This is a genomic window from Pseudomonas sp. NPDC086112 (assembly GCF_044746425.1).
Taxonomy (GTDB): domain Bacteria; phylum Pseudomonadota; class Gammaproteobacteria; order Pseudomonadales; family Pseudomonadaceae; genus Aquipseudomonas.
Genome location: NZ_JBIVCD010000008.1, coordinates 56,749 through 113,642, shown reverse-complemented (window position 1 = coordinate 113,642; position 56,894 = coordinate 56,749). Strand labels below are relative to the sequence as shown.

General features: G+C 59.7%; 51 protein-coding genes (1 of these 51 running past the window's edge). 24 read left to right on the top strand and 27 right to left on the bottom strand.

The genetic code is table 11. From position 1 onward, the window contains the following. Positions 1-116: 116 nt before the first annotated feature. The 3 genes from ACIPLA_RS08675 to ACIPLA_RS08665 form a co-directional block, all read right to left on the bottom strand. Positions 117-392, bottom strand: a complete 276-nt coding sequence (locus ACIPLA_RS08675) for an HU family DNA-binding protein (protein ID WP_003213368.1) — start codon at positions 390-392, stop codon at positions 117-119. Between the two features lie 192 nt (positions 393-584). Further along, the gene (locus tag ACIPLA_RS08670; RefSeq protein WP_401172931.1) at positions 585-1,733 is read right to left on the bottom strand and encodes an NAD(P)/FAD-dependent oxidoreductase; all 1,149 of its coding nucleotides are present in this window, start codon (positions 1,731-1,733) and stop codon (positions 585-587) included. 19 nt (positions 1,734-1,752) lie between these two features. Then, positions 1,753-1,920: a rubredoxin gene (locus tag ACIPLA_RS08665; protein WP_007896465.1), complete on the bottom strand. Its 168-nt coding sequence runs from the start codon at positions 1,918-1,920 to the stop codon at positions 1,753-1,755. Positions 1,921-2,121: 201 nt separating this feature from the next. Here ACIPLA_RS08665 and ACIPLA_RS08660 point away from each other — a divergent pair, with 201 nt between their 5' ends. Together ACIPLA_RS08660 and ubiA are read left to right on the top strand one after the other, a co-directional pair. Continuing rightward, positions 2,122-2,685, top strand: a complete 564-nt coding sequence (locus ACIPLA_RS08660; protein ID WP_401172930.1) for a chorismate--pyruvate lyase family protein — start codon at positions 2,122-2,124, stop codon at positions 2,683-2,685. After that, positions 2,685-3,575, top strand: a complete 891-nt coding sequence (ubiA, locus tag ACIPLA_RS08655) for a 4-hydroxybenzoate octaprenyltransferase (protein ID WP_401172929.1) — start codon at positions 2,685-2,687, stop codon at positions 3,573-3,575. Before ACIPLA_RS08660 ends, ubiA begins: the two co-directional genes overlap by 1 nt. Before the next feature lie 89 nt (positions 3,576-3,664). Here the strand turns inward: ubiA and ACIPLA_RS08650 are convergent, their stop codons facing one another. Further along, entirely contained in the window at positions 3,665-4,048 is a 384-nt protein-coding gene (locus tag ACIPLA_RS08650) for a hypothetical protein (RefSeq protein ID WP_401172928.1), read from the bottom strand. Positions 4,049-4,200: 152 nt separating this feature from the next. Here ACIPLA_RS08650 and phoB point away from each other — a divergent pair, with 152 nt between their 5' ends. From phoB to ACIPLA_RS08635, 3 genes are all read left to right on the top strand, one after another. Continuing rightward, complete coding sequence (gene phoB / locus ACIPLA_RS08645) at positions 4,201-4,890, top strand: phosphate regulon transcriptional regulator PhoB (RefSeq protein WP_007896474.1); 690 nt, start codon at positions 4,201-4,203, stop codon at positions 4,888-4,890. A 38-nt stretch (positions 4,891-4,928) separates the two neighbouring features. Then, positions 4,929-6,251, top strand: a complete 1,323-nt coding sequence (gene phoR, locus ACIPLA_RS08640) for a phosphate regulon sensor histidine kinase PhoR (protein ID WP_218395589.1) — start codon at positions 4,929-4,931, stop codon at positions 6,249-6,251. 123 nt (positions 6,252-6,374) lie between these two features. Then, on the top strand, positions 6,375-7,715 hold the full coding sequence (locus ACIPLA_RS08635; RefSeq protein ID WP_192345113.1) for a hemolysin family protein: 1,341 nt from the start codon (positions 6,375-6,377) through the stop codon (positions 7,713-7,715). A gap of 144 nt (positions 7,716-7,859) precedes the next feature. Here the strand turns inward: ACIPLA_RS08635 and ACIPLA_RS08630 are convergent, their stop codons facing one another. From ACIPLA_RS08630 to ACIPLA_RS08595, 8 genes are all read right to left on the bottom strand, one after another. Then, positions 7,860-8,756 carry a peptidoglycan DD-metalloendopeptidase family protein gene (locus tag ACIPLA_RS08630; protein ID WP_401172927.1) on the bottom strand — a complete coding sequence of 299 codons (897 nt, stop codon included), beginning with the start codon at positions 8,754-8,756 and terminating at the stop codon, positions 7,860-7,862. 209 nt (positions 8,757-8,965) lie between these two features. After that, on the bottom strand, positions 8,966-9,916 hold the full coding sequence (locus ACIPLA_RS08625) for a response regulator (protein ID WP_401172926.1): 951 nt from the start codon (positions 9,914-9,916) through the stop codon (positions 8,966-8,968). A 167-nt stretch (positions 9,917-10,083) separates the two neighbouring features. After that, on the bottom strand, positions 10,084-10,845 hold the full coding sequence (gene phoU / locus ACIPLA_RS08620) for a phosphate signaling complex protein PhoU (protein ID WP_008073516.1): 762 nt from the start codon (positions 10,843-10,845) through the stop codon (positions 10,084-10,086). Between the two features lie 71 nt (positions 10,846-10,916). Then, positions 10,917-11,750 (bottom strand): phosphate ABC transporter ATP-binding protein PstB, encoded by an 834-nt coding sequence (gene pstB / locus ACIPLA_RS08615; RefSeq protein ID WP_095052363.1) that lies wholly within the window; start codon positions 11,748-11,750, stop codon positions 10,917-10,919. 178 nt (positions 11,751-11,928) lie between these two features. After that, positions 11,929-13,599 (bottom strand): phosphate ABC transporter permease PstA, encoded by a 1,671-nt coding sequence (pstA, locus tag ACIPLA_RS08610; protein ID WP_401172925.1) that lies wholly within the window; start codon positions 13,597-13,599, stop codon positions 11,929-11,931. A gap of 15 nt (positions 13,600-13,614) precedes the next feature. After that, positions 13,615-15,648 carry an ABC transporter permease subunit gene (locus tag ACIPLA_RS08605; RefSeq protein WP_192345261.1) on the bottom strand — a complete coding sequence of 678 codons (2,034 nt, stop codon included), beginning with the start codon at positions 15,646-15,648 and terminating at the stop codon, positions 13,615-13,617. Positions 15,649-16,137: 489 nt separating this feature from the next. Then, positions 16,138-17,136 carry a phosphate ABC transporter substrate-binding protein PstS family protein gene (locus ACIPLA_RS08600; protein WP_218395596.1) on the bottom strand — a complete coding sequence of 333 codons (999 nt, stop codon included), beginning with the start codon at positions 17,134-17,136 and terminating at the stop codon, positions 16,138-16,140. A gap of 233 nt (positions 17,137-17,369) precedes the next feature. Further along, a complete protein-coding gene (locus ACIPLA_RS08595) occupies positions 17,370-18,668 on the bottom strand; it encodes an MFS transporter (RefSeq protein WP_218395597.1) in 1,299 nt (432 codons plus the stop codon). Positions 18,669-19,176: 508 nt separating this feature from the next. Between ACIPLA_RS08595 and ACIPLA_RS08590 the strand changes: the two genes are divergently transcribed. Both ACIPLA_RS08590 and ACIPLA_RS08585 read left to right on the top strand, forming a co-directional pair. After that, the gene (locus ACIPLA_RS08590; RefSeq protein ID WP_007896491.1) at positions 19,177-19,581 is read left to right on the top strand and encodes an acyl-CoA thioesterase; all 405 of its coding nucleotides are present in this window, start codon (positions 19,177-19,179) and stop codon (positions 19,579-19,581) included. A gap of 101 nt (positions 19,582-19,682) precedes the next feature. Next, positions 19,683-20,582: a D-hexose-6-phosphate mutarotase gene (locus ACIPLA_RS08585; protein WP_401172924.1), complete on the top strand. Its 900-nt coding sequence runs from the start codon at positions 19,683-19,685 to the stop codon at positions 20,580-20,582. A gap of 126 nt (positions 20,583-20,708) precedes the next feature. On the opposite strand, the gene ACIPLA_RS08580 is transcribed toward ACIPLA_RS08585, so the two are convergent. From ACIPLA_RS08580 to ACIPLA_RS08560, 5 genes are all read right to left on the bottom strand, one after another. Beyond that, positions 20,709-21,245 (bottom strand): DUF3299 domain-containing protein, encoded by a 537-nt coding sequence (locus ACIPLA_RS08580; RefSeq protein WP_192345120.1) that lies wholly within the window; start codon positions 21,243-21,245, stop codon positions 20,709-20,711. An 87-nt stretch (positions 21,246-21,332) separates the two neighbouring features. Next, on the bottom strand, positions 21,333-21,578 hold the full coding sequence (locus ACIPLA_RS08575; protein WP_123500851.1) for a GlsB/YeaQ/YmgE family stress response membrane protein: 246 nt from the start codon (positions 21,576-21,578) through the stop codon (positions 21,333-21,335). Positions 21,579-21,678: 100 nt separating this feature from the next. Beyond that, positions 21,679-22,761 carry a 5-(carboxyamino)imidazole ribonucleotide synthase gene (locus ACIPLA_RS08570; protein ID WP_123500853.1) on the bottom strand — a complete coding sequence of 361 codons (1,083 nt, stop codon included), beginning with the start codon at positions 22,759-22,761 and terminating at the stop codon, positions 21,679-21,681. Between the two features lie 11 nt (positions 22,762-22,772). After that, positions 22,773-23,264, bottom strand: a complete 492-nt coding sequence (gene purE, locus ACIPLA_RS08565; RefSeq protein ID WP_003196369.1) for a 5-(carboxyamino)imidazole ribonucleotide mutase — start codon at positions 23,262-23,264, stop codon at positions 22,773-22,775. A gap of 334 nt (positions 23,265-23,598) precedes the next feature. Further along, positions 23,599-24,516, bottom strand: coding sequence for a LysR substrate-binding domain-containing protein (locus ACIPLA_RS08560; protein WP_192345123.1), 918 nt, complete (start codon positions 24,514-24,516; stop codon positions 23,599-23,601). Positions 24,517-24,696: 180 nt separating this feature from the next. On the opposite strand from ACIPLA_RS08560, the gene aspA reads away from it, so the two are divergent. From aspA to ACIPLA_RS08530, 6 genes are all read left to right on the top strand, one after another. Further along, complete coding sequence (gene aspA, locus ACIPLA_RS08555) at positions 24,697-26,121, top strand: aspartate ammonia-lyase (protein WP_095632848.1); 1,425 nt, start codon at positions 24,697-24,699, stop codon at positions 26,119-26,121. Positions 26,122-26,605: 484 nt separating this feature from the next. After that, positions 26,606-28,057 (top strand): sodium:alanine symporter family protein, encoded by a 1,452-nt coding sequence (locus ACIPLA_RS08550; RefSeq protein WP_218395601.1) that lies wholly within the window; start codon positions 26,606-26,608, stop codon positions 28,055-28,057. A 174-nt stretch (positions 28,058-28,231) separates the two neighbouring features. Next, the gene (locus ACIPLA_RS08545) at positions 28,232-29,236 is read left to right on the top strand and encodes an asparaginase (RefSeq protein ID WP_401172923.1); all 1,005 of its coding nucleotides are present in this window, start codon (positions 28,232-28,234) and stop codon (positions 29,234-29,236) included. A 147-nt stretch (positions 29,237-29,383) separates the two neighbouring features. Continuing rightward, positions 29,384-30,376 (top strand): AraC family transcriptional regulator, encoded by a 993-nt coding sequence (locus tag ACIPLA_RS08540; protein WP_401172922.1) that lies wholly within the window; start codon positions 29,384-29,386, stop codon positions 30,374-30,376. A gap of 248 nt (positions 30,377-30,624) precedes the next feature. After that, positions 30,625-31,656, top strand: coding sequence for a histone deacetylase family protein (locus ACIPLA_RS08535; RefSeq protein ID WP_401172921.1), 1,032 nt, complete (start codon positions 30,625-30,627; stop codon positions 31,654-31,656). Positions 31,657-31,669: 13 nt separating this feature from the next. Then, positions 31,670-32,770 (top strand): polyamine ABC transporter substrate-binding protein, encoded by a 1,101-nt coding sequence (locus ACIPLA_RS08530; protein WP_401172920.1) that lies wholly within the window; start codon positions 31,670-31,672, stop codon positions 32,768-32,770. Positions 32,771-32,785: 15 nt separating this feature from the next. Here the strand turns inward: ACIPLA_RS08530 and ACIPLA_RS08525 are convergent, their stop codons facing one another. Then, positions 32,786-34,339: a PLP-dependent aminotransferase family protein gene (locus ACIPLA_RS08525; RefSeq protein ID WP_401172919.1), complete on the bottom strand. Its 1,554-nt coding sequence runs from the start codon at positions 34,337-34,339 to the stop codon at positions 32,786-32,788. A gap of 90 nt (positions 34,340-34,429) precedes the next feature. Between ACIPLA_RS08525 and ACIPLA_RS08520 the strand changes: the two genes are divergently transcribed. Genes ACIPLA_RS08520 through ACIPLA_RS08510 form a run of 3 tightly spaced genes read left to right on the top strand, consistent with a single transcriptional unit; the run spans position 34,430 to position 36,198 of the window. Further along, positions 34,430-35,053 carry an FMN-binding negative transcriptional regulator gene (locus ACIPLA_RS08520; protein WP_401172918.1) on the top strand — a complete coding sequence of 208 codons (624 nt, stop codon included), beginning with the start codon at positions 34,430-34,432 and terminating at the stop codon, positions 35,051-35,053. A 9-nt stretch (positions 35,054-35,062) separates the two neighbouring features. Further along, entirely contained in the window at positions 35,063-35,509 is a 447-nt protein-coding gene (locus ACIPLA_RS08515) for a GNAT family N-acetyltransferase (protein WP_123495707.1), read from the top strand. 17 nt (positions 35,510-35,526) lie between these two features. After that, on the top strand, positions 35,527-36,198 hold the full coding sequence (locus tag ACIPLA_RS08510; RefSeq protein ID WP_218395615.1) for a GNAT family N-acetyltransferase: 672 nt from the start codon (positions 35,527-35,529) through the stop codon (positions 36,196-36,198). Positions 36,199-36,318: 120 nt separating this feature from the next. Here the strand turns inward: ACIPLA_RS08510 and ACIPLA_RS08505 are convergent, their stop codons facing one another. Then, complete coding sequence (locus tag ACIPLA_RS08505; RefSeq protein ID WP_401172917.1) at positions 36,319-37,218, bottom strand: homocysteine S-methyltransferase family protein; 900 nt, start codon at positions 37,216-37,218, stop codon at positions 36,319-36,321. Positions 37,219-37,330: 112 nt separating this feature from the next. Here ACIPLA_RS08505 and ACIPLA_RS08500 point away from each other — a divergent pair, with 112 nt between their 5' ends. Together ACIPLA_RS08500 and ACIPLA_RS08495 are read left to right on the top strand one after the other, a co-directional pair. After that, a complete protein-coding gene (locus tag ACIPLA_RS08500; RefSeq protein WP_123495702.1) occupies positions 37,331-38,152 on the top strand; it encodes an ABC transporter substrate-binding protein in 822 nt (273 codons plus the stop codon). Then, complete coding sequence (locus ACIPLA_RS08495) at positions 38,149-38,985, top strand: amino acid ABC transporter permease (protein ID WP_123495700.1); 837 nt, start codon at positions 38,149-38,151, stop codon at positions 38,983-38,985. The genes ACIPLA_RS08500 and ACIPLA_RS08495 overlap by 4 nt, the downstream gene beginning before the upstream one ends. A 135-nt stretch (positions 38,986-39,120) precedes the next feature. Here ACIPLA_RS08495 and oadA read toward each other — a convergent pair whose 3' ends face one another. Together oadA and ACIPLA_RS08485 are read right to left on the bottom strand one after the other, a co-directional pair. Next, positions 39,121-40,929: a sodium-extruding oxaloacetate decarboxylase subunit alpha gene (gene oadA, locus ACIPLA_RS08490; RefSeq protein ID WP_218395621.1), complete on the bottom strand. Its 1,809-nt coding sequence runs from the start codon at positions 40,927-40,929 to the stop codon at positions 39,121-39,123. Between the two features lie 11 nt (positions 40,930-40,940). Beyond that, positions 40,941-42,356 (bottom strand): acetyl-CoA carboxylase biotin carboxylase subunit, encoded by a 1,416-nt coding sequence (locus ACIPLA_RS08485; protein ID WP_007896523.1) that lies wholly within the window; start codon positions 42,354-42,356, stop codon positions 40,941-40,943. 190 nt (positions 42,357-42,546) lie between these two features. On the opposite strand from ACIPLA_RS08485, the gene ACIPLA_RS08480 reads away from it, so the two are divergent. Continuing rightward, on the top strand, positions 42,547-43,509 hold the full coding sequence (locus ACIPLA_RS08480; RefSeq protein ID WP_218395623.1) for a LysR family transcriptional regulator: 963 nt from the start codon (positions 42,547-42,549) through the stop codon (positions 43,507-43,509). Here ACIPLA_RS08480 and ACIPLA_RS08475 read toward each other — a convergent pair. The 3 genes from ACIPLA_RS08475 to ACIPLA_RS08465 form a co-directional block, all read right to left on the bottom strand. Continuing rightward, complete coding sequence (locus ACIPLA_RS08475) at positions 43,451-43,663, bottom strand: PA3496 family putative envelope integrity protein (protein WP_218395625.1); 213 nt, start codon at positions 43,661-43,663, stop codon at positions 43,451-43,453. The genes ACIPLA_RS08480 and ACIPLA_RS08475 overlap by 59 nt on opposite strands. A 193-nt stretch (positions 43,664-43,856) precedes the next feature. Beyond that, positions 43,857-44,723, bottom strand: a complete 867-nt coding sequence (hexR, locus tag ACIPLA_RS08470) for a transcriptional regulator HexR (protein WP_007896526.1) — start codon at positions 44,721-44,723, stop codon at positions 43,857-43,859. A 271-nt stretch (positions 44,724-44,994) separates the two neighbouring features. Then, entirely contained in the window at positions 44,995-47,868 is a 2,874-nt protein-coding gene (locus ACIPLA_RS08465) for an EAL domain-containing protein (RefSeq protein ID WP_401172916.1), read from the bottom strand. Positions 47,869-48,125: 257 nt separating this feature from the next. Here ACIPLA_RS08465 and uvrD point away from each other — a divergent pair, with 257 nt between their 5' ends. From uvrD to ACIPLA_RS08450, 3 genes are all read left to right on the top strand, one after another. Next, complete coding sequence (gene uvrD / locus ACIPLA_RS08460; protein ID WP_192345139.1) at positions 48,126-50,309, top strand: DNA helicase II; 2,184 nt, start codon at positions 48,126-48,128, stop codon at positions 50,307-50,309. A gap of 307 nt (positions 50,310-50,616) precedes the next feature. Beyond that, positions 50,617-51,492, top strand: coding sequence for a Tim44 domain-containing protein (locus tag ACIPLA_RS08455; RefSeq protein ID WP_123495688.1), 876 nt, complete (start codon positions 50,617-50,619; stop codon positions 51,490-51,492). A 136-nt stretch (positions 51,493-51,628) separates the two neighbouring features. Beyond that, positions 51,629-52,036 carry an SMI1/KNR4 family protein gene (locus tag ACIPLA_RS08450; RefSeq protein WP_008073570.1) on the top strand — a complete coding sequence of 136 codons (408 nt, stop codon included), beginning with the start codon at positions 51,629-51,631 and terminating at the stop codon, positions 52,034-52,036. Between the two features lie 161 nt (positions 52,037-52,197). Here the strand turns inward: ACIPLA_RS08450 and ACIPLA_RS08445 are convergent, their stop codons facing one another. Next, positions 52,198-53,961 (bottom strand): cation:proton antiporter, encoded by a 1,764-nt coding sequence (locus ACIPLA_RS08445; RefSeq protein ID WP_401172915.1) that lies wholly within the window; start codon positions 53,959-53,961, stop codon positions 52,198-52,200. A 196-nt stretch (positions 53,962-54,157) separates the two neighbouring features. On the opposite strand from ACIPLA_RS08445, the gene ACIPLA_RS08440 reads away from it, so the two are divergent. Further along, complete coding sequence (locus ACIPLA_RS08440) at positions 54,158-54,640, top strand: acyl-CoA thioesterase (RefSeq protein ID WP_007896533.1); 483 nt, start codon at positions 54,158-54,160, stop codon at positions 54,638-54,640. A 94-nt stretch (positions 54,641-54,734) separates the two neighbouring features. Here ACIPLA_RS08440 and pdxY read toward each other — a convergent pair whose 3' ends face one another. Next, entirely contained in the window at positions 54,735-55,607 is an 873-nt protein-coding gene (gene pdxY, locus ACIPLA_RS08435; RefSeq protein ID WP_218395633.1) for a pyridoxal kinase PdxY, read from the bottom strand. Between the two features lie 120 nt (positions 55,608-55,727). Between pdxY and ACIPLA_RS08430 the strand changes: the two genes are divergently transcribed. Continuing rightward, the gene (locus tag ACIPLA_RS08430) at positions 55,728-56,141 is read left to right on the top strand and encodes a DUF3301 domain-containing protein (RefSeq protein WP_095052328.1); all 414 of its coding nucleotides are present in this window, start codon (positions 55,728-55,730) and stop codon (positions 56,139-56,141) included. 147 nt (positions 56,142-56,288) lie between these two features. Here the strand turns inward: ACIPLA_RS08430 and ACIPLA_RS08425 are convergent, their stop codons facing one another. Beyond that, on the bottom strand, positions 56,289-56,894 hold the 3' portion of the coding sequence (locus ACIPLA_RS08425) for a CobW family GTP-binding protein (RefSeq protein WP_401172914.1). It continues 366 nt past the right edge of the window; the window shows 606 of its 972 coding nt (coding positions 367-972); its start codon lies off the right edge, out of view; the stop codon is at positions 56,289-56,291.

Genomic DNA, 56,894 nt, shown 5'->3' with positions numbered 1-56,894 from the left:
CCCACTCAGCATCTGGTAGAGGGATCTCTGCGTTCAACAAAAAATGGGCACCCGACTTAATCGGTGTGCCCATTGTTCAATACGGTTCTCCCCGTTTTTAAGGGAATTCGCCGCAATTATGGATTAACGCTGTCTTTCAACGATTTTCCCGGCTTGAACGCAACAGTGTTGCTGGCCTTGATTTTGACTGGCTCACCGGTCTGCGGGTTCTTGCCCGTACGGGCACCGCGATGGCGTTGCAGGAAGGTGCCGAAACCCACCAGCGTGACGCTGTCTTTGCGGTGCAGAGCGCCGGTGATTTCTTCGAGAACGGCGTTGAGGACGCGGTTGGCCTGCTCTTTGGTGAGGTCTGCTTTTTCCGCAATTGCAGCGGCGAGTTCTGGTTTACGCATTAGTGAAGCCCCTTTGACGGTTTTTTGTTGTTATGTCCGTGCTGTTCTCGTTGGAACAGCGCCTAAGGCGCCGCAGGTGCTCTACTCTGCGGCAGACGGGAGTGAGAATGGCACGCGCTTTAGAGCGGCGCCAGTCTCCCCGCGACCTTTGTGGGAGCAAAAGCGGGGTGATTCCGACAGAACGACCGCTATTTACGCCAGCAAGGCGGGAAGCTCTTTGTTCAGAGCGAGTTTTTCCATCACCGCCGCGCCTGTCAGGGCATAGCCCAGCAATTTGCCGGCGCTGTCGCGGCATAGCACCTTGATGTCCGCGCCCTGCCCTTCGACCGTCCAGACGCCTTCCGCGCCCCGTGGTGGCGGCGAAACCACCAATGGGCAGACCGGTGTTTTCACGGTGATCGGCATCGGGCCATAACTCACCGCGGTAGGGTTTCCGGCGAGGGTCTGGGCCAGCGCTCTCGCACAACTCATGAGGGGCATGACGTACAACAGATTCAGCCCATCGACCTCGGCGCAGTCGCCCAGGGCGTAAATGTTGGCGTGGGAGGTTTTCAGGTGACGGTCGACCACCACGCCGCGATTGACCTGCACCCCGGCAGCGGCCGCCAGGTCGATACGCGGACGCAGACCGATCGCCGAGACCACCACATCGCAAGGGATGACCTGGCCGTCGGACAGGTGCGCTTCCAGGCCGTCTGCCACTCGCTGCAAGCGATTGAGCACCGGCCCGAGGTGGAAGCGCGCGCCCAGGCTTTCCAGGCCGGCCTGGACCGCAGTGGCCGCCGCCGGGTGCAGCAAGGTCGGCATGACCTGTTCGCACGGTGCAACCAGTTGCACCTCGTAACCACCGAGAATCAGGTCGTTGGCGAATTCGCAGCCGATCAAACCGGCGCCCAGCAGCAACACCCGACGTTTGCCGGCCGCGGCCGCTCGAAAGCGTGCGTAGTCTTCAAGATCGTTGATCGGAAAAACGGCGTCAGCGGCATCGCCTTCGATCGGCACCCGCACGGTTTCCGCGCCCCAGGCCAGGATAAGGTCGCGGTAGATCACCGCCTCTTCACCAATCCACAGGCGCTTATGGCCTGGGTCGATACCGCTGATGCGCGTGTGGGTACGCACTTCGGCTTTCAATTGCTCGGCCATGGCACCCGGTTCGGCCATGCTCAGGCCGTCGGCGTCTTTATTCTTGCCGAAGCCGGTGGAGAGCATCGGCTTGGAGTAGGAGCGTCCGTCATCTGCGGTAATCAGCAGCAGCGGGGTTTCGCCATCGAGTTTGCGAAACTCCCGGGCCAGGTTGTAGCCAGCCAGCCCAGTGCCGACGATCACGACAGGTGCGTTCATTCCTTGCTCCTTGCTTGTCTTAGTTGATTTCAATCATTTCGAAATCCATCTTGCCCACGCCGCAGTCCGGGCACAGCCAGTCTTCCGGCACGTCCTGCCACGGTGTGCCCGCCGCAATACCGTCGTCCGGCCAGCCCTCGGCTTCGTTATAGATCAGGCCGCAGACCACACATTGCCACTTTTTCATTCAGGTACTTCCTCAGGATTCAGACTTTTGCCGGCGCGAACGGTCGATCGGTAAAGTGTTGCCGTCCGGCTCAGGGGCGTTTTGTACTGATCGCGCCCGGCAGATGCAAGCCTGTTCGGCGCAACGGCAGGCCGGATCAGTCAAAATCGCCGTCTGACATGGTAAGCTCGCCGCCTCATTTGCTGCCAATAATGACTCACTGTGCCGCACTCAAAATCCCCCTCCCCGACGCCACTCTGGCTCTCTCGAAGCCAACTGACGCCCCTCCCCGACACGTCTACGCTAGATTGGTTGTTCGATGAAGGATCGCTGACCCGACGCCTGATCCGCTTGTCGAATGACGGTTTCAGCGTCACACCGCTGTTCGAAGGCTGGCAATCGCTGCGCGCCGATGAATGTGCTGCGCTGGAGCTGGCCGAAGGCAGTGAGGGCTGGGTGCGCGAGGTGTATCTGCGCGGGCACGGTGAAGCCTGGGTGTTTGCCCGCAGCGTGGCGGCGCGTAGCGCACTGCAGGGCGACGGGTTGCATATGGATGAATTGGGCAGCCGTTCGCTGGGCGAATTGCTGTTTTGTGATCGGGCATTTCAGCGCCGGGCCATTGAGGTTTGTCACTATCCTCAAGCATGGCTACCGATGGATGCTCAGGCGCCTGAATTATGGGGCCGGCGCTCGCGTTTCGACCGCGGCGCCTTGAGCGTGCTGGTGGCCGAGATCTTCCTGCCGACCTTGTGGAGCGCCGCCCGCGCCCATCCGGAGAATTGCTGATGTACCAGAGCCTGCTCAAGTCCCTGAACCGCGTGAGTCCTCGGGCCTGGGATTTCATTCAGTTGACCCGCATGGATAAGCCGATCGGCATTTACTTGCTGCTGTGGCCAACGTTGTGGGCACTCTGGATTGCCGGTGAAGGTTCGCCTTCATTGGCCAATATCGTGATTTTCGTGCTCGGCGTGGTACTGACCCGTGCCGGCGGTTGTGTGATCAACGATTGGGCGGACCGTAAGGTCGATGGCCACGTGAAACGCACCGAACAGCGGCCACTGGTGAGCGGCAAGATCAGCTCGAAAGAAGCCCTGGTGTTCTTCGCAGTGCTGATGGGCGTGAGTTTCCTGCTGGTGCTGTGTACTAACGCGAAGACCGTGTGGCTGTCGCTGGGCGGTTTGGCCCTGGCGTTCACGTATCCATTTATGAAGCGCTACACCTACTACCCGCAAGTGGTGCTGGGCGCGGCGTTTTCCTGGGGCATGCCGATGGCGTTCACCGCCCAAACCGGTGAACTGCCGGCGGCGGCCTGGTTATTGTGGATCGCCAACTTGTTGTGGACCGTTGGCTACGACACCTATTACGCCATGACCGACCGCGACGACGATCTGAAAATCGGGGTGAAATCCACAGCGATTCTGTTTGGCGACGCCGACAGGGTGATCATTCTGACTTTGCAGGGGTTGGCATTGGGATGCCTGCTGCTGGCGGGTTCGAAATTCCATCTAGGTGGCTGGTTCCACCTCGGGCTACTGGCGGCGGCGGGTTGTTTTGCATGGGAGTTCTGGTACACCCGCAGCAAGGACCGGATGCGTTGCTTCCAGGCGTTTTTGCACAATCATTGGGCCGGGTTGGCGATTTTTGTCGGGATTGTGCTGGATTACGCGTTGCGTTGACCGTTGGAAAAGATCGCAGCCTGTGCCAGCTCCAACAGAGGGATGGAGCGACTGCAGGCCGCGAACTGTTTACGGCGCAGGCGAATCGCTTATTTATGCTCGCGCATGATGTGCCAGACGCTCTTCATATTGTCGCCTGCCATGTCACCGGGTTTTTTGTCCTTCATGAAGGTGTAAAGCGGCTTGCCATCATAGGCCCACTGCATCTTACCGTCGTCACGCTTGATCGTGCTCCACTTGCCTTCGGGCTTGGCGCCCGCCGGCGCCATCATTGGCGGCCAGTATTCAGCGCACTCGCCGTTGCACATCGACTTACCGCCTGAGTCCTTGTCGTATGTGTACACCGTCATGCCCTTGTGATCGACCATCATTCCGTCTTTCATCATGGCCGGATCGGCAGCAAAGGCCAGGGACGGCAGCGTTAGCGCAGCCGTGACCAGCAGGGCCTTCCAGGATTGAGCAATGTGATTCATGGAAACCTTCCTCTTGTGGTTGTCAGGATTCGGACTTAGAGCTTAGTTCAGGATCACGACAATCGCAGGACGGCTAAAATACTGTCACACGACTGCAATAATTCCGTTATCTAATGCGGCGCAAGACAGTTAAATGACAAGAGGATTAACGCATGGTTGGCAGGAGCATTCTGATCGTCGACGACGAAGCGCCCATTCGCGAAATGATCGCCGTTGCGTTGGAAATGGCCGGCTATGACTGCCTGGAGGCGGAGAACTCGCAGCAGGCCCATGCCATTATCGTCGACCGTAAGCCGGACCTTATTTTGCTCGACTGGATGCTGCCCGGCACCTCTGGCATCGAACTGGCCCGCCGCCTCAAGCGCGATGAGCTGACCGGGGATATCCCGATCATCATGCTCACCGCCAAGGGCGAAGAGGACAACAAGATCCAGGGCCTGGAAGTCGGCGCCGATGACTACATCACCAAACCGTTTTCCCCGCGAGAGCTGGTGGCGCGCCTGAAAGCCGTGCTACGCCGCGCCGGTCCGACCGATGGCGAAGCGCCGATCGAAGTCGGCGGCCTGCTGCTGGACCCGATCAGCCACCGCGTGACCATCGACGGCAAACCCGCCGAGATGGGCCCGACCGAATACCGTTTGCTGCAATTTTTCATGACCCACCAGGAACGTGCCTACACCCGCGGCCAGTTGCTGGATCAGGTCTGGGGCGGCAATGTCTATGTCGAAGAGCGCACCGTCGATGTGCACATCCGTCGCCTGCGCAAAGCCCTCGGCGATGCTTACGAAAATCTGGTACAAACCGTGCGCGGCACCGGTTACCGGTTTTCCACCAAGGCCTGAGCCGACCGCCAGACTCGCTGACAAGGACGCATTTTTCCGTGAACCAAAACTGGCATGGCACCCTGATTCGCCACATGCTGTTGCTGGTCACCGCCTGCCTGGTGATCGGCCTGATCACCGGCTTCTACGGCTGGAGCCTCGCCGTGGGCCTGGGCCTTTATCTGGCCTGGACCCTCAAGCAACTGCTGCGTTTGCACGAATGGCTACGCCTGCACAAACCCGATGAAGCACCGCCCGATGGCTATGGCCTGTGGGGCGAAGTGTTCGACAGCATTTACCACCTGCAACGCCGCGACCAACGAGTGCGCGGACGCCTGCAAGCGGTGATCGACCGGGTCCAGGAATCCACCGCCGCGCTCAAAGACGCGGTAATCATGCTCGACAGCGACGGCAACCTGGAATGGTGGAACCGCGCCGCCGAAACCTTGCTTGGCCTCAAGACCCCCCAGGACAGCGGCCAGCCCGTGACCAATCTGGTGCGCCATCCGCGCTTCAAGGAATACTTCGAGCAGGACAGCTACGCCGAGCCGCTGGAAATCCCTTCGCCGATCAATGATCGCCTGCGCATTCAGCTGTACATCACCCGTTATGGCAACAACGAACACTTGATGCTGGTGCGCGACGTGACGCGTATCCATCAGCTGGAGCAGATGCGCAAAGACTTCATCGCCAACGTCTCCCACGAACTGCGCACACCGCTAACGGTGATCTGCGGCTACCTGGAAACCCTGCTCGACAACGTCGAGGAAGTGAACCCGCGCTGGACCCGTGCCCTGCAGCAGATGCAACAGCAAGGCGGGCGCATGCAAACCTTGCTCAACGATTTGCTGCTGCTGGCCAAACTGGAAGCCACCGATTACCCGTCGGACAATCAACCGGTGTCCATCGACAGCCTGCTGCAATCGATCAAGGGCGACGCTCAGCAACTGTCCGGTCAACGTAATCAGCACATCACCCTGGAAGCCGATCCGACGATTCTGCTCAAGGGTAGCGAAGCAGAATTGCGTAGCGCGTTTTCCAACCTGGTGTTCAACGCAGTGAAGTACACACCGGCCGAGGGCAATATCCGCATTCGCTGGTGGGGTGACGATCAAGGCGCACACCTGAGCGTGCAGGATTCGGGGATCGGCATCGACAGCAAACACTTGCCGCGCCTGACTGAACGCTTCTATCGCGTCGATTCCAGCCGCAACTCCAACACCGGCGGCACAGGGCTGGGGCTGGCCATCGTCAAACATGTGTTGCTGCGCCACCGGGCACGTATGGAAATCAGCAGTGTGCCGGGCCACGGCAGCACGTTCACTTGCCATTTTGCGCCAGCCCAAGTGACAAAATCCCGCGTCATCAGTGCCGCCGATTGATACCGGCCAGCACTCGCCACTAGGCAATTGCCCGGTCAGCCGCTACATTGGCTGACTTGTGCCTGCCCTTCAGGCGCACTTTTTTCTTTCCTTTCGAATACACGGAACCCGCAAAACTCCATCATGGACCCTTCCCCTGGCTTGACCCTCGCAACAATATTCGCCGATTTCGGCATGATTCTTTTTGCTCTGATCCTGGTTTTGCTCAACGGCTTTTTCGTTGCGGCAGAGTTTGCCATGGTCAAATTGCGCTCGACCCGCGTCGAAGCCATCGCTGAAAAGAACGGTTGGCGAGGGCATATCCTGCGCACCGTGCACAGTCAGCTCGATGCTTATCTCTCGGCCTGCCAATTGGGTATCACCCTCGCCTCGCTGGGTCTGGGCTGGGTCGGCGAACCTGCGTTCGCGCACCTTCTGGCACCCGTACTGAGTGCCGTGGGCGTGGATTCCGCTGAGGTGGTGAAGGCAGTTTCGTTCTTCACGGCGTTCTTCATCATTTCGTACCTGCACATCGTGGTCGGCGAACTGGCCCCGAAATCCTGGGCCATCCGCAAACCCGAGCTGTTGTCGCTCTGGACGGCGGTGCCGCTGTACCTGTTCTACTGGGCCATGTACCCGGCCATCTACCTGCTCAACGCCAGCGCCAACCAAATCCTGCGCATCGCCGGCCAGGGTGAGCCCGGCCCGCACCATGAGCATCATTACAGCCGCGAAGAACTGAAACTGATCCTGCACTCCAGCCGTGGCCAGGACCCGAGCGACCAAGGCATGCGCGTTTTGGCCTCGGCGGTGGAAATGGGCGAGCTGGAAGTGGTCGACTGGGCCAACTCCCGGGAAGACCTGGTGACACTGGAGTTCAACGCGCCGCTCAAGGAAATTCTGGCGATGTTCCGTCGCCACAAGTTCAGCCGCTACCCGGTGTATGACAGCGAGCGCCAGGAGTTCGTCGGCCTGCTGCACATCAAGGATTTGCTGCTGGAACTGGCCGCGCTGGATCACATTCCCGAGTCGTTCAACCTCGCCGAACTGACCCGGCCGCTGGAGCGCGTGTCGCGCCACATGCCGCTGTCGCAGTTGTTGGAGCAATTCCGCAAGGGCGGTTCGCATTTCGCTGTGGTCGAGGAAGCCGACGGCAACATCATCGGCTACCTGACCATGGAAGACGTGCTGGAAGTGCTGGTGGGCGACATTCAGGACGAACACCGCAAGGCCGAACGCGGGATCCTCGCGTATCAACCGGGCAAACTGCTGGTGCGGGGCGATACGCCGCTGTTCAAGGTTGAACGCCTGTTGGGCATCGATCTGGACCACATCGAAGCGGAAACCCTCGCCGGGCTGGTCTACGAAACCCTGAAACGGGTGCCGGAAGAGGAAGAAGTGCTGGAAGTCGAAGGCTTGCGGATCATCATCAAGAAGATGAAAGGGCCGAAGATCATTTTGGCGAAGGTGTTGATGCTGGACTAAGCGATCCCTGACCGGATCCGTGTTGATCCCTTCGCGAGCAAGCCCGCTCCCACACTTGTTATGCGTCGATCACATAAATAGGGTTCGACGCCGATCAAATGTGGGAGCGGGCTTGCTCGCGAATGCGTCAGACCAGACAACCCATTACTGCTTGCCCAACGCAAAGTTGGGCAACGCGCCTACCGGTTGATTGAACTGGTACGGAATCGATACCAGCCCCAGCCCGGTGTTGCGCTGCACCACGAAGTGCAGGTGCGGGCCGCTGCTGTTGCCGGTGTTGCCCGACAGCGCCAGCGCACTGCCCACCGTCACTCGCTGACCTTCCCGTACGCTGACCGAACCTTTCTTGAGGTGCAGGTACACGCCCATGGTCCCGTCATCGTGCAACACCCGCACGAAATTGCCCGACGGATCGTTGCCGCGCCCGGTCTGGCCATTCTCGGTTTTCACCACCATGCCACCGCGCGCCGCGATGATAGGCGTGCCTTCGGGCATGGCGATGTCCATCGCATAACGGTTCTTTGGCCCGTAGTGGCTGTATTGGCCATTGGCGCCTTGACTCAGCCGAAACGGCCCACCGCGCCAGGGTAATGGATATCGATAGGCCATGGCGGCCCCTGCGGGGTCGCCCAGGGAATATTCGAACTTCGGGGTATACGCCAGCGGCCTTCCGGCCTTCGTCGCCTTGAGCAGCGCCAGACGAATGTTACTGCGCGCCGGCATAACCCGACGAATCGGTCGGCTCGGCGCGCCGCTGACATTATTCAGCCCGGAAAAACTCAGCTCGATCTCGACGGGCGCATACAGATCGTTGCGCACGAACACACTGTCCATGCCCCTCTGCTTCTTGATATCGAGGTACACCTGCCGCTCAAGGCGCTCGACCATCCGGTCGCGAAAAACGAACACCTTCGCGCCTTTGGTGGGGCGGTCGCTGTAAGAGACCACGCCACTGGCGTTGGTGGACCGGTAAATCGTCATGGCCACAGCCGAGGTGGAGGCCATGAGCAGACCACAGAAAAACAGCAGGCGCGCGAGCATGGGCAAGATTCTGTCGAGTAAGGCCTGGAAAGGAGCCTAGCAGCTGAAATGGACCAGCGTAGTCAACAGATGTTTCAAAATGGGCGGTTCAGGGGATGTGCGGTGAATTCGATGGCCCCTTCGCGGGCAAGCCTCGCTCCCACAGGTAAACGGTGAACCTGTAGGAGCGAGGCTTGCCCGCGAAGGCGTACGAGAAGGCGACGCCGGGCTTATGCGCCCGGTACGAAATGCTTCTGCGCAGTGCCACGGGCGATCAGGCGGGAGATGTAGTCGAGCTTCTGCGCATCCTGGTCGACAAAGCGGAAAGTCAGTTGCAGCCATTCGCTGTCAGGTTTCGGCTCGAAGGCGACGATGGCATGCAGGTAGCCGTTGAGGCGGGCGATTTCAGCGTTATCGCCCTGCTCCAGGTCGAGCACGGCGCTGTCGAGGACTTGCGGCAGCGTGTCGGTGCGTTTCACCACCAGCAGCGCTTCCTTGATGCTCAAGGCCTTGATCACGCATTGCTGGGTGCCGCTTGGCAGGCGCAGTTGGCCTTGGCCACGACCGCCAGCTGATGCTGCGGCGGCAGCAGGCGCCTTGATCGGCGGGCTGTTAAGCAAGCCGCGAGACGGTGCGGCGGCCGGGGCTGGTGCGGCGGCGGCAGGTCTGGCGAATGGGTTGACCGGTGCCGCCGATGGCGTGACCACGGCTGCCTTGCCACCCGTGAGCGCGCTAAGGGAGTCGTTGCCGAACGCCGAGTTCATTTTGGTCGGCGCACTGTTCATCAAGGTGTCGAGCTTGCCGACCTTGTTCAGTGCCTGCTTGACCTTAGTCAGCAGTTGCTCGTTGGTGAAAGGCTTGCTGACGTAGCCCGAAACCCCGGCCTGAATCGCCTGGACGACGTTCTCTTTATCGCCACGGCTGGTGACCATCACGAACGGCATGGTCTTGAGGTTGTCCTGCTCGCGGCACCAGGTCAGCAGTTCAAGACCGGACATTTCCGGCATTTCCCAGTCGCACAGAACCAGGTCGAATGCTTCTTTGGCCAGCATGGCCTGGGCCTTTTTGCCGTTGACGGCATCTTCTGTCCGGATCCCCGGGAAGTAGTTGCGCAGGCACTTCTTCACCAGGTCACGAATGAACGACGCATCGTCCACGACCAACACACTGATCTTGCTCATCCAACACCCCTTTAAAAATCCCGGCAAGCATAACGCTGGCTGATGGCACTTTGCCAAAACTCTTCAGTCACGCCGGGACTTTTCGTTCGCGGGTGCTGCTTTTCAATTCAAAAGCCACACAAACAAAAACGCCCAGCCAAAAGGCCGGGCGCTTTTCTTGGGCAATCTTACTTATCGTCAGCTTTGCCCGGAACATTAGCGGTTTCGGCACTTGTGCCTTCAACTTCTTCCTTCATGCGCTTGAGGCCCAAGTGACGCACGTCGGTGCCGCGCACCAGGTAAATCACCAGTTCCGAGATATTGCGCGCGTGGTCGCCGATCCGCTCCAGGGAACGCAGTACCCAGATAATGCTCAAGACCCGCGAGATAGAGCGCGGGTCTTCCATCATGTAGGTGGCGAGTTCACGCAGTGCGGTCTTGTATTCGCGGTCGATGATCTTGTCGTACTGCGCCACCGACAACGCCAGGTCGGCGTCGAAGCGGGCAAACGCGTCCAGCGCATCGCGAACCATGTTGCGCACCTGGTCGCCGATGTGGCGAACCTCGACGTAACCGCGCGGCGCTTCGCCTTCTTCGCACAACTGAATGGCACGGCGGGCGATCTTGGTGGCTTCGTCGCCGATGCGCTCCAGGTCGATCACCGATTTGGAGATGCTGATGATCAAACGCAAGTCCGACGCCGCCGGTTGGCGACGGGCCAGAATGCGCAGGCATTCTTCGTCGATGTTGCGTTCCATCTGGTTGATCTGGTCGTCGATCTCACGCACTTGCTGGGCCAGACCGGAGTCGGCCTCGATCAGCGCGGTGACCGCGTCATTGACCTGCTTTTCCACCAGCCCGCCCATGGCCAGGAGGTGGCTGCGCACTTCCTCGAGCTCAGCGTTGAACTGCTGGGAGATGTGATGGGTAAGGCCTTCTTTACTAATCATGTTGGCGTCCTTGGAGCGTCCGGTAAGGTGCGGTGGACCGCAGCGTCAGTTCAGTGAGCAACAACAGCTTCCTAGCCGTAACGACCGGTAATGTAGTCTTCGGTCTGCTTCTTCGCCGGATTGGTGAACAGGGTGTCGGTGTCGCCGAATTCCACCAGTTTGCCCATGTACATGAACGCCGTGTAGTCGGAAACCCGCGCGGCCTGTTGCATGTTGTGGGTCACGATAACAATGGTGAACTTGGATTTCAGTTCGTAGATCAGTTCTTCGACTTTCAGCGTGGAGATCGGGTCGAGTGCCGAGCATGGTTCATCGAGCAACAGTACTTCCGGCTCCACGGCGATGGTGCGGGCAATCACCAGACGTTGCTGCTGACCACCGGACAGGCCGAGTGCCGACTCGTGTAGACGGTCTTTGACCTCATCCCACAGCGCCGCGCCTTTCAACGCCCACTCGACGGCTTCGTCGAGGATGCGTTTCTTGTTGATGCCCTGAATGCGCAGGCCGTAAACCACGTTTTCGTAGATGGTTTTCGGGAACGGGTTAGGCTTCTGGAACACCATGCCGACCCGGCGACGCAACTCGGCCACGTCCTCGCCCTTGCGGTAGATGTTGTTGCCGTAGAGGTTGATCGCGCCGTCGACGCGGCAGCCATCCACCAGGTCATTCATGCGGTTGAAGGTGCGCAGCAGCGTGGACTTGCCGCAGCCGGACGGACCGATGAAGGCGGTCACGCGCTGTTTCGGGATGTTCATGCTGACGTCGAACAGCGCCTGTTTGTCGCCATAAAACAGGCTCAGGCCCGGTACTTCGATGGCCACGGTTTCCTGCTCGAGGCTCAGGCTCTGTTTGTCGCGGCCCAGGGCCGACATGTTGATGCCGTGAGTATGTGCTTCGTGCTGCATGGGAGGCTCCCTGTGCTAACAAATTCGGTTCGGGACGCCACTTGTGGCATGCCCAATAAATGTTCGGTTGGACGCGATCCAGTGTGGGAGCGGGCTTGCTCGCGAAGAGGTCAGCACATTCAACATCAATGCTGCCTGACCCACCGCTTTCGCGAGCAAGCCCGCTCCCACATGGAAATCAGCTATCCAGCGCTTTGTATTTTTCGCGCAGATGGTTACGGATATAAACCGCCGACAAGTTGAGCGTGGCGATCACCAGCACCAGCAGAAATGCGGTGGCGTAGACCAGTGGCCGCGCGGCTTCGACGTTCGGGCTCTGGAAGCCGACGTCATAAATGTGGAAGCCCAAGTGCATGATCTTCTGGTCCAGGTGCAAGTACGGGTAGTTACCATCCAGCGGCAGCGATGGCGCCAGTTTCACCACACCCACCAGCATCAGCGGCGCCACTTCACCGGCGGCACGGGCCACCGCGAGGATCATCCCGGTCATCATCGCCGGGCTGGCCATTGGCAGCACGATCTTCCACAAAGTTTCGGCCTTGGTCGCACCAAGGGCCAACGAACCTTCGCGCACGGTGCGAGGAATCCGCGCCAGGCCTTCTTCGGTGGCCACGATCACCACCGGCACGGCCAGCAGGGCCAGGGTCAGCGAGGCCCAGAGCAGGCCCGGCGTACCAAAGGTCGGCGCCGGCAGTGCTTCAGGGAAGAACAACCGGTCGACCGAACCGCCGAGCACGTAGACGAAGAAGCCCAGACCGAACACGCCGTAAACGATGGCCGGAACACCCGCCAGGTTGTTCACCGCGATGCGGATCAAGCGAGTCATTGGCCCCTGACGTGCATATTCACGCAGGTAGACCGCCGCCAGCACGCCGAACGGCGTTACGATCATCGCCATGATCAGGGTCATCATCACGGTGCCGAAAATCGCCGGGAAAATCCCGCCTTCGGTGTTGGCTTCACGCGGGTCGTCACTGAGGAATTCCCAGACCTTGCTGAAGTAGAAGCCGATCTTGGTGAAGGTGCCCATGGCGTTCGGCTGGTAGGCGTGAACCACTTTGCCAATGCCGATTTCGACTTCTTTACCGTTGGCATCGCGAGCAGTCAGGCTGTCGCGGTTGAACTGAGCGTGCAGGTCGTTCAGACGCGCTTCGATGTCCTGATAACGGGCATTCAGCTCAGCGCGCTCGGACTCCAGGTCCGCTTGCGCGGCAGCGTCGAGACGGCCGTCCAGTTCCAGTTTGCGACCGTGCAGACGCACACGTTCGAGACCGGCGTTGATCGCGCCGATGTCGGCCTTTTCCAGGGTCTTGAGCTGTGCGGCGAGCTGGTTGACGCGATCGACACGCGCCTGCAACTCAGGCCATGCGGCCTCACCTTCAGCGATGACCTTGCCATCCTGTTTGACGTTGACCAGGTAGCCGTAGAAATTGCCCCACTCGCGACGCTCGATGGCCATCAGCTCAGGCGGGGTTTTCTGGTTGGTCAGCCACTCGCCGACAATCCAGGTGAAGTCGGTGCCGTTCAGATCACGGTTGCCGACCTTGATCAGCTCGCGGGTCATGAACTCCGGGCCCTGATCGGGCACCGGCAGGCCAGCGCTTTTCAGGCGCTCGCGTGGCACTTCTTCCTTCTGCACCACTTCGCCGATGACGAGGTGATTGGCTTGGCCCGGCACGTCGTAACTGGCGTGGATCAGGTCCGCCGGCCAGAAGTGACCCAGGCCGCGCACGGCAATCACCGCCAGCAGGCCAATGGTCATGATGACCGCAATGGACACCGCGCCACCGCTGATCCAGACGCCGGGGGCGCCGCTCTTGAACCATCCATTCAGGGAGTTCTGTTTCACAGACTTCTACCTTTCTTAAAGCGACGAGTATTTCTTGCGCAGACGCTGACGAATCAGTTCCGCGAGGGTGTTCATGATGAAGGTGAACAACAGCAGCACCAGCGCCGAGAGGAACAGCACGCGGTAGTGGCTGCCGCCGACTTCCGACTCAGGCATTTCCACCGCAACGTTGGCCGCCAGGGTGCGCAGGCCTTCGAACAGGTTCATTTCCATGACCGGGGTGTTACCGGTGGCCATCAGCACGATCATGGTTTCACCCACCGCGCGGCCCATGCCGATCATCAGCGCCGAGAAAATGCCCGGGCTGGCGGTGAGGATCACCACGCGGGTCATGGTCTGCCACGGTGTGGCACCGAGGGCCAGGGAGCCCAGGGTCAGGCCCCGAGGCACGCTGAACACGGCATCTTCGGCGATGGAGTAGATGTTCGGAATCACTGCGAAGCCCATGGCCAGGCCGACCACCAACGCGTTGCGCTGGTCGTAGGTGATGCCCAGGTCGTGGGAGATCCACATGCGCATGTCGCCGCCGAAGAACCAGGTTTCCATGTACGGGCTCATGTACAGCGACAGCCAGCCCACAAACAGAATCACCGGGATCAGGATCGCGCTTTCCCAGCCGTCCGGCACTTTCAGGCGGATGGACTCAGGCAGGCGACTGAAGACGAAACCCGCCACCAGAATGCCGATCGGCAGGAGCATCAGCAGGCTGAAAATGCCGGGCAAATGCCCTTCCACATACGGCGCCAGGAACAGGCCGGCGAAGAAGCCGAGGATCACTGTCGGCATTGCTTCCATCAGCTCGATCACCGGTTTGACCTTGCGACGCATGCCCGGGGCCATGAAGTATGCGGTGTAGATCGCGGCGGCAACGGCCAGTGGCGCGGCCAGCAGCATCGCGTAGAACGCAGCTTTCAGGGTACCGAAGGTCAGCGGCGAGAGGCTCAGCTTGGGCTCGAAGTCGGTGTTGGCCGCGGTCGATTGCCAGACGTATTTAGGCTCGTCGTAGTTCTCGTACCAGACCTTGCTCCACAACGCGCTCCACGAGACTTCCGGGTGCGGGTTGTCGAGCAGCAACGGTTGCAGCTTGCCGCCCTGCTCCACGATCACGCGGTTGGCCCGTGGCGACATGCCGAAAAGGCCTTGGCCGTCGACCACCTGATCCACCAGCAAAGTGCGGTGAGCGGTGCTGTGGAACACGCCCAGTTTGCCGGACGCATCGAGGGCAACGAAGCCTTTACGACGTTCTTCAGCGGTGATTTCAACGATCGGCGCAGCGCCCATCTGGAAAGTACGAATCTGCTTCAGACGCTGCTCGCCATCCGGGTCGCGAGCCATGAACCATTGGGCCAGACCACCCTTGGAGTCACCGACGATCAGCGAGATGCCGCCCAGCAATTGGGTAATAGCGGTGACTTCGGTATTACCGTCTTCAAGCAATTTGTAGCGCCCGTTAAGGCTCTTGTCGCGCAGACTGAAAACGTCGGCCTGAGCGCGACCATTGACCACGTACAACCACTGCTGACGCGGGTCGATGAAGATGTTCTTCACCGGCTCGGTCATTTGCGGCAGCTCAACGCGCGTCTGCTCGTTGGTGACTTCGCCGGTCATCATGTTTTCTTCGCTGGTCAGCGACAGGACATGCAGTTGCGCGGCCGTGGAGCCGGCCAGCAGCAGGGTCGAATCGGTAGCGTTGAGGCTGACGTGCTCCAGAGCACCGCCCGCCTCGTTCAGCATGATTGGCGTTTCGCCGTATGGATATTCAATGGCCGGCGAGATGGTTTTCTTGCCTTCCGGGTAGCTGACTTTATAGGTGTGACGGAACACCAGGACCTGGCCGTTGGACAAGCCCACGGCCACTAATGGCTGGCCAGGTTGATCTTCACCGATGGAGGTCACGCTGGTACCGGCCGGGATCGGCAGGTCGACGCGGCGCAGTTCGGCGCCGGTGTCGATATCAAAGAACAATGCCTGGCCCTTGTCGGAAACCCGCATGGCGACCTGGTTCTGCTCTTCAATGGAGATCATCAGCGGCTTGCCGGCGTCTTGCATCCAGGCGGGCGTGATGGCGTCTTTGGCGGTCAGGTCGGCCCCCTGGAACAGCGGCGCAACGACGTAACCGAGGAAGAAAAAGATCAGGGTGATCGCGGCAAGAACGGCGAGGCCGCCGACGAGGACGTACCAGCGGGTCAGGCGATCTTTCAGCGCACGAATACGGCGCTTGCGTTGCAGCTCAGGCGTATTGAAGTCAATTCGCTTGGGGGGATTTGTAGTCATGGTGGAGTTGGCCAGATCATTCATGCGCACACCCTAGCGATCCTGTATGACAGAAAGATGACAATGCAGTGACGCAACAAATCCGCCGCCAGCGGGAACTGGCAGTGGATTGGAAATTTGGGGGCCGGTATTTACCGGCATTTGTAGGAGCGAGGCTTGCCCGCGAAGGGGTCGTTACATTCAACATCAATGTTGACTGACCCACCGCTTTCGCGGGCAACCTTCGCTCCTACACAGGTCCGGGTTTAGCCCGGACCTAGGGTTTTACTTTTTTGCGACGTTACCGCCTTCTTGCAGACCCAGGTCAGCCAGTGCTTTTGCAGCAACCTTGGCTGGCAGCGGGATGTAGCCGTCTTTCACAACCACTTCCTGACCCTGTTTGGACAGAATCAGCTTCACGAACTCGGCTTCCAGCGGGGCCAGAGGCTTGTTCGGAGCCTTGTTGACGTAAACGTAGAGGAAACGCGACAGCGGATACTTGCCGTTCAGGGCGTTTTCTTCAGTGTCTTCCACGAACTCGGTGCTACCTTTCTTGGCCAGGGCCACGGTCTTCACGCTGGCGGTCTTGTAGCCGATGCCCGAGTAACCCACGCCGTTCAGCGAGGAGCTGATCGACTGCACGACCGAAGCCGAGCCTGGTTGTTCGTTGACGTTTGGCTTGTAGTCGCCTTTGCACAGGGCTTCTTCTTTGAAGTAGCCATATGTGCCGGATACCGAGTTACGACCGAACAGTTGCACTGGCTTGTTGGCCAGGTCGCCGGTCACACCCAGATCGCCCCAGGTTTTCACATCGGTTTTAGCGCCGCACAGACGTGTCGAGGAGAAGATCGCATCGACCTGTTCCATGGTCAGGTGCTGGATCGGGTTGTCTTTGTGTACGAACACCGCCAAGGCATCCACAGCCACCGGGATAGCGGTTGGCTTGTAGCCGTACTTGGTTTCAAAGGCTTGCAGCTCGTTGTCCTTCATCTTGCGGCTCATCGGGCCCAGGTTAGAGGTGCCTTCAGTCAACGCAGGTGGCGCGGTAGAAGAACCGGCAGCCTGAATCTGGATGTTTACGTTCGGGTATTCTTTTTTGTAGTTCTCAGCCCACAGGGTCATGAGGTTGGCCAGGGTATCGGAGCCGACGCTGGACAGGTTGCCCGACACACCAGTGGTCTTGGTGTAGCTCGGGATCGACGGGTCAACAGCGGCAACCGCGTTGGCAGTCGCAACGCCAGCAGCGACAAAAGTCATTGCCGCCATCAAACGCTTCAGTTTCATGCCTTACTCCTAGCAGATAGGTGTGTTAAGTCGGGGCCAAGTATCAGCAGGCCGTGTGAACACTCTATGGCTGAAATATGACAATTGGATGAAAGGCCAGCATTTGCTTTTTTCGCAGGCAGACCGCGTTATCGTTCTTCGCGGGCAAGCCTCGCTCCTACAGGATTAGTGTCATTTCAAAATTGGCGCATGACCTGTAGGAGCGAGGCTTGCCCGCGAAGACGTCGGTCGGCTCAGCGACCCTTCTTCCAGAGATAGCCCCCCACCAGAACCCCGACGCCACACAGAACCGCTACGTAATACGCAGGCCCCATCGGGCTTTCCTTGAGCAGCAGGCTGACGATCATCGGCGTCAGGCCACCGAAAATGGCGTAGGCGACGTTGTAGGAAAACGACAGGCCACTGAAGCGCACCACGGGCGGGAATGCCTTGACCATGACATAGGGGACCGCACCGATGGTGCCCACCAGCAAACCTGTTATGGCGTACATCGGGAACAGCCAGTCGGGATGCTCAGCCAGGCTGTGGTAGAAGGTCCAGGAGCTGGCCAGCAACGCGGCGCAGCCGAACACGAATACTCGTCCCGCGCCGAAACGATCTGCCAGGGCGCCGGCAATGATGCAACCAATGCTCAGCAGCACTATCGCCACGCTATTGGACTGCAGGGCGGTGGTTGGCGCGAAGTGATAGACCGTCTGCAATACGGTCGGGGTCATCAGGATCAACACCACGATGGCGGCGGACAACAGCCAGGTCAGCAGCATGGAAATCAGAATCGCACCGCGATGGTCGCGTAACACGGCGCGCAGCGGCACCTCTTCGGCCAGCGCTTTGCGTAATTGCAGTTCGGCAAACACTGGGGTTTCGTGGAGCCAGCGGCGCAGGTAGACCGAGAACAGGCCAAACACGCCGCCCAGCAGGAACGGGATTCGCCAGGCGTAATCCGACACTTGCACCGGCGTGTAAATGCTGTTGATTGCGGTAGCGACCAACGAGCCCAAAAGAATACCGGCAGTCAGACCGCTGGTCAGCGTGCCGCAGGCATAACCAATGTGACGCTGCGGCACGTGTTCGGAAACGAATACCCAGGCTCCCGGCACTTCACCGCCAATCGCCGCGCCCTGAATTACCCGCATCAACAGCAACAGGATCGGCGCCCACATACCTATCTGCGCGTAAGTCGGCAGCAAGCCCATGATCAGGGTCGGGACTGCCATCATGAAAATGCTCAAGGTGAACATCTTCTTGCGCCCCAGCAGATCACCGAAGTGCGCCATGACGATGCCGCCCAGCGGCCGCGCCAGGTAGCCGGCGGCGAAGATGCCGAACGTCTGCATCAGGCGCAGCCACTCGGGCATATCGGCGGGAAAGAACAGTTTGCCGACCACCGTGGCGAAGAACACAAAGATGATGAAGTCGTAAAACTCCAGAGCGCCGCCCAAGGCAGACAGCGATAACGTCTTATAGTCATTGCGGGTCAACGGGCGTGCGGATTGGCTGGGCTGCGCGATGCTCGAGGGCGCTGTGGTCATGGCAAGGGCTTCTCTTATAGTCGGATCTGCAACCTCAACAACGCTGGCAGAGGCTTGGGCAGGTTCGGCACGATAGCAAATTGTTCGAAAAAGCACATAGAGGCGCGTATTTGACGGTCAAAATGAGAACCGGACGGTCGTCTCGGAGTCTACCGATCGATATACTCCCAATATTGCAACGGCTTGTAAGGGGTTGCTGTGCGAAACCGTCGTTGGCACCTGTCAGCCGATTTCGCAGAGTTTCCCTTTAGGCGCCTTACGAAAAACGTGACGAACGTAGTATGTTCGGGGCTGAATCGTTTTTCCAAGGCTCCAGTGCGCAAAGTCGTCGAGCGAAGGTCAGGCAAGGCAAAAACAGGCGAGGACGCGGAGTTTGCTGCTGTAAATGAGCGTCCGAGCCTGTTTTTAACGCAGCATGACCGAGCGCAGGCACTTTGCGCGCGGAGCCGTAAGACGGCTATTCACCCGCTACATACATGAAGAGTCACGGGTCAGAGGCACCCCCGGCATGATAGAGCTCGAACAAGAAGATCCAATCCCGCAAGGCGACCTGGCCCTGCAAATCACCGCGCTTCCGCGCGAAACCAATGGCTTTGGCGATATTTTCGGCGGCTGGCTGGTGGCGCAGATGGATTTGGCTGGCACCGCAATGGCCAGCAAAGTGGCTGGTGGTCGCGTGGCCACCGTGGCGATTGATCGCATGGCGTTCCTGGTGCCGGTAGCAGTGGGCGCGCAGCTGTCCTTTTATACCCAGGCCCTGGAAATCGGTCGCAGCTCGATTCAGATGATGGTCGAAGTCTGGAGCGACGATCCACTGTCCAGCGAATGGCGTAAAGTGACCGAAGCCGTCTTCGTGTTCGTCGCCATCGACGGCAGCGGCCGCACTCGCTCGGTTCCGCCTAGAGCCCGTTAAACCGAAGCTCGTAAAAACCGGAGCCCGTAAAAAAGTGGGCGTTAAACCCGGCGACCGTTTTGCGGTCCATTGCAGTCCTGTTCCTGATCGAGAGTTGCCCCATGAGCACGCCCAACGTTGAAGCCGTGAAACTGGATGAACTGAACTGCTGGCGTATCCGCCACGGTCAGGCCGAATTGCTGGTGGCCCAGCAAGGCGCGCACATTCTCAGTTATCAACGGGCTGGCGAGCCTCCGTTGATCTGGCTCAACGACGAGGCGGTATTCAAGGCCGGCAAAAGCATCCGCGCCGGCGTGCCGGTGTGCTGGCCGTGGTTCGGCAACCTGTCGCGCAACCCGCAGAGTGTCCAGGCCATGCGCGTCAGCCAGGAACCGCCGACTGCCCATGGTCTGGTGCGGGCGATGGACTGGGAACTGGGCGGCATCGAAACCGAGGGCGAAAGCCTGAAGGTGGAATTCAATCTGCCCTACCCCGAAGGCGGCCTGCCAGGCTGGCCACATCAGGTGGACTTGAAGCTGAGCATTCGTCTGGATGAGCAGTTGCACATCAGCCTGACCAGCGAAAACAAGGGCGCTGAACACGTCACCATCAGCCAGGCACTGCATAGCTATTTCGCGGTCAGCGATGTGCGCAACGTGCACGTTGAAGGGCTGGATGGCTTGAGCTATATCGAAACCCTGGACGACTGGAAAACCGTCACCCAGACCGGTGATCTGCATTTTACCGGCGAGACCGACCGCATCTATCTCAATACCCCGCCGAAGCTGAGCATCGTAGACCCGCACTGGGAGCGACGCATCGAACTGACCAGCAGCGGTTCGCGTTCGGCAGTGATCTGGAACCCCTGGATCGACCGCGCCGCGGCATTCAGCGACATGGCCGACGATGGCTGGCAGCGCATGCTGTGCATTGAAACGGCGAATGTGATGGGTGATGTGGTGACACTGGCACCGGGGGCAAGTCATACCTTGGGCGTCAGTGTCGGCAGCAAATCCCTTTAACACCACAAAACAAATGTGGGAGCGGGCTTGCTCGCGAAGGCGGCGTATCAGTCGACATTAACGTTGCCTGACACACCGCCTTCGCGAGCAAGCCCGCTCCCACATTTTGATCTGCGCCTGGCGTTTTTACAAATCCGACTCTTTGACCACTCGCACCTGCGCCGCATCCAGCGCATACGCCGCATCCGCCAAGTCGTTGTTGACCGTCTCGATCTTCAGCGTGCCGGTCACCCACAGCGGTGTGTAGATATCGTTCAGCTTCAAACCTTTCGGATAACGCACCAACACCAATTGATTAGGTGGTGGCGGCGGCACGTGGATGCAGGCGCCCGGATACGGTACGAGGAAGAACAATGTGCTGTGGCCCTTGGCGTCGGATTCCAGCGGTACCGGGTAACCGCCAATGCGGATGTGCTTGTCGTTCATCGACGGCACGGTTTTGGTCGAGTACATCACCGCCGGCAAGCCCTTGCTCTGCTTCATGCCACCCTTTTGGGTAAAGGTGCCGTTGGCTTCCGGTGAGTTGTGATCGATTTCAGGCATGGCCTCGAGGGCTTTCTGGTCCGACTTGGGCATCAGTTCAAGCCAGTCGGTTTCCGGCAGTTCGCCGGCATGGGCCAAACCACTGCCCAGGAAGAGAAGAGTCAACAGAAGACGGCGCATGAAAGTGCTCGGTAGGGATAGGACAGTGTCACGCCGAGCATTCTAGCCCTCTCGACGTGCGCAGCCGAGAGGGATTCGTCGCTTGAATCAGTTCTTTTTAATCAGGCCGTAGATCACCAGCAATACCACCGCGCCCACCAGCGCACCGATGAAACCTGCGCCTTCGCCAGCGTGGTAAATGCCCAAGGCCTGGCCGCCGTAAGTGGCTGCCAGCGAACCGCCGATACCGAGCAGGATGGTCATGATCCAGCCCATGCTGTCATCACCCGGTTTCAGGAACCGTGCGATCAGGCCGACGATCAAGCCGATAAAGATGGTTCCGATAATTCCCATGGCATTTCCCTCTGATTAATTGGCTATAGCCTAGACAGACTTTGGCATCCTGCCATCAGAGAACGGCGGCCCCTGAAGGTTCCGCCGTTGCCACATGAAACTATTCGGCGATCAGCGCTTCGACCTTGAGGATCTGCGCAGCCAACGTCTCACGGTCTGCACAGCGCAGACTGGCGTGACCGACCTTGCGGCCGGCCTTGAAAGCCTTGCCGTAGTGATGCAAATGGCAGTCGTCGATCGCGATCACTTTTTCTACTGGCGGCACGACACCGATGAAGTTGAGCATCGCGCTCTCGCCGACCTTGGCCGTCGAACCCAGCGGCAGACCGGCAACGGCCCGCAGGTGGTTTTCGAACTGGCTGCACTCGGCGCCTTCGGTGGTCCAGTGCCCGGAGTTGTGTACGCGCGGGGCGATTTCGTTGGCCTTGAGGCCGCCGTCGACTTCGAAGAACTCGAACGCCATCACGCCGACGTACTCCAGCTGCTTGAGTACGCGACTGGAGTAATCTTCAGCCAACGCTTGCAGCGGGTGATCGGTGCTGGCCACGGACAGCTTGAGAATGCCGCTGTCGTGGGTGTTGTGAACCAGTGGATAGAACCTGGTTTCGCCATCGCGAGCACGCACGGCAATCAGCGAAACTTCGCCAGTGAATGGCACGAAGCCTTCCAGCAGGCAGGCAACGCTGCCCAGCTCGGCGAAGGTGCCGATCACGTCTTCAGGCTTGCGCAGGACTTTCTGGCCCTTGCCGTCATAACCCAGGGTGCGGGTTTTCAGCACGGCCGGCAGACCGATCGAAGCCACGGCGGCGTCCAGGTCGGCTTGCGACTGGATGTCGGCGAACGCGGGGGTCGGAATCCCCAGGTCCTTGAACATGCTCTTTTCGAACCAGCGATCACGAGCGATGCGCAGGGCTTCGGCGCTCGGGTACACCGGGACGAATTGCGACAGAAACGCCACGGTTTCGGCCGGGACGCTTTCGAACTCGAAGGTCACCAGGTCGACTTCATCGGCCAGTTGACGCAAGTGATCCTGATCGCCGTAATCGGCCCGCAGGTGTTCGCCCAACGCGGCTGCGCAAGCGTCTGGCGCCGGGTCGAGGAAAGCGAAATTCATGCCCAGCGGAGTGCCCGCCAGCGCCAACATGCGACCCAACTGGCCGCCACCGATTACACCGATTTTCATCGTCAACAACCTCAGGCGATGCGTGGGTCTGGATTGTCCAGGACGCTGTCTGTCTGCTCAGCGCGGAATTTCTTCAACACGGTATGAAATTGCGGATGCTTGGCGCCCAGGATGCTCGCCGAGAGCAACGCTGCGTTGATCGCGCCGGCTTTGCCGATGGCCAGGGTGGCGACCGGAATGCCTGCAGGCATTTGCACGATAGACAGCAGCGAATCGACGCCCGAGAGCATCGACGACTGTACGGGTACGCCCAGCACCGGCAGGTGGGTCTTGGCCGCACACATACCTGGCAGGTGGGCCGCGCCACCGGCACCGGCGATGATCACCTCGATGCCACGGGCCTCGGCCTCTTCGGCATACTGGAACAGCAGGTCCGGGGTGCGGTGGGCAGAGACCACTTTCACCTCGTAAGGGATGCCGAGCTTTTCCAGCATATCGGCGGTGTGGCTAAGGGTGGACCAATCGGACTTGGAGCCCATGATCACGCCAACCAGTGCACTCATCGTCGTGCCTCTTCTCTCTGGGCGCCCGCAGGCGCGTCAAAAAACAACAAGCCACGCAGAAATGCGTGGCTTGATTGTACGAAAAATGGCCGGACGAACCGGCCGAAGGCCGCGCAGTATACCTCAATGAAGCAGATAAACAGCCCCCGATACGACCATCTGTCATACGGCGCAAAGTGCCGGTTTTATTGACTCAGAGGTCAGCGAAAGATCGACACAAATCCCCCTGTGGGAGCGGGCTTGCTCGCGAAAGCGCTGGGTCAGGCAACATTGATCTCGACTGACACACCGCATTCGCGAGCAAGCCCGCTCCCACATTGGATCTTCATTGGTCTCAGATACCCGTTGTGCCTTGGGCCGCGCCGCCTTCAAGCTTGCGCCAGAGCAACCGCACGTTGGCCTTGCGCACCAATGCGCAGCGGTACAGACGGATCTCCAGTGGCACATGCCATTGCGGGCCCCCGCAGACGACTAACTCACCGCGAGCCAGTTCAGCGCGCACGCTCAGTTGCGGTACCCAGGCGATGCCAAGGCCTTCCAGCGCCATGCTTTTCAGGCTGTCGGCCATGGCGGTTTCGTAGATGGTGGTAAACCTGAGGGCGCGCTGGCGTAACAGCATGTTGACCGAGCGCCCGAGAAACGCACCGGCGCTATAAGCCAATAGCGGCACGCTGGCCTCGCCTTCCAGGTCGAACAACGGTTTGCCATCGGCATCGGCGGCGCAGACCGGGAGCATTTCGGTGTCCCCCAAGTGCAGCGACGGGAAAATCTCCGGGTCCATTTGCATGGCCGCATCCGGGTCATAAAACGCCAGCATCAAATCGCAGCCGCCTTCGCGCAATGCATGCACCGCATCGCCAACGTTAGTGGCCACCAGTCGCGTGGCGATGTTCAACCCTTCGTTTCGCAACTGCGCGATCCAGCGCGGGAAGAAACCCAGTGCCAGAGAGTGAGCGGCAGCAACCTGCATCACCTCGCCCTGCCCGCCTTCCAGGTGATGAAGATGGCGCAGCACTTCACCCAGCTGTTCGACCACAGTTCGCGCAGTAACGAGAAACAGCTGCCCCGCCGCCGTCAGCTCGACCGGCGTGCGGGAGCGATTCACCAGGGTTAGCCCCAGCGCGGCTTCGAGGCTGCGGATCCGTCGGCTGAATGCCGGCTGAGTCACGAAGCGTCGTTCAGCTGCCTGGGAGAAGCTGCGAGTGGCGGCCAGAGCACTAAAGTCCTCGAGCCATTTACTTTCCAGATTCATCACGCCCTCCCGGACACGCACCAATTTAGGTCACACGCTCGCCGGACACGCGGCGTCACACGGGCATTATGCCGAATGCGCATAGGCTAGTGTTTAACAGCATTGGCCCAAAATTCTTCACAAGCCTAGCATTTGCAGTGTTCCGGCACAGACCGGGTCCATATCGAGATGATTTCTATCATGTCCTCCGCTGCATCTTTCCGCACAGAAAAAGACCTGCTTGGCGTACTCGAAGTACCTGCTCAAGCGTATTACGGCATCCAGACCCTGCGAGCGGTGAACAACTTCCGCCTCTCTGGCGTTCCGATTTCGCATTACCCGAAACTGGTTGTCGGTCTGGCAATGGTCAAGCAGGCCGCCGCTGACGCCAACCGCGAGTTGGGTCACCTGAGCGAAGCCAAGCACGCTGCTATCAGCGAAGCTTGTGCCCGATTGATCCGCGGCGATTTCCACGAAGAGTTCGTGGTGGACATGATTCAAGGCGGCGCTGGCACTTCGACCAACATGAATGCCAACGAAGTCATCGCCAACATCGCGCTGGAGGCCATGGGCCACAGCAAGGGCGAATACCAGTACCTGCACCCGAACAACGACGTCAACATGGCGCAGTCGACCAACGACGCCTACCCGACCGCGATCCGTCTGGGTCTGCTGCTGGGTCACGACGCGCTGCTGGCCAGCCTCGACAGCCTGATCCAGTCGTTCGCCGCCAAAGGTGAAGAATTCAGCCACGTTCTGAAGATGGGTCGTACCCAGCTGCAAGACGCCGTGCCGATGACCCTGGGCCAGGAATTCCGCGCCTTCGCCACCACATTGGGCGAAGACCTGGCACGCTTGAAGACTCTGGCGCCAGAGCTGCTGACCGAAGTGAACCTGGGCGGCACCGCGATCGGCACCGGCATCAACGCCGACCCGCGCTACCAGCACCTGGCCGTGCAACGCCTGGCGACCATCAGCGGTCACCCACTGGTGCCAGCCGCCGACCTGATCGAAGCCACCTCCGACATGGGCGCCTTCGTGCTGTTCTCCGGCATGCTCAAGCGCACCGCGGTCAAGCTGTCGAAGATCTGCAACGACCTGCGTCTGCTGTCCAGCGGCCCACGCACCGGCATCAACGAAATCAACCTGCCAGCGCGTCAGCCAGGCAGCTCGATCATGCCAGGCAAGGTCAACCCGGTAATCCCGGAAGCCGTGAACCAGGTGGCGTTCCAGATCATCGGCAACGACCTGGCCCTGACCATCGCGGCCGAAGGCGGCCAGCTGCAACTGAATGTGATGGAGCCGCTGATCGCTTTCAAGATCTTCGACTCGATCCGCCTGCTGCAGCGCGCCATGGACATGCTGCGCGAGCACTGCATCGTCGGCATCACCGCCAACGAAGAGCGCTGCCGTGAACTGGTCGAACACTCGATCGGCCTGGTTACAGCACTGAACCCGTACATCGGCTATGAAAACGCCACCCGCATTGCCCGTATCGCGCTTGAAAGCGGCCGCGGCGTGCTGGAACTGGTGCGCGAAGAAGGCTTGCTCGACGAAGAAATGCTCGCCGACATCCTGCGCCCGGAAAACATGATTGCTCCGCGTCTGGTGCCTCTGAAGGCTTGACCAAACGCCGGCTCTTTTGAAGAGCACGCTCACCAGGTCGAGGGACTAGACACCTCTCACCTTTTGAGGGCTTGGGGATTTACTCCCTCAAGCCCTTTTTTTTAACTCTTTTGCGGATTTTCGAATATGCTGAATGCTTTCAGTTCCGCCAAGATCGCAGCCTTCGGCAGCTCCTACCGGGTTTGAGACCCCCTGTAGAGGCTACCGAAGGCTGCGATTTTTTGATTTTGCAGCGCTCTCGTTTCATCGCTTGCACCACAACCGTGCAGACGGAAGGCACTCTCCTATGTATAGTGCCGGCCCTCTTCGCGTGAGCGGTCGTCGATAACGAGGCCCAAACCCATGCGAAACCCGAACTAATAAAACCCGCGATATGGAACCGGAACGAACCTCGATCCACTTGTTGTGCCACGCGCAAGCCGGTGTAACGCGATGTGTCGGTCCACCATTATCTGCACACACAAAAAATAGCGAGGAATAATCCATGCTCGAAGTCATCAACGACTTCCTCTCAGGGAAAGTACTGATCGTGCTCATTGTCGGGCTCGGTAGCTACTTCACGATCCGCTCGCGTTTCGTCCAGTTCCGTCATTTCTTCCACATGTTCGCGGTGTTCCGTGACAGCTTGCGCAGCAGCGCCGGTCAACTCAGCTCGTTCCAGGCCCTGATGCTCAGCCTGGCCGGCCGTGTCGGTGCGGGCAACATCGCCGGTGTCGGTATCGCCGTGACCCTTGGTGGCCCCGGTGCAGTGTTCTGGATGTGGGTGACCGCGCTGGTCGGCATGTCCAGCAGCTTCTTCGAATGCTCCCTCGGCCAGCTCTACAAGCGCTGCGACTCCGAAGGCCAGTTCCGTGGCGGCCCGTCCTTTTACATTCAGCACGGCCTGCAGAAACGCTGGTTGGGCATGATCATGGCGTTCCTGCTGCTGATTACCTTCGGCTTCGCCTTCAACGGCCTGCAAGCCCACGCCGTCACCCACTCGCTGAACAATGCCTTCGGCCTCGACACAACGTACACCGGCCTTGGCCTGGCGGTATTGCTGGGTCTGGTGTTCATCGGTGGCATCAAGCGAATCGCCAAGGTCGCTGACCTGCTGGTACCGGTGAAAACCCTGGTGTACATCGGCGTGACCATCTACGTGATCGTGCTGCAGTTCGACCATGTTCCGGGCATGTTGATGACCATCGTCAAAAGCGCCTTCGGTCTGGACCAGGCGTTCGGCGGCCTGATCGGCAGCGCCATCGTCATGGGCGTGAAGCGCGGCGTGTTCGCCAACGAAGCAGGCCTGGGCAGTGCACCGAACGTGGCTGCTGTGGCCTCGGTCGAGCACCCGGTCTCGCAAGGCGTGGTTCAGGCGTTCAGCGTGTTCCTCGACACCTTCGTGATCTGCACCTGCACCGCATTGCTGATTCTGCTGTCGGGTTTCTACACCCCGGGCTTCGAAGGCGACGGCATTGCCCTGACCCAAAACTCCCTGGCTGCCGTGGTCGGTGACTGGGGCCGGATGTTCATCTCCGTGGCTCTGGCGTTGTTTGTGTTCACCTCGATCCTCTACAACTACTATCTGGGCGAGAACAACCTGCGCTTCATGATCGGCGAAAACCGCAAGGCACTGATGGCCTATCGCGCGCTGGTACTGGTACTGATCTTCTGGGGTGCCATCGAAAACCTCAGCACGGTGTTCGCGTTCGCCGACATCACCATGACCCTGCTGGCGTTCGTGAACCTGATCGCGCTGTTCCTGCTGTTCAAGGTCGGCATGCGCATCCTGCGTGACTACGATGACCAGCGTGCTGCCGGTATCAAGACCCCGGTGTTCGATTCGAGCAAATTCCCGGATCTGGACCTGGACCTGAAAGCCTGGCCAGCCAATCCGCCAGCCGCCGCTCCTACGGCCGCAGCCGAGCCGCAAGGCGTGACCGCAGCGCAACGCTGATCGGTAAAAAACCGGGCGCACCCCCTGCGCCCGGCGTGACACAGCTTGCGACCGGCGTCATGCTCGGTCGCATGTTGTGGCAGCTATTTTGATGCTGCCGTTTTGGTTCGAGCTTGAGACCCATCGCTGCCATCGCGAGCAGGCTCGCTCCCACATCGTTTTCGGAGAACCTCCATGAATGCCTCGACTTTTCCTGCTGCCCAGCACGTCATGGTGCTCTACACCGGCGGCACCATCGGCATGCAAGCCAGTGCCCACGGGCTGGCCCCGGCGTCCGGTTTCGAAACGCGGATGCGCGAGTATCTGCACAGCCAGCCTGAACTGGTGGTACCGCAGTGGCGCTTTCGCGAGATGGCGCCGCTGATCGACAGCGCCAACATGACGCCCGCCTACTGGCAGCAACTGCGTGAAGCGGTGGTCGATGCCGTGGATGTCCAGGGCTGCGACAGTGTGTTGATCCTGCACGGTACCGACACCCTGGCCTACAGCGCCGCAGCCATGAGCTTCCAGCTGCTCGGCCTGCATGCCCGCGTAGTGTTCACCGGCTCCATGTTGCCGGCCGGCGTGACCGACAGCGATGCCTGGGAAAACCTCAGCGGTGCGTTGGTTGCTCTTGGCCAGGGCCTGGCGCCGGGCGTTCATCTGTACTTCCACGGCGAACTGCTCGATCCGACCCGCTGCGCCAAGGTTCGCAGTTTCGGTCGTCATCCATTCAAACGGCTGGAGCGTCAGGGCGGCGGCGTGAAAGCGACTTCCGTGCCGACGCAGCTGAACTACAACCAGCCTAAACAGCTGGCGAAGGTCGCGGTGCTGCCGCTGTTCCCGGGCATCGGTGCCGAGCAACTGGATGGCCTGCTCAACAGCGGTATTCAGGGTCTGGTGCTGGAATGTTATGGCAGCGGTACCGGGCCAAGCGACAACCCAGACTTTCTCGCCAGCCTGGAACGGGCGCGGGATAAAGGTGTGGTGGTGGTCGCGGTGACGCAATGTCATGAAGGCGGCGTGCAGCTCGACGTGTACGAGGCGGGCAGCCGCTTGCGTGACGCCGGTGTGTTGTCCGGTGGCGGCATGACTCGCGAGGCGGCGTTTGGCAAGTTGCATGGGCTGCTGGGTGCAGGGCTTGAATCCGCTGAAGTTCGACGGCTGGTTGAACTCGATCTGTGCGGTGAACTGAGCTGACACAACACAAAACCCTGTAGGAGCGAGGCTTGCCCGCGAAGGCATCCTCAAGTGCGCCAAAAGCTTCGCGGGCAAGCCTCGCTCCTACAGGGGCCATCAGGCATATAACTTGCTCCCCTTCCGACACGCCCAACGCTGGAAGCACCCATGCTCCACTCTCACCTCACCACCCTCAATGCCGTCTCCCTGGTGCTCAACACCTTCAAGGCCGAAGGCCTGTCCAGCGAAGCGTTATTGGCCGGCAGCGGCATCAGCGCGGCGGATCTGAGCCGGGCGGACACGCGCATCACCACCAACCAGGAGATGCTGGTTTGCGCCAACGCCGTCGCGTTACGCCGCGATATCGGCCTGGAGTTGGGCCGGCGAATGCACGTTTCTTCCTATGGCATGCTCGGGTACGCCTTACTCACCAGCGCCACTTTAGGTGACGCCTTGCGGTTGGCGCTGCACTATCCGGCGCTATTGGGAACACTGTTCGAGTTGAGCCTGGAGGAGGATGGCGAGCGCATCTGGCTCACTGCCGGGGACTATCGGGAAAATCCGGCGCTGGCGCCGTTCAATGTCGAGTTTTGTCTGGTCTCGATGAAAGTCACCTGCGAAGACTTGCTCGGCCACTCTCTGCCCCTGCTCGGGGCCCGCTTCGAATACCCGGCGCAGGATTATCAGGCGCGCTACGCCGAGCGTTTCGACTGCCCCTTGCAGTTCGATGCTGTGTCCAATGCCTTTGCTTTCGACAAACGCTGGCTCGAACAACCCCTGCCCCTGGCCGACGCCATCACGCACCAGGCCATGGCCGAGCGCTGTCGCAAGCAAAACACCGAATTCACCGGGCGTCAGGCCTGGCTCGGGCGTATCCGCCAACTACTCGCGGCGCAATTGAGCGCGGCGCCGGGCCTGGATGGGCTGGCCAAACAGTTGAACTGCTCGGCGCGCACCCTGCGACGACATCTGAAGGACCTGGGCTGCAGCTATCAAGAACTGCTCGATGAATTGCGCTTCGAGCAGGCCAAGCGACTGCTTTGCGAAGATCAATTGCCGATCTATCGGATTGCCGAGGCGTTGGGGTTCAGCGAGACCGCAAGTTTCCGCCATGCGTTTGTGCGCTGGAGTGGTGTGGCGCCGAGTCAGTTCCGTCCCTGACAACCCAACCCTTGTAGGAGCGAGGCTTGCCCGCGAAGGCGTCTTCAAGTACGCCAAAAGCTTCGCGGGCAAGCCTCGCTCCTACAGGGGGCGAATGCGTCATTCGTGGGCGCCGGTGTGCCATTAAGGGGCGAATTTCGGTCAAATCTTTTGGCCGTATCGATCCCCTTTTGGCCTTTCCTGCCGTTTTCCCAAACGCCGCCCGCCGCAAGACTGTGTGCAACCGAATCAGCCTGCGGAGAACAAGAATGCTGACGATCTACTCGGATGATCACCACTTGCATCACGGCCGTTGCGAATTGATGGACGGGCAATTGATGCCCTGCTTCGAAATGCCCTCGCGGGCCGACCATGTGTTGGCACGCGTACAGTCCCGCCATCTGGGCCCGGTCGAGGCACCCCAGGATTTCGGTCTCGGGCCGATCGAGCGTATCCACAGCCGCGACTACCTCGACTTCTTCAAAGGGGCCTGGGCGCGCTGGACCGAATTCAATACCGATGGAGACTTGCTGCCCTACACCTGGCCTGCCCGCACCCTGCGCCGGATCATGCCCACCAGCCTGCACGGTCAGCTCGGCTATTACAGCTTCGACGGCGGCGCACCAATTACCGCCGGTACCTGGCAAGCGGCGTATAGCGCGGCGCAAGTTGCGCTCACGGCCCAAGCGCAAATCCAGCGCGGTGCCCGCAGTGCCTTCGCCTTGTGCCGTCCACCGGGACACCATGCCGCCAGCGATTTGATGGGCGGTTATTGCTACCTCAACAACGCCGCCATCGCCGCTCAGGCATTCCTCGATCAAGGCCACAAAAAGGTCGCGATCCTCGACGTCGATTACCACCATGGCAACGGCACCCAATCGATTTTCTACGAGCGCAGCGACGTGCTTTTCACCTCCATCCATGGTCATCCGGAAGCCGAGTTTCCGTTCTTCCTCGGTTATGAAGAAGAACACGGTGAAGGCCCGGGCGAAGGGTTCAACTTCAACTACCCTTTGCCCGCCGGCTCAGGCTGGGACCGCTGGAGCGCAGCCCTGGAGCAGGCCTGCAAAGAGATTGAAAAGTACGGCGCCGACATCGTCGTCGTATCCCTGGGCGTCGATACGTTCAAGGACGACCCGATCTCCCAGTTCAAACTCGACAGCCCGGATTACCTGGCGATGGGCGCGCGCATCGCGGGCCTCGGCAAGCCGACGCTGTTCGTGATGGAAGGCGGTTACGCGGTGGAAGAAATCGGCATCAATGCCGTGAACGTTCTCGAAGGTTTTGAAAGCGCCCAATGAGGAATTAGAACAAATGAACCGACTCAAGCGTTTTATCGTTCCAGTGCTATACGCCACCGTATTCAGTGGTGCCGTTCACGCCGAAGAGCGCACGTTGCGGGTGTACAACTGGTTCGACTACATCACCCCCAAAGCGCTGGAAGATTTCAAGACCCAGAACCCCCAGACCAAACTGGTCTACGACATCTTCGACACCAACGAAGCCCTGGAGGCCAAGCTACTGACCGGCAACTCCGGCTACGACGTGGTGGTGCCGTCCAACGTGTTCCTCGCCAAGCAGATCGAAGCCGGGGTGTTCCAGCCGCTGGACCGCAGCAAACTGCCAAACTGGAACCACCTCGATCCCAAGCTGATGAAGTTGATCGAAGCCAACGACCCGGGCAATAAATTCGCCGTGCCCTACATGTACGGGACCATTCTGATCGGCTTCAACCCGGACAAGATCAAGGCGGCTTTGGGCGACAACGCACCGGTGGACAGCTGGGACCTGATCTTCAAGGAAGAGAACATCAGCAAGCTCAAGCAGTGCGGCGTGGCCCTGCTCGACTCGCCGTCAGAGATCCTGCCGCTGGCCCTGCAGCACCTGGGCCTGGACCCCAACAGCAAGAAGCCGGCGGACTACGCCAAGGCTGAAGCGCTGCTGATGAAGATTCGCCCCTACATCACCTATTTCCATTCGTCCAAGTACATGGCCGACATTGCCAACGGTGACATCTGCGTCGCGGTCGGTTACTCCGGCAGCTTCTCCCAGGCCGCCAACCGCGCCAAGGAAGCCAAGAACGGTGTGGTCGTCGACATGCGCCTGCCCAAAGAAGGCGCACCGATCTGGTTCGACATGCTGGCGATCCCCAAAGGCGCGAAGAACCCGGAAGATGCCTACAACTTCATCAACTACCTGCTGCAACCTCAGGTCATTGCACCGGTCAGCGACTTCGTCGGCTACCCGAACCCGAACAAAGACGCCACGGAAATGGTCGACCCGGCGATCCGCAATAACCCGAACCTGTACCCGACCGAAGCGGCGATGAGTACGCTCTACACCCTGCAACCGCTGCCGCGTGATGCCGAGCGGGCGCGGACCCGGGCCTGGACCAAAATCAAGTCCGGCACCTGATCCGGGCGGCGTGACTCACACCGGGCGCCAGATCTCTTTGAGCCTCGCCAGTGCCGATTCGATAGCCGCCTCCGGCACTGCGGCGAACCCCAGGACCAGCCCCGCTCGCTGGTCCTCGGGAAGCGTCGTGTCTGGCAGCCAGTAACTGCTCAAACCATTGATCTCCACCCCGACGCTGGTGGCTTGTTCAATCAATTCGCGCTCACGAGTCACGCTGTCGACACGTACCGTCAGGTGCAAACCGGCCGCCACACTGGGCAGCTTACCAACGCCCGGGATATCCACAGGCCAGCCATTGAGCAACACGTTACGCCGACTCAACGCAGCGCGGCGCATACGCCGGATATGCCGCTGGAAATGCCCGGCGGCCATGAACTCGGCCATTACCGCCTGGGTGCTGACCTCCGAGTGCCGTACGTCCACCGCACGACGCTGGGAGAACGCCTCAACCAATCCGGGCGGCAACACCAGATAACCCAGTCTTAATGCCGGGAATGCGACCTTGCCGAAGGTTCCGACATACAGCACCCGCCCCTGTCGATCCAGTGCAGCCAACGGCGCCAGCGGTGCGCCGCTGTAACGGTATTCGCCATCGTAGTCGTCCTCGACGATCCACCCTTGGGTGCGTTCGGCCCAGGCCAACAATTCAAGACGTCGCGCCAGACTCATGACCACGCCGGTCGGGTACTGATGCGACGGCGTGACGTAAGCCAATCGACAATCGCTGAGCCCCGCCAATTCGGTGCAATCAATGCCCTCACTGTCCACCGCTATCCCGTGCAATCGCGCGCCGGCTACAGCGAACGCATGACCCGCCGCTCGATACCCCGGATTTTCAATGCCCACCCCATCGCCAGGCTCCACCAGCAACTGTGCACAAAGGCTAATCCCCTGTTGTGCGCCACTGGTGATCACTATTTGCTCAGCCGAGCACTGCATGCCCCGCGAACTGCGCAAATACGCAGCAATTAACCCACGTAATCGCGCATCACCCGCTGGGTCGCCGTAACACAGTTGCTCTAAATCCGGCTTACGCCAGAAAGCCGCATTCAGCTTGGCCCAGACCTCGAAAGGAAATAGATCGAAGGCTGGAACGCCGACACGAAATGCCCGAGGTGGACCACTGGGAGGCAAGGTCAAATGGTTCTTTTCAACCCGGCCCAAAGCACCGCTGTGGATAACTTTACTGGATGAAACCACAGGTAAATCCAACCAATTTGTGGATAAGGCTGTGGGTAACCCTGTTGAAAACCCTGTGGATACTTTTGTGGATAATTTTTTCACTGACATCGCAGCTTGAGGCAATTGCGCGACATAAGTCCCGTCGCCAACACGCCCCTCGATGAAGCCCTCAGCGTAAAGCTGATCGTAGGCACGGACCACGCTGTTACGGGAAATCGATAACGCCGCCGCCAGATCGCGACTGGCTGGCAGTCGTGTGCCGCTGGCCAGTCGTCCGTCGAGCACTCGCACCCGTAGCGCTTGATAGAGCTGACGACTCAGGCCCAGGCGGCGGTCGAGTTCGATACCCGCCGGATTGAACGACGAGGGAAGCGGCGTGTTCGACATGGTAATGGACCTATGAAATTGGTCATTAATGGCTCTTACAACAGACCAATAGCCTGCCTAGGATGCAGGCATTCGCCAAGGAATATTTCCATGTATACGCCCAGCAATTTCGCCATCAATGATTTGAATGAGCTGCATCAGCACATCCTCGGCGCCCGTCTTGGCGTTTTGGTCACCCACGGTGTGCAAGGCCTGCAAGCCAGTCATTTGCCTCTGCTGCTGAATGCCGACCACGGCCCGAATGGCACTCTCTACGGGCACCTCGCCCGGGCCAATCCACAATGGCGAGAATTGCAGAACGGCGCCGAGGCGCTGGTGATTTTTGCTGGTGCGGATGCTTACGTCAGCCCGGGGTTTTACCCGAGCAAAGCCGAGCACGGGAAAGTCGTGCCGACCTGGAACTACGTGGCCGTACACGCTTATGGCACTGGCGAAGTGTTCACCGATACCGATCGCCTGCGCGATCTGGTCAACGCATTGACCGAGCGCCATGAAGCCGGTCGCGCCCAGCCGTGGAAGGTCGCCGATGCCCCCGCCGACTATATCGACGGCATGCTCAAGGCCATCGTCGGTTTTGCCTTGCCGATCCAGCGGCTGGAGGGCAAACGCAAGCTCAGCCAGAACCGTAGTACCGCAGACATCGCCGGTGTGCGCGAGGGGCTGACCGCCAGCCCTGATGTGCACGATCAGGCCCTCGCCCACTTGATGCGTTAAGGAATCAATATGAGTCAGATCGACATCCGCCAGGTCACCGCCGACGATCACGCTGCCTGGCTGCCGCTGTGGCAAGCCTACCTGCGCTTCTACAACACCGAACTGCCCGAGGCGGTGACCCAAAGCACCTGGCAGCGCCTGCTCGATCCGAGCGAACCGACCCATGGGGCGCTGGCCTGGGCCGATGGCAAAGCGGTGGGCATGGTGCATTTCATCTATCACCGCTCGAACTGGAGCATCGAAAACTCCTGCTACCTGCAAGACTTGCTGGTGACACCAGAAACCCGCGGCACCGGTGTCGGTCGGCAACTGATCGAATTCGTCTACACCACGGCCAAGGCCGATGGCTGCTGCAAGGTTCATTGGCTGACCCACGAAACCAACGCCACCGCGATCCAGCTCTATGAGCGCATCGCCGAACGCCCCGGTTTCATCCAGTTTCGCCACGCCCTATAAGGTTCAAGGAGAGCAGCATGTCGATTTCACTCGCCGACTGGAAAGGTGTTCCGCCGCCTTCCGTCCAACTGATCGAAGGGCGTTTCATTCGCCTGGAAAAACTTGACCCGGCGCGTCACGCTGACGGTTTGTGGGAAGCCCTGGAAGGCCCGGGCGCGGATCCGAAGCTCTGGGATTATTTGCCTTACGGTCCTTTCCCGGAACGCAGCGCTTTCAACGATTGGCTGAACAACCATGCGGCCAACAGCGACCCGTATTTCTTCACCGTGATCGACCGCGCCAGCGGCGACGTGCAAGGTATCCTCAGCCTGATGTCGATTGTCCCTGCTCAGGGCCGCATCGAGATCGGCCATGTGACCTTCGGCGCAGCGATGCAGCGTTCCCCGAAAAGTACCGAGGCGGTTTACCTGCTGGCCAGGGAATCCTTTGCCTTGGGTTATCGGCGCCTGGAATGGAAATGCAACAACGGCAATGCCCGCTCCAAATATGCAGCGGAGCGGTTGGGGTTCAGTTTTGAAGGGGTGTTCCGTCAGCACATGGTGGTCAAGGGGCAGAACCGTGACACGGCGTGGTATTCGATTCTGGATTCGGAATGGCCGGCGATTGGCGCGGGGTTCGAGCGGTGGCTGTCGGATGAGAACCAGACGGAATCGGGGCAGGTGAAAACGTTGGTGGAGTGCCGCCAGTAATCTTCGGCGTCTGGCAGGACGCCTTCGCGGGCAAGCCTCGCTCCTACAGGGGTTTTGCGTCGATCACCATTTTATGGTCAATCGAAAACCTGTAGGAGCGAGGCTTGCCCGCGAATGGCATCACGCCAATTTCTGGGCGAGCACCGCAATATGCTCCGGCCCGATCCCGCAGCACCCGCCCAAATAGCTGGCCCCGCGCTTCTGCCAATCGGCCGCCCATTGCAGATACCCCGGCGGGTCGAGATCGTCGCGCAACGGGTCCAGACCGTCGTTGGCCGTGGCCTCTTTCGGCTGCGGCGGGAAGGCATTGGCGTACGCGCCAATGTGAATCTTCACCCCCAAGCGTTCGAAGGTTTCCCGTGCCGCATTAATCGCAGCGCCGATCACTTCTGGCTGGCTGCAGTTGAACAGCAAAGTCTCGACGCCCAACTCAGCCGCCACTGCAGCGGCCTCAGCCACAGGCTCACCGGAACGCAAACGCGGCACTTCGTCGGTGTCTTCATCCTTCAAGGTAAACGACAGCCAGAACGGCTTGCCATCCTTCGGTAGACCGGCATGGATCGCCCGTGCCTCGACAATCGAACTCTGGGTTTCAGCCAGCCACAAGTCGACATGCGGCGCCAGGCCATTGACCAGAGGCGTCAGCAGTTCAGTCACCCGCGCGGCATCGAACAAGTCCGGGCGATAGGAGCCGAACAATGGCGGCAATGACCCGGCCACTCGCACGGGCTTGCCCGCCGCATCGACCGCACGCCGGGCCAGCTCACCGGCCAACGCCGCGAGCGCCTGACCCTCAGCGGCAAAACGCTCTTCACCAATATGGAACGGCACCACCGCGTAACTGTTGCTGGTGATCACGTTGGCACCGCTTTCGATATAAGCCGCATGCACCGCCTCCACCGCTTGCGGTGCTTCGCTCAAAGCCAGCGCCGACCACTCGGGCTGCCTGAACGGCGCCCCTCGACGTTGCAGCTCACGACCCATGCCGCCATCCAGAATTACCGTGCTGCCTGCGCCCATATGCTTTTCACTCATAAGCTTATGAAAATAACTCACTATCAGAGTCGTTCTTATAACTATTTAATACGCACCGTACGGTTAATAACAACCTCTTTTTTTTCAGGGATCAACTGTGAAATTTCAACCACTGCTGGCCCTGGGCCTGACGATTCTGGCTGCCTCCACTCAAGCCTTTGCGGGCGCCACACTGGACCGCATCGAGCAAAAGAAAGAACTGGTGGGCGTGCTGATGGAAAGCTATCCACCCTTCTCATTCCTCAACGATCAAAACCAGCTCGATGGTTTCGACGTCGACGTGGCCAAGGCCGTGGCGGACAAACTGGGCGTCAAGCTGCGCCTCGAAACGCCGTCCTGGGACGTGATCGCCGCCGGTCGCTGGAGCGGGCGTTACGACATCTGCATCTGCTCCATGACCCCGAGCAAAGCCCGCGCTGAAGTCTTCGACTTCCCGGTGGAGTACTACGCCTCCCCCGCCGTGATCGTGGTCAACGCCAAGGACGACAGCATTCACAGCGCCAAGGACCTGAGCGGCAAAAAAGTCGGCCTTACCAGCGCCTCCAGCTATGAAAGCTACCTGAACAAAAACCTGGTGATCGAAGGCGCCGAAGACACCCAACTGCAATACCCGTTCGAGAATGTGCAGATCGCTCCGTATGACACCGACAACGTCGCGTTCCAGGATTTGGGCCTGGGCGCTGGCGTGCGTCTGGACGCGATTCTCACCAACCTGGTGACCGCGCAACCGCGCCTGAACGAAGACAAGCGTTTCAAGCTCGCCGGCGAGCCGCTTTACTCGGAGCCGAACTCGGTGGCCATCGAAAAAGGCGACGCCCAGTGGGACGCCAAAGTGCGTGATGTGTTTGCCCAGTTGAAACAGGACGGCACCTTGAGCAAGCTGTCGCAAAAATGGATCGGCGCCGACATCAGCAAATGACTTCTTTCCCCAAACCACCTCAGCCGCCGCAACCGGTGGCTGAGTCGCTGCTGCAACGGATTTTCGGTTTTCGCACGCGGCTGTACCTGACCTGGGCAGCGATGTTCGGCTTGTTCGCGAGTTTCTTCCTGAGCTTCGACCTGAAGTTCTCGATCATCCTCGACAAACTGCCGAACCTGATCGGCCTGCACCTGGCGCCCAACGGCTTTCTGCAAGGCGCAGCGCTGACGTTGTTCTTGTGCCTGTGCTCGATCGTGGCGTCATCACTGCTGGGCTTCATCACGGCTTTGGCTCGGTTGTCGAAAAGCGCGGTGGCGTTCGGTATCGCGAGCTTCTATGCCTCGTTCTTTCGCGGTACACCGCTGCTGATTCAAATTCTGCTGATCTACCTCGGCCTGCCACAACTTGGCATCGTGCCCGGTGCCATCGCCGCTGGCATCATCGCCCTGTCGCTGAACTACGGCGCCTACCTGAGCGAAATTTTCCGCGCCGGCATCCTCGGCGTTCCCCATGGCCAACGCGAAGCGTCATTGGCCTTGGGCATGCGCGAAACCGTGATCTTCTGGCGCGTCACCCTGCCCCAGGCCATGCGTACCATCATCCCGCCCACCACCAACCAGTTCATCTCCATGCTCAAAGATTCGTCTCTGATCTCGGTGATGGGGGTTTGGGAAGTGATGTTCCTGGCCCAATCGTATGGGCGCTCGAGCTATCGCTATATCGAAATGCTCACGACCGCGGCGATTATTTATTGGCTGATGTCGATTGGACTGGAGCTGATTCAGGCGCGGATGGAGCGGCATTATGGGAAGGCGTATTTGAAGCGGGGTTAGCGAAAAGATCGCAGCCTTCGGCAGCTCCTACTCGGGATTCATTCGCAAGGATTGTGGCACTCCCAAATACCGGGCGAAAAAAAAGGGGAGCACATGCCCCCCCGAGGTTTAAAGCGGTATATCGAGGCTGTTAACTCAGCCTTCGATCTCGATCAGAATCTCGCCCGGGTTCACCCGGTCGCCCTTGGCCACGTGGATGGCGGTGACTTTGCCGGCGATGGCCGATTGGACTTCGGTTTCCATCTTCATCGCTTCGGTGATCAGCACGGCCTGGCCGGCTTTCACGGTGTCGCCTTCCTTGACCAGGACATCGACGATATTGCCCGGCATGGTGGTGCTGACGTGGCCCGGTGCAGTGGCTTGCTTGCGCTTGCTGCTACCGCCGCTGACGAATTCGTTGAGCGGTTCGAACACCACTTCTTCCGGCATGCCGTCGATGGACAGATAGAAGTGGCGCTTGCCTTCCGACTTGACGCCGACACCGGTGATGTCGACGCGGTAGGTTTCGCCGTGAACGTCGATGACGAACTCGGTCGGCACGCCTTCACCGCCGGCCGATGTCACCCCGCCCGCTTCCGGAATTGGCAACAGCACCTCCGGTACGAGGGTGCCGGCTGCACGTTCTTCGAGGAATTTGCGGCCGATGTCCGGGAACATGGCGTAGGTCAGAACGTCTTCTTCAGACTTGGCCACGGCACCGATTTCGGCGCGCAGCTTGGTCATTTCCGGCTTGAGCAGATCGGCCGGACGCACGTCGATCACTTCTTCGCTGCCGATCGCCTGACGACGCAGTTTTTCGTTCACGGTGCCCGGCGCTTTGCCGTAGCCGCCTTGCAGGTAGAGCTTCACTTCATTAGTGATGGTTTTGTAGCGCTCGCCGGCCAGCACGTTGAAGAACGCCTGGGTGCCAACGATCTGCGAGGTCGGCGTTACCAGCGGCGGGAAGCCGAGGTCTTCGCGAACGCGAGGGATCTCCGCCAGCACTTCGCTCATGCGGTTCAGCGCGCCTTGCTCTTTCAACTGGTTGGCGAGGTTGGAAATCATCCCGCCCGGTACCTGATTCACTTGAACGCGAGTGTCTACGGTGGTGAATTCGCTTTCGAACTGGTGGTACTTCTTGCGCACGGCGTAGAAGTACAGACCGATCTCTTGCAGTAGTTCCAGGTTCAAGCCGGTGTCGAACTCGCTGCCTTTAAGGGCGGCGACCATCGACTCGGTACCCGGGTGGCTGGTGCCCCAAGCGAAGCTGGAGATTGCGGTGTCGATGTGGTCGGCGCCGTTTTCGATGGCCTTGAGTTGGCACATCGCGGCCAGACCAGCGGTGTCGTGGGAGTGAATGAACACGGGCAGCGATTGCTCGCTTTTTAGCGCCTTGACCAACTCGCCAGTAGCGTACGGGGTCAACAGGCCGGCCATGTCCTTGATCGCCACAGAGTCGCAACCCATGGCTTCCATTTGTTTGGCTTGGGCCACGAACGCCTCGATGGTGTGCACCGGGCTGGTGGTGTAGGCGATGGTGCCCTGGGCGTGTTTGCCGGCGGCTTTCACCGCTTCGATGGCGACTCGCAGGTTACGCACGTCGTTCATCGCATCGAAAATGCGGAACACGTCGATGCCGTTGACTGCCGCCTTGGCAACGAAGGCTTTGACCACGTCGTCGCTGTAATGGCGGTAGCCCAGCAGGTTCTGGCCACGCAGGAGCATTTGCAGACGCGTGTTAGGCAAGGCCGCGCGCAGTTGGCGCAGACGCTCCCACGGGTCTTCTTTGAGGAAGCGGACGCAGGCGTCGAAGGTCGCGCCGCCCCAGCATTCCAGCGACCAGTAGCCGACTTTGTCGAGCTTGTCGCAGATCGGCAGCATGTCTTCGGTGCGCATGCGGGTGGCGAGCAGCGATTGGTGGGCGTCGCGCAGGATTGTGTCGGTAACGTGGATTTGTTTGCTCATTGTTCTATTCCTCACAGGCCTGCGTGGGCGGCGATGGCGGCGGCGATGGCCAGGGCCAGCTCTTCGGGTTTGCGCTTGATCGAGTAGTTGGTCAGTTCAGGGTGGCTTTCAACGAAGCTGGTATTGAACTGGCCGCTACGGAATTCCGGGTTACGCAGGATTTCCTGGTAATACGCGGCGGTGGTCTTGACCCCTTGCAGACGCATGTCGTCCAAAGCTCGCAAGCCACGGTCCATCGCTTCTTCCCAGGTCAGCGCCCAGACCACCAGTTTCAGACACATGGAATCGTAGAACGGCGGAATGGTGTAGCCGGTATAGATCGCTGTGTCGGTGCGCACGCCAGGACCGCCGGGCGCGTAGTAACGGGTAATCTTGCCGAAGCTCGGCAGGAAGTTGTTTTTCGGGTCTTCGGCGTTGATCCGGAACTGCAACGCGAAACCGCGGTGCTGGATGTCTTCCTGTTTCACCGAAAGCGGCAGGCCGGACGCGATGCGGATTTGCTCGCGAACAATGTCGATGCCGGTGATTTCTTCGGTGATGGTGTGTTCCACCTGCACCCGGGTGTTCATCTCCATGAAGTACACCTCGCCCTCGGCGAGCAGGAACTCCACGGTACCGGCGTTCTCGTAACCCACAGCCTTGGCCGCACGCACCGACAGGTCGCCGATGTAGGCGCGCTGTTCCGGGGTCAGTTGCGGGCTCGGAGCGATCTCGATCAGCTTCTGGTTGCGACGCTGGATCGAGCAATCACGCTCGAACAGGTGCACCACGTTGCCAAAGCTGTCACCGAGAATCTGTGCTTCGATGTGTTTCGGATTGACGATGCATTTTTCCAGGAACACTTCCGCCGAACCGAAAGCCTTGGTGGCTTCGGAAATGACCCGCGGAAAGGCTTGTTCGAGTTCTTCGCGACTGTTGCAACGACGAATCCCGCGGCCGCCACCACCGGAGGTGGCCTTGAGCATCACCGGGTAACCGATGCGGTCGCCTTCGGTCAGGGCTTCTTCGATGCCCGACACGTTACCTTCGGTGCCCGGGGTGACCGGTACGCCAGCCTTGATCATGCTGCGGCGCGCTTCGGTCTTGTCGCCCATGCGGCGAATCACTTCAGCCGATGGACCAATGAATTTGATACCGCGTTCGGCGCAGATGTCTGCCAGCTCGGCATTTTCCGAAAGGAAGCCATAGCCGGGGTGCAACGCATCGCAACCGGTTTCCACCGCCAGGTTCACCAGCTTGCGCGGGTTGAGGTAGCCGGCCAGTGGCTCGGCACCGATGCTGTGGGCCTCGTCCGCACGCTTCACATGCAAGGCATGGCGGTCGGCGTCGGAATAGATCGCGACGGAGCGAATGCCCATCTCGGCGCAGGCACGCACGATTCGTACGGCAATCTCACCACGGTTGGCGATCAGGATCTTTTTTATCACTTGGAGGTTCCCTTGAGCCGGTGGTACCCACGACCTGTCACACCAGGTCGACGCGTGACCAAATGTTTCAATTCAGTCGCAGCTCCACACTAGCCTTCGCAAGGGATTAACAAAAATGAATAATAATTGGGTTACACATAAGCAAAGACTTATAGTTGAGGCATCAGCCTCCGCTCAGGGTCTCTAGAAAATGCGTAAGTCATTGATGCGTATGACGTTGCGTCAATTGCAGATCTTCAATGAGGTGTGCGACTTAAGGTCCTACAGCCGTGCAGCCGACGAAATGTCTCTCACACAACCTGCCGTGAGCCTACAGATTCGTCAACTCGAAGAGCTGATCGGCCAACCGTTATTCGATTATGTCGGCAAAAAACTCTACATGACCGAGGCGGCCGAAGCACTGCAGCGCGCCAGCCGGGATATTTTCGGGCGCCTGGAAAACCTCGATATGCAGCTGTCGGACATGCAAGGCTCATTGCAGGGTCAGCTGAAACTGGCGGTGGAATCCAGCGCCAAGTATTTCGTGCCGCACCTGTTTGCCGCGTTCAAGCGCCAGCACCCGGAGGTGAACCTGCAACTGACGGTGGTCAACCGTGGCCAGGTCATCCGGCGCCTGTCGGATAACCGTGATGATCTGGTGATCATGTCTATGGTCCCACAGGACATGGGGCTGGAGTTTCTACCGTTCCTCAACAACCCGATTGTCGCCGTGGCACCGCCGGATCATCCACTGTGTCACATGGGCCCGCTGCGCTTGCAGGATCTTGAGCCCTACACGTTGCTGTTGCGCGAACACGGTTCCGGCACGCGACTGGCTTGCGAAGAGTATTTCAAAGAGAAACGTGTGCACTTCACCCAAACCCAGGAGGTGGCCTCGGCCGAAGCGCAGCGTGAATGCGTCTTGGCGGGTCTGGGCGTGGCGCTGTTGACACGCCACGCCCTGAACCTTGAGTTGGCAACCGGCGGATTGATCGAATTGCCAGTCGAAGAGCTGCCGCTGTACCGCAGTTGGTGCCTGGTGCAAGCCAAGGCCAAACGGCTGTCACCGGTGGCCCATGCATTCCTTGCGTTTATCCGCAGCGAGCGGATGCAGATCAGCGCGCTGGTTGAGCGTTTCGACGGGAAGTTGCGGGAGCCGCCTGCCAGTAATTGAGTTCCAGATCGTCAGAAAATTCGCCAATTTCGGCCAGAAGCTGGCGGCGCTCGCTGCGATCTTCGATGGCGCGGCGAAATTCCATGCGGCGCTGATCTTCTTGCTGACGACGGGTTTTGACGGCGCTGTTGCGTTCTTCGTAGGGCTGAGCCATTTCGAGTCTCCCAAGGCGAGTACGGGAGTTACAAGATAGGTGCGAGGGATGACGGTTTGGCGGCGGGAGGATGACAGTGAGATGAAATGTGGTGAATTGGATGACGCCTTCGCGGGCAAGCCTCGCTCCTACAGGGTTACGCGATATCTGTAGGAGCGAGGCTTGCCCGCGAAGGCAATCTCAAGGCAAGGAATCAATCGTCCAGCGCTTTCACCGATTTTGGCGACAGCCGCAAGCTGCGAAGGCTGCGTTTGACGCTTTTCAGGTGATTGACCAGGCTCGGACCGCGGGCCATGGCCACGCCCATCGCCAGCACATCGATCACTACCAGATGCGCAATGCGCGACGTCAGTGGCGTATAGATTTCGGTGTCTTCATGCACATCGATCGCCAGATTGACGGTCGACAACTCGGCCAACGGTGTCTGGCTCGGGCACAACGTGATCAGAGAAGCGCCGCTCTCGCGCACCAGATTGGCGGTGATCAACAGGTCCTTGGAACGCCCGGATTGGGAAATACAGATCGCCACGTCACTCGGCTTCAGGGTGACCGCCGACATCGCCTGCATATGCGGGTCGGAATACGCCGCTGCAGTCAGCAGTAAACGGAAGAACTTGTGCTGGGCATCCGCCGCCACTGCGCCCGACGCACCGAAGCCATAGAACTCGACACGCTGGGCCTGAGACATGAGCGACACCGCCCTCTGCAACTCCACCGGATCGAGTTTCTCGCGAACCTCCATCAGCGTATGCAGGGTGGTGTCGAAGATTTTCAGGCTGTAATCGGCGACCGAATCGTCTTCATGGATCGCAAACTGCCCGAAGCTCGCGCCGGCCGCCAGGCTCTGCGCCAGTTTCAGCTTCAAATCCTGAAACCCGGAGCAACCGATGGCGCGGCAAAACCGCACGATGGTCGGCTCGCTGATGCCCACGCTGTGGGCCAGGTCGGCCATGGAGCTGTGCATCACCGCCGCAGGGTCAAGCAGCACGTGGTCGGCGACTTTGAGCTCCGACTTGCGTAACAGGTGGCGGGACTGGGCGATGTGTTGCAGCAGATTCAAGGGGCTGGACTCTTTGTTATTGGCAGGTGCCGGGGATGTAGCACGCTTGTAGTTATACTACATGAATCGGCTTTTTGCCTGCTCAATGCGTAACTCAATGTCCCCATTTCATGCGCCATGCGCTCCATGTAGCCCTCTCGGTCCTTGTAGCAGCTGGCGAAGCCTGCGTTCGGCTGCGAAGCCGTCGTGAAGATGGATATGGTTTAACAGGAAAAATCCGGCAAGCATGTTTTACGACGGCTTCGCAGCCGAACGCAGCCTTCGCTAGCTTCTACAAAGGGTTGGCGTCGCGACGTAAAAGCTCGGCCAGGTTGGCGGCCTCGACCGGACGACTGATCAAATACCCCTGCACTTCATCGCAACGCTCGGCCCTCAGAAACTCCAGCTGCTCCGGCCGCTCCACCCCTTCAGCCACCACCTTCAACGACAACCCGTGAGCCATGGCAATGATCGCCTGGGTAATCGCCGCATCCTCGCTGCTCTCCCCCAGACCGCGGATAAACGCCTGATCAATCTTCACGTAATCCACCGGAATGCGCTTGAGGTAACTCAAGGACGAATAGCCAGTACCAAAATCGTCGATGGCCAGTTTCACCCCAAGGTCGCGCAACTGCTGGAAGGTCGCAATGATGTGCTCGACGCTGTCCAGCAACTGGCTTTCGGTGAGTTCCAATTCCAGATAGTGCGGCGCCAGACCGGTTTCCTCCAGCACTTGGCGCACCAGGCTCACCAGTTTCCCCTGACGCAGTTGATGCACCGACAGATTGACCGACACCCGAATCGGCTCCAGCCCCTGACGCTGCCACTCGCAGGCTTGCCAACAGGCCTGGCGTAAAACGAACTCGCCAATAGCGCCGATCAACCCCGTTTCCTCGGCCAAGCCGATGAAATCCCCCGGCGGCACTTGGCCCAGGGTCGGGTGATGCCAGCGTACCAATGCCTCGGCGGCATTCAGCCGGCCGGTGACGAGGCAGAGTTTCGGTTGATAAAACACTTTCAACTGCTTTTCTTCGATGGCTTTGCGCAACTGGTTCTCGAGCTGCAAACGCTCGAGCGTGCTGGCTTGCAGGCTGTCGGTATAAAACTGGAAGTTGTTGCCGCCCAAGTGCTTGGCGTGCTGCATGGCCATGTTCGACTGGCTGACCAGCGCAGAAATCTCCCGCGCGGTGTCCGGTAACAGGCTGATGCCCATGGACGCGCTCATCACCAGCTCATGACCGTCGACAGTGATCGGCAAACACAGCTTGGCCGACAAACGAGTTGCCATGCGCGCCAGACTCGACAGGTTGCCGTAGGCATCGAACAGCACTGCAAATTCATCACCGGACAACCGGGCGATGGTGTCCGCTTCCGGCAGCGCATTGACCAGGCGCCGGGACATTTTCTGCAACAGCTGATCAGCGATTTCGTGGCCAAGGCTGTCGTTGAGCAGCTTGAATCGATCCAGATTGATGTGCAGCAACGCCAGGCTGCGCCGACCGCCCTGACGCACCCGCTGATGAGCTTCGTGCAGCCGTTCCCGGAACAACGATCGGTTGGCCAATCCCGTGAGTTCGTCGTAATGGGCCAGGTAACGCATACGCTCTTCGGACTCACGCCGAGCAGACAGATCGGCGAAGAAGCCGACAATATGACTAACTTTTCCCCGTGAATCGCGCACGGCGTTCAGTTGCAGCCATTGCGGATACAACTCGCCATTCTTGCGCGTTTCGACCAACTCGCCCTGCCAGCTACCGTGCTGCTCCAGCGCCTGACGAATCGCCGCGTAATGCCGGCGGGCGTCGCGACTGCAGGGTAACTCGACCACACTGCGCCCGAGCATGTCGTCGATGTCATAGCCAGTCACTCGACTGAAGGCTTGATTGGCGGCGATCAGCGCGTAATTAGGGTCAAGAATGACGATGCCCTCGCTAGCGGCCTCGAACACCGTCGCCGCCAGTTGACGCTGTTCTTCCTGTCCCTTGCTGGCACTGATGTCGCGGCGGGTGCCGACCATGCGGATCACCCGGCCGTTTTCGCTGCGCTCCACCGCTCGCCCACGGTCCTCGATCCAGACCCAATGGCCATCGCCATGCCGTACCCGATACTCGATCTGATAATCCTCGCTGCGACCCTTCAAATGCTCGACCAGGGCGCGCCTGAGCGATGGCAAGTCTTCGGGGTGCAGACGTGGCTTGAGGTGGCTGAGCATCGCCGTCACGTATTCCGGCTCCAGGCCGAACAGCTCCTGAAGCTGAGTGTGATGGACTTCGTCTGTCTGCAGGTTCCAGTCCCACAACCCGAGTTCACTCGCCTTCAACGCCAGCGCCAGTCGCGCTTCGCTCTTGCTCAAGGCCTGGTTAGCGGCGTCCAGCTCCAGACTGCGTTGGGCAACGCGATTTTCGAGGTCGACCTGAGTTTCGCGCAATTCGTCTTCGGCGCGGCGGCGCTGGTCGATTTCCTTGGCCAGTTCGTGGTTGAGCTGATCACTGCGACGTTGCGCCTGCTGCAAGTGCTCGATCAGGGCCTGATTTTGAAAGCGCCGCAACAACCCCTGGTTGATCAGCCGATTGACCTGCCAGGCGACCACGCTCAACGAACCCAGCAATATCAGCCCAAACCAGCCCCAGCCCTGTTCCTGCTCATCCCCGCCCCAGAACAGATAGCCGATGGCTGGCAGCAGACAGGGCAAGGTAAAGGACAGAAAAGCTGGCAGGCTGACGGCATAAGCAACGCTGGCCGAGAGTGCCGCGGCGCCGATCAGGCCGAACACCCAGGCTTGCTGCATGAAATTATCCGCGGGCACCAACGCGATGCCGGCACCGGCCAGGGTCAGGCCAGTCATCGCAGAGCCGAGCATGAACATGCGACGCCAGACCGGATGGGCCTGACGGTTGGGAATCGCCGAATCGAAAGCCGCGACTTGAATCACCCGCAACGCCACCAGCGACAATAACCAGATCAGCCAGACGCTCACAACGAAGTAGCGCTGCGGGCTCCAGAGCAGGCCGGCGCACACCAGACCGTTGATCAGCATGAACAGCGTAGGCAAAAGCGAGCCCTGGTACAGCAGGCGCGTGCGTTCGACCGCCATTTCCATGGCGTACTGTTTGCGGATAACCCGGGGCTCCACAGAGGGGCCCGACAGGTCGGAGCTGAGGGTCATAGGCAATGTTCTTGTTCTTATAGTGAGCATGCGAGCCCGAATTGTGGACGGAGCATACACAAGCAAATGCCCGGACCAAACAGCCCCAGGTCACAAAATAGACGAAAGTTTGAGCCGCCCACCTTGGTAAAAAAGCCGCCAGACGAGCTCCGCCAATGCTTGCAGCCGGTGACCGACCGGTCGTCATCGGTGCTTCTTTCATCGGCTAATGCAAAGCTCGGTTTGCCCGGTGTGACGGCGCACCCTAGAATGCCCCGATGCGCGATGATCTCTCCCTTCTGCTGAACTCCCTCAACGATGCCCAACGTCAGGCCGTAGCGGCCTCTGTGGGTCGTCAGTTGGTCCTGGCCGGTGCTGGCTCCGGTAAAACCCGAGTGCTGGTGCACCGTATCGCCTGGTTGATCCAGGTCGAAAACGCCTCGCCCCACTCCATTCTGTCGGTGACCTTCACCAACAAGGCCGCTGCCGAGATGCGTCATCGCATCGAGCAGCTGATGGGTATCAACCCGGCCGGCATGTGGGTCGGCACCTTCCACGGCCTGGCGCACCGCTTGCTGCGGGCGCACTGGCAGGAAGCCGGCCTGAGCCAGACTTTCCAGATTCTCGACAGCGACGACCAGCAACGGCTGGTCAAGCGGGTGATCCGCGAGCTGGGCCTGGACGAGCAACGCTGGCCGGTCCGACAGGCCCAGTGGTTCATCAACGGGCAGAAAGACGAAGGTCTGCGTCCGCAACATATTCAAGCCAGCGGCGATCTGTTCCTGGCGACCATGCGCAGCATTTATGAAGCCTACGAGGCCGCGTGCCTGCGGGCCGGCGTCATCGATTTCTCTGAACTGCTGTTGCGCGCCCTCGATCTGTGGCGCGATAACCCGGGCCTGCTCGCCCATTATCAGAAGCGCTTCCGGCACATTCTGGTGGACGAATTCCAGGACACCAACGCCGTGCAATACGCCTGGTTGCGTCTGCTGGCCAAGGGTGGCGACAGTCTGATGGTGGTCGGCGACGACGATCAGTCGATCTATGGCTGGCGCGGCGCGAAAATCGAGAACATTTATCAGTATTCCGACGACTTCCCCGATGCCCAGATCATTCGTCTGGAGCAAAACTACCGCTCTACCGCCGGGATCCTCAAAGCCGCCAACGCCCTGATCGCCAACAATACCGGGCGCATGGGCAAAGAGTTGTGGACCGATGGAGGCGAAGGCGAAGCAATCAATCTGTACGCCGCGTTCAACGAGCATGATGAAGCACGCTACGTGGTCGAAACCATTGAAAGCGCGCTGAAAACCGGCCTGGCTCGTAGCGATATCGCGATTTTGTACCGCTCCAACGCCCAATCGCGCGTTTTGGAAGAAGCCTTGCTGCGTGAGCGCATTCCGTATCGCATTTATGGCGGTCAGCGCTTCTTCGAACGGGCAGAAATCAAGAACGCCATGGCGTACCTGCGTTTGCTGGAAGGCCGTGGCAACGACGCGGCCCTGGAGCGAGTAATCAACGTTCCGGCCCGCGGCATTGGCGAAAAAACCGTCGAAGCGATCCGCGATCATGCACGCCACAGCCATGTGTCAATGTGGGAAGCCATGCGTCAGCTGGTGGCCAACAAAGGTCTGACCGGTCGCGCTGCTGGTGCCATAGGGGCATTTATGGAGCTGATCGAGGACCTCGCCGCCAAGTGCCTGGAAATGCCGCTGCACTTGATGACCCAAACCGTGATCGAGCAGTCGGGGCTGATTGCCTACCACCAGGCGGAAAAAGGCGAGAAAGGCCAGGCCCGAGTAGAAAACCTTGAGGAACTGGTCAGCGCCGCGCGCAACTTCGAAAACCCGGAAGAGGATGAAGAACAGTCGCCACTGTCAGCATTCCTCGGTCACGCCTCGCTGGAGGCCGGCGACACCCAGGCCGACGAACACGAAGACAGCATTCAGTTGATGACCCTGCACAGCGCCAAGGGCCTGGAATTCCCTTACGTGTTCCTGGTGGGCATGGAAGAAGGCCTGTTTCCGCACAAGATGAGCCTGGAAGAACCCGGCCGTCTTGAAGAGGAACGCCGCCTGGCCTACGTCGGTATCACCCGGGCGATGCAGAATCTAGTGCTGACCTATGCTGAAACCCGCCGCCTGTACGGCAGCGAGACCTACAACAAGGTGTCGCGTTTCGTACGTGAAGTGCCGAAAGGCCTGATCCAGGAAGTGCGGCTGTCCAACAGCGTCAGCCGTCCGTTCGGCGGTGGCCAGCAGCAGAGCTCCAGCAGCCTGTTCGGCGGCAGCGAGATCCCGGACACCGGGTTCAGCCTCGGCCAGACCGTGCGGCATTCGGTGTTCGGCGATGGTGTGATCCTGAATTTCGAAGGCGCCGGCGCTCAGGCGCGGGTGCAGGTGAACTTCAGCGAAGGCAGCAAGTGGTTGATGCTGGGTTACGCCAAGCTGGAAGCAATCTAAAGCCCGCCGCAGAGCTTTTCTGTGGGAGCGGGCTTGCTCGCGAAGGCAGCGCCGCGGTGTATCAGAAACACCGTGTCATCGTTCTTCGCGAGCAAGCCCGCTCCCACAGGTTGATCTGATGAAATTACCAAACCTCCTACAGAACTCATCCACTCGTCCTACAGACCAAAGTTATCAAGTCTTATTGCGTGACCGAAAGCTGAACACTACCTGTCAGGCAAAAGCCCGAAACACTCTGCCGCTAGCCAGCAACACTTCAGCTGTGCAACATGGCGCGCGTGCCTTCCACAAATTGGGAATTCCCTTTATGAAACGTTTTCTTAGCATCGCCATGGCGTTGTGCATTGGCCTGACGATGAGCCTCGACGCCAATGCCGCCAAGCGCTTTGGTGGCGGCAAGAGCTCCGGCGCTGCGCCGACTCACCAGACCAGCCAAATGGCTCCTTCTTCTCCTGCCGGCGGCGCTGCTGCCACTGCGGGCGCGGCCGGTGCTGCTGGCGCCGCCACCAAGGCCAGCGGTGCTTCGCGCTGGCTCGGCCCTCTGGCCGGTATCGCCGCCGGTGGCCTGCTGGCCTCCATGTTCATGGGCGACGGCTTCCAGGGCATGCAGATCTTCGACATCCTGATCATGGCGGTCATCGCCTTCCTGGTCTTCCGTTTCATCGCCGCTCGTCGTCGCAAGCAGCAGGAGCACATGGCTCCAGCCGGCGCGCCGATGCAGCGTGAAGTGTTCGAACAGAAACCAACAGCCATGGGTTCGATCTTCGGCGGTTCGGCTGCACCTGCTGCCGCTCGTCCGGTGATCAACGCGCCAGCCTGGTTCAATGAACACAACTTCATTGAAGCGGCCCGCAACCACTTCCAGTCCCTGCAGCAGCATTGGGATGCCAACGAAATGGACAAGATCGCCGAGTTCGTGACTCCGCAACTGCTGGAGTTCCTCAAGCGCGAACGTGCCGATCTGGGCGACGGCTTCCAGTCGACCTACATCGATAACCTCCAGGTACAACTGGATGGCGTTGATGACCGTGCGGACAAGACTATCGCCACCCTGACCTTCAGCGGTGTATCGAAGTCCTCGCGCTTTGATCAGGGCGAAGTGTTCAGCGAAAGCTGGAACATGGAACGTCCACAGGGCGAAAACCAGCCTTGGCTGGTGGCCGGTATCCGCCAGAACGGCTGATCACTTCCCGCGCTTCACCTGTTGTAATAAAACCCCGGCCTCGGCCGGGGTTTTCTATTTCGCGGTTGCATCTATAGCGAGCTACTGTATAAACCGCCCCAACTAAACCGCGCCATCAAGCAAGAGGATCCCGGACGTGGAAGAAATCATCGAACAACTGCGTGAAGCCAACGAACCGGTACCGGTCCCCTTGGAATTGCCTGACGAAGATCAGATTGTGGAAATCGAAGAGCAACTGTTCATCGACATCCCATTCGTCTTCAGAGAATTTTTGCTGACCGTCAGCGACGTGGTCTACGGCAGCCTGGAGCCAGTGACCGTCACCGATCCGCAATCCCACACCTACCTGCCGGACGTTGCCGCCAACGCCTGGGATGCTGGCGTCGATCGCAGCATGATTCCGATCTGCCAGGACGGTGACAATTACTACCTGGTCGAAGAAGACGGCACCGTGGTGCTGTGGCTGGCTGAAGAAGAGTTGCTCGCCGAAGAAACCTGGGAATCGGTATGGCACTGGGCGCGGGACGTCTGGCTGGAAAGCTGAGCAAGCACGACTTTGTAGCAGCTGCCGAAGGCTGCGTTCGGCTGCGCAGCAGTCGTAAACCCTGACACTCGGTTAACCTGAATCACCTCAGCGCCTGACTTGCGACTGCTGCGCAGCCGAACGCAGCCTTCGGCAGCTGCTACAAGTGCAATGGTGCAACGTCAGTGGCCTGATGCATCCTTGTGATTGTCCAGCGTTTCCAACAAAGCCACCTGCATTCGCGTATGCACACGGATGAACCAGCGCCAGAGCAGCGCCGCCACCGCGGCCGCGACTATGACGATCAGCACCAGCAACTTGTTGGTCGGCAGAATACTGGCCGACAAGGCTGCCAGCAGCAGGAAAATCACTAACAGCGAGAGGATCGGAATCACTTCGGCGATCACCCGACGCACTCGCTGTGTGTGGCGACCGGCCATTTCCGGCTTCACACCCATCTCTGCCAGCAGCATCGACAGCGCCTTGAGCTTGCGATAGGCGGCGATCAGGAACGGCAGTGACAACAGCAACGCCCCACCCCAGATCAACGCTTTCTGCCAGCTCGGGTCGCTGATCCAGGCTTGCAGGTAAACGGACATGCGCTCGGCGAAGAACGCGCCCGAGAAAAAGATCGCAATCACCAACGCCAGATTAACCCCTACCTGCAACAGAATCCGCCGGATCATCGACGCCAACAGTACACCCTCGCCCTGAGGCTGAATGCTGCGCAGCCATTCGCCATACATCCCGAGCACACGGCCCAGACGCTGCGGCATCACTGCAGCAAGCTTGATCGAGAGCGGATCGGCCGCGCGGATCAGATACGGCGTCAACAGCGTGGTGATGACCGAAACAGCCACCGCCACCGGGTAGAGAAAGTTGCTGGTGACCTGCAGCGTCATGCCCAACGCCGCGATGATGAAAGAAAATTCGCCAATCTGTGAGAGCCCCATCCCCACGCGCAGTGAGGTGCGTCCGTCATTACCAGCGATAAAGGCACCGAGGCCGCAGGACAACATCTTGCCCAGCACCACAGCCACGGTGATCACCGCGATCGGCCAGGCGTATTGCAGCAGGATCATCGGGTCGAGCATCAGGCCGATGGCGACGAAGAAGATGGCACTGAACAGGTCTCGAACCGGCTCAATCAACTGCTCGATCTTCAGCAGTTGCCGCGATTCAGCCATGATCGCGCCGATCAGGAACGCGCCGAGGACCATGCTGTATTCAAGCTTGACTACCAACAGGCAAAAGCCGAAACACAGGCCCAGCACGGTGATTAGCAGCATCTCGTTGCTGTCGAATTTGGCCACATAGGCCAGCAGTCGGGGCACCAGCAGAATGCCAATAACCAGTGCGACAATCATGAACAGTGACAGCTTGCCGACCGTGGAAAAGACCTCGCCGGAACTGACTGTTCCACTGACCGCGATGCTCGACAGCAACGCGATGATGCCAATGCCGAGGATGTCTTCGACGATCAGCACGCCGAAGATCAGCTGTGCAAAACGCTCGTTTTTCATCTTCAGATCGTTGAGCGCCTTGACGATGATGGTGGTCGAGGAAATCGCCAGGATCGCGCCGAGGAACAGCGAGTCCATGGTATTCCAGTCGAACCAGCGGCCGATTTCGTAGCCGATCCAGATCATCAGGACGATTTCCAGGAACGCTGCGATGAACGCCGTGGCGCCAACCTTGAACAGCTTGCGCAGGCTGAACTCCAGGCCCAGGCAGAACATCAGGAAAATCACTCCGAGCTCGGCGAGGGTTTTGATGGTGGCTTCATCGTGGATCAGGCTGAACGGCGGCGTGTGCGGGCCGATGATGAAGCCGGCGACGATGTAGCCGAGCACCACTGGTTGTTTGAGACGATGAAAGAGCACGGTCACCACACCCGCGATCAACATGATCACTGCCAGATCCTGAATGAAACTGATGGCATGCATGGCATAGGCTCCTTGGAGTGGCCTTTCGAAGGGTAACACCGCGACTTCTGGCAGAAAGGCGGTGCAATATATGGAAACAGATCGATCCGGGCGTGACGGCGACCATCCGCCCGGCGTCCCGATAACTGTTGGTTTGAAAAACCGAGCACCCACAGAGGTGTAACCCCGAATCCTGCCTTGAACCCGTGAGTACGTTATGGAACCCGGAAACGCCCAGCTGTCGATGACGGTATTGATGACCCCCGACATGGCCAACTTCTCTGGCAATGTCCACGGCGGCACCCTGCTCAAATACCTCGATGAAGTGGCTTACGCCTGCGCCAGCCGCTATGCCGGCCGCTATGTGGTGACCCTGTCGGTGGATCAGGTGATTTTCCGCGAGCCGATTCACGTCGGCGAACTGGTGACTTTTCTGGCTTCGGTCAACTACACCGGCAACACCTCGATGGAGGTGGGCATCAAGGTCGTGACCGAGAACATCCGCGAGCGCTCGGTGCGTCACACCAACAGCTGTTTCTTCACCATGGTCGCAGTGGATGACCAACGCAAACCGGCCGCAGTCCCACCGCTGCAACCGCAGAACAGTGAAGACAAGCGTCGGTACATGCAGGCGCAGCAACGTCGGCAGATTCGTCAGGAACTGGAAAAGCGTTATCAGGACATCAAGGGCGACGCCTGAGGTGTTCGGTCTTTAGATCGCTTTCGCGGGCAAGCCTCGCTCCTACGGGTAATGCGCCATCCCTGTGTAGGAGCGAGGCTTGCCCGCGAAGCCTTTAAAGGCTGATCGCCGTCGCTTCGAACCGCACCCGCGGATGGGCGATCCGGTCCTGTGCCCGCACCAGTTCCAGCTCATAGCTGGCGCAGGCCTGGGTTTCCAGCATCACTTCATGCACCGCCGCCGCAGTGAATTCGAAGGCACTCACCAGATTGTCACCCTGCAGCACGCGCGCCAGGAACAACCCGGCAGTCAGATCGCCAACGCCCACCGGCTGACGCGGAAACGCCAGCAGCGGCCGACGCAGGTGCCAGCTGCCTTCAGCGGTCACCAGTAACATCTCGAAGCCCTCCGCCGGTTTTCCGGGATAGTCCAGATGCTTGACCAGCACCGCCTTCGGACCGCGAGCCAGCAGCGCTCGCGCCATGGCCAGGCAATCGAACAATGACTGCGCCTTGCGCCCCGAGAAGCTGTTCAGCTCCAACTGATTCGGGCACATGAAGTCGGCCACCGCTGCCGCCTCTTCCAGCAGAAAATCGCTGACCTCGGCTGGAACGGTGCAGCCCTTCTCCGGATGGCCCATCACCGGGTCGCAGAGGTATACCGCTTTGGGATTGATCGATTTGATTCGTTCCACGCCCGCGAGAATCGCCCGGCCCTGGGCCGCGCTGCCGAGGTAGCCGGACAACACGGCATCGCAATTGCCCAGCTCACCAATTGCAGCGATTCCTTCTACCAATTCCGGAATCTGATGCGGAGCCAGCACTTCCCCGGCCCACTGGCCATATTGCGTATGGTTGGAGAACTGCACGGTATTGAGCGGCCACACGTTCACCCCGACCCGCTGCATCGGGAAAACCGCGGCGCTGTTGCCTGCGTGGCCGAACACCACGTGGGACTGGATGGCGAGCACATGGGGCGTACGTTTCATGCGGTGAGTTTTCCGTCAAACGATTGAAATTCGAGCCGCGCAGTATGCGACTAAACGCAGCCTGTACGACAGACCGGCGACACAGTTAAGCTGGCACTATCTTGTTGGAGCACCCTGTTGATGCTGACCCTCGGAAATATCCTCGTGTTGATGCTGCTCGCCACCGGTGGCGCGTGGTTGTGGCACAACCACGGCTTGCGCGAACGTGCGCTGGAGCGGGTCATGCAGCATTGCGCCAAGCTTCGGATCGAGCTGCTGGACGGCAACGTAGCCTTGAAGAAGATCGCCTTCATTAAAGACGCCAATGGCCGTCGGCGCCTGGCCCGTGTGTATAACTTCGAATTCACCGTGACCGGCGAAACCCGCCACACCGGCACCATCACCCAGTTCGGCGCCCACAGCGCACAGATCGAGCTCGCGCCCTACCCGATGCCGTTCGACGACACTCCGCCGGTGGTCGATATCGCGAAGCCCAGAGCCGAGGTGATTGAACTGAGTCAGTGGCGGCAAGAACACACCAAGTGGCGGCCTTGAAGGTAGTTGTTGTCAGTTAAATCCATTCGCGAGCAAGCCCGCTCCCACATTTGATCTGTTGTGCTGCACAACTTGTGTGCACATCACAGCCTCCTGTGGGAGCGGGCTTGCTCGCGAAGAGGCCTTCACAGACTGCGCAAAAATCAGCTAATTCGCTTGAACCCTGCATCCCGCCAGACCTTCCTGCAACACCTCAACAGCCTGCGGCTCACTGAAAATCAACTCCATGCGCGAATCCCGACGCCATTCGCTGATCTGCCAATCCAGTAACGAGTTATCCAGCGCATTCGCCGACACCCACCCCTCGGCGCTGTGGATAACCAGCTTCGCCCGCCGCCATTCAAGGCGCTCAAGCCATTTCCCGATCAATACGGCATCGAATATCTGGCTCGGATGCCACCGCCATCCAACACTCCAGCCGCCCTCTTGCGCCTGACTCAAGCAAATCGGCAGCGTGGGGTCAGTCCAGATAGCCGGCATCTGCGCCAATCCCTTGGGCACAACAAAGTTATCCACCCCCCCGACAGCCTGAGCCCCGAGCCCCGGTAACTCGCTCAACGGCAAGGCGGCTTGCTGCGTCCAGTACAAAGGACGCATCGGCAACTGTGCGGCGATTCGTTGGCGATCGCTGTCGTCGAGGCCTTCTGCCTTGTTCAGCAACAGCAACCCGGCACTGTCCAAGGCTTGCTGTTGCGCCGCAGGCAGCGGTTTTCCGGCCGCCAGCGCCTGAGCATCCAGCACCAGCACGCACGG

Bases quoted from the DNA above. Each gene is read 5' to 3' on its own strand.
- ubiA (WP_401172929.1), top strand. From the start codon at position 2,685: ATGTACCAGAGCCTGCTCAAGTCCCTGAACCGCGTGAGTCCTCGGGCC.
- ACIPLA_RS08515 (WP_123495707.1), top strand. From the start codon at position 35,063: ATGAGTCAGATCGACATCCGCCAGGTCACCGCCGACGATCACGCTGCC.
- ACIPLA_RS08475 (WP_218395625.1), bottom strand. From the start codon at position 43,663: ATGGCTCAGCCCTACGAAGAACGCAACAGCGCCGTCAAAACCCGTCGT.
- ACIPLA_RS08635 (WP_192345113.1), top strand. From the start codon at position 6,375: ATGGACCCTTCCCCTGGCTTGACCCTCGCAACAATATTCGCCGATTTC.
- ACIPLA_RS08540 (WP_401172922.1), top strand. From the start codon at position 29,384: ATGCTCCACTCTCACCTCACCACCCTCAATGCCGTCTCCCTGGTGCTC.
- ACIPLA_RS08440 (WP_007896533.1), top strand. From the start codon at position 54,158: ATGGAACCCGGAAACGCCCAGCTGTCGATGACGGTATTGATGACCCCC.
- ACIPLA_RS08510 (WP_218395615.1), top strand. From the start codon at position 35,527: ATGTCGATTTCACTCGCCGACTGGAAAGGTGTTCCGCCGCCTTCCGTC.
- phoB (WP_007896474.1), top strand. From the start codon at position 4,201: ATGGTTGGCAGGAGCATTCTGATCGTCGACGACGAAGCGCCCATTCGC.
- ACIPLA_RS08535 (WP_401172921.1), top strand. From the start codon at position 30,625: ATGCTGACGATCTACTCGGATGATCACCACTTGCATCACGGCCGTTGC.
- ACIPLA_RS08590 (WP_007896491.1), top strand. From the start codon at position 19,177: ATGATAGAGCTCGAACAAGAAGATCCAATCCCGCAAGGCGACCTGGCC.
- ACIPLA_RS08625 (WP_401172926.1), bottom strand. From the start codon at position 9,916: ATGAGCAAGATCAGTGTGTTGGTCGTGGACGATGCGTCGTTCATTCGT.
- ACIPLA_RS08570 (WP_123500853.1), bottom strand. From the start codon at position 22,761: ATGAAAATCGGTGTAATCGGTGGCGGCCAGTTGGGTCGCATGTTGGCG.
- ACIPLA_RS08560 (WP_192345123.1), bottom strand. From the start codon at position 24,516: ATGAATCTGGAAAGTAAATGGCTCGAGGACTTTAGTGCTCTGGCCGCC.
- ACIPLA_RS08430 (WP_095052328.1), top strand. From the start codon at position 55,728: ATGCTGACCCTCGGAAATATCCTCGTGTTGATGCTGCTCGCCACCGGT.
- uvrD (WP_192345139.1), top strand. From the start codon at position 48,126: ATGCGCGATGATCTCTCCCTTCTGCTGAACTCCCTCAACGATGCCCAA.
- ACIPLA_RS08605 (WP_192345261.1), bottom strand. From the start codon at position 15,648: ATGCAAGACGCCGGCAAGCCGCTGATGATCTCCATTGAAGAGCAGAAC.
- ACIPLA_RS08445 (WP_401172915.1), bottom strand. From the start codon at position 53,961: ATGCATGCCATCAGTTTCATTCAGGATCTGGCAGTGATCATGTTGATC.
- ACIPLA_RS08650 (WP_401172928.1), bottom strand. From the start codon at position 4,048: ATGAATCACATTGCTCAATCCTGGAAGGCCCTGCTGGTCACGGCTGCG.
- purE (WP_003196369.1), bottom strand. From the start codon at position 23,264: ATGAGTGCACTGGTTGGCGTGATCATGGGCTCCAAGTCCGATTGGTCC.
- ACIPLA_RS08480 (WP_218395623.1), top strand. From the start codon at position 42,547: ATGCGTAAGTCATTGATGCGTATGACGTTGCGTCAATTGCAGATCTTC.
- ACIPLA_RS08520 (WP_401172918.1), top strand. From the start codon at position 34,430: ATGTATACGCCCAGCAATTTCGCCATCAATGATTTGAATGAGCTGCAT.
- ACIPLA_RS08595 (WP_218395597.1), bottom strand. From the start codon at position 18,668: ATGACCACAGCGCCCTCGAGCATCGCGCAGCCCAGCCAATCCGCACGC.
- oadA (WP_218395621.1), bottom strand. From the start codon at position 40,929: ATGAGCAAACAAATCCACGTTACCGACACAATCCTGCGCGACGCCCAC.
- ACIPLA_RS08495 (WP_123495700.1), top strand. From the start codon at position 38,149: ATGACTTCTTTCCCCAAACCACCTCAGCCGCCGCAACCGGTGGCTGAG.
- ACIPLA_RS08465 (WP_401172916.1), bottom strand. From the start codon at position 47,868: ATGACCCTCAGCTCCGACCTGTCGGGCCCCTCTGTGGAGCCCCGGGTT.
- ACIPLA_RS08550 (WP_218395601.1), top strand. From the start codon at position 26,606: ATGCTCGAAGTCATCAACGACTTCCTCTCAGGGAAAGTACTGATCGTG.
- ACIPLA_RS08630 (WP_401172927.1), bottom strand. From the start codon at position 8,756: ATGCTCGCGCGCCTGCTGTTTTTCTGTGGTCTGCTCATGGCCTCCACC.
- ACIPLA_RS08675 (WP_003213368.1), bottom strand. From the start codon at position 392: ATGCGTAAACCAGAACTCGCCGCTGCAATTGCGGAAAAAGCAGACCTC.
- ACIPLA_RS08670 (WP_401172931.1), bottom strand. From the start codon at position 1,733: ATGAACGCACCTGTCGTGATCGTCGGCACTGGGCTGGCTGGCTACAAC.
- ACIPLA_RS08525 (WP_401172919.1), bottom strand. From the start codon at position 34,339: ATGTCGAACACGCCGCTTCCCTCGTCGTTCAATCCGGCGGGTATCGAA.
- pdxY (WP_218395633.1), bottom strand. From the start codon at position 55,607: ATGAAACGTACGCCCCATGTGCTCGCCATCCAGTCCCACGTGGTGTTC.
- ACIPLA_RS08580 (WP_192345120.1), bottom strand. From the start codon at position 21,245: ATGCGCCGTCTTCTGTTGACTCTTCTCTTCCTGGGCAGTGGTTTGGCC.
- ACIPLA_RS08585 (WP_401172924.1), top strand. From the start codon at position 19,683: ATGAGCACGCCCAACGTTGAAGCCGTGAAACTGGATGAACTGAACTGC.
- ACIPLA_RS08530 (WP_401172920.1), top strand. From the start codon at position 31,670: ATGAACCGACTCAAGCGTTTTATCGTTCCAGTGCTATACGCCACCGTA.
- aspA (WP_095632848.1), top strand. From the start codon at position 24,697: ATGTCCTCCGCTGCATCTTTCCGCACAGAAAAAGACCTGCTTGGCGTA.
- pstB (WP_095052363.1), bottom strand. From the start codon at position 11,750: ATGCAGCACGAAGCACATACTCACGGCATCAACATGTCGGCCCTGGGC.
- ACIPLA_RS08545 (WP_401172923.1), top strand. From the start codon at position 28,232: ATGAATGCCTCGACTTTTCCTGCTGCCCAGCACGTCATGGTGCTCTAC.
- ACIPLA_RS08505 (WP_401172917.1), bottom strand. From the start codon at position 37,218: ATGGGCGCAGGCAGCACGGTAATTCTGGATGGCGGCATGGGTCGTGAG.
- phoU (WP_008073516.1), bottom strand. From the start codon at position 10,845: ATGATTAGTAAAGAAGGCCTTACCCATCACATCTCCCAGCAGTTCAAC.
- ACIPLA_RS08455 (WP_123495688.1), top strand. From the start codon at position 50,617: ATGAAACGTTTTCTTAGCATCGCCATGGCGTTGTGCATTGGCCTGACG.
- ACIPLA_RS08575 (WP_123500851.1), bottom strand. From the start codon at position 21,578: ATGGGAATTATCGGAACCATCTTTATCGGCTTGATCGTCGGCCTGATC.
- ACIPLA_RS08665 (WP_007896465.1), bottom strand. From the start codon at position 1,920: ATGAAAAAGTGGCAATGTGTGGTCTGCGGCCTGATCTATAACGAAGCC.
- ACIPLA_RS08600 (WP_218395596.1), bottom strand. From the start codon at position 17,136: ATGAAACTGAAGCGTTTGATGGCGGCAATGACTTTTGTCGCTGCTGGC.